The following is a 57671-nucleotide window of genomic DNA, read 5'->3' as shown; positions in this document are numbered from 1 at the left end:
CGGTCGGCTCGACGCTGACCATGAAGGCCGGCTCGTCCGCGCAGATCCTCATGGCCTGGGAGGAGCCCGAGCGGCTGCACCGCGGCCTGCAGGGCGCCCGCTTCACGGCGACGGCCCTGTCCGGCGTACGGCGCCGCGGCTGGGCCCAGTCGATCGGCGAGCGGGAGCCCGGCGTGGCGTCCGTCTCCGCGCCCGTACGCGGCCCCTCGAACCGCGTGGTGGCCGCCGTGTCGGTCTCGGGTCCGATCGAGCGCCTGACGCGCCACCCCGGCCGCATGCACGCCCAGGCGGTCATCGACGCGGCCGCCCGCCTCTCCGAGGCCCTGCGCCGCAACGGCTGATCTTTCCCGCGTCCCTCTCTTCACGTGTTCGTTTCCGGCCCACCGCTTCAACGCCGCAGCGGTGGGCCGGAGTTGTACGTCCGGACGGTGCACCCGGACACAGACGACGAAGAAGCCCTCCCCCGAAGGGAAGGGCTTCTTCGTTCTGTACCCCCGACCGGATTCGAACCGGCGCTACCGCCTTGAGAGGGCGGCGTGCTAGGCCGCTACACAACGGGGGCGTGGATCTTCAGGCTTTGAATGAACATCGCCGCAGATCACAGCTGGTCTACCAGGACTCGAACCTAGACTAACTGAACCAGAATCAGTCGTGCTGCCAATTACACCATAGACCAAAGTGGTTTAGACCAACTCGTACCCCCGACCGGATTCGAACCGGCGCTACCGCCTTGAGAGGGCGGCGTGCTAGGCCGCTACACAACGGGGGCCCTAGCGATCCTGCATCGAGTTCACCGGGAGCTACCCAAGTGATCCCGCGGGAAGGATCTGTACCCCCGACCGGATTCGAACCGGCGCTACCGCCTTGAGAGGGCGGCGTGCTAGGCCGCTACACAACGGGGGCTTTGTGGATGCCAATCCACGGTTTGCAGATGAGCTCTGCGAGCTGGCCTACCTGGACTCGAACCAAGACTAACTGAACCAGAATCAGTCGTGCTGCCAATTACACCATAGGCCACCGGGGCGCGATCTCTCCGAGGAGAGGATCTTGCTCGGCTTGCGCTTCCGGGGCTTTCCGGCCTTTCGGCCCGTTCCCCTCGGCGCAGGAAGAACATTACCCGAAGGTGGACGGTGCTCCAAAACGCGTATCCGCACGCAGCACGCGGGCCAGCTGATGGAGGTCGGTGATCCGGGTCAGCTCGGGTCTGCCGCCGGTGTCCGCGCGGTCCAGCCAGATGCCCACGAGGCCCGCCTCCGCCGCGCCGCGGGCGTCGATGTCCGGCTGGTCCCCGACGTACGCCACCTCGCCGGGCGCCAGGCCGAGGGCCGCGCAGGCGGCGTGGAAGGCCTCGGCGGCCGGCTTGGCGACCCCGAGCTCGGCGGCGCACAGCACGGCCTCGAAACGGTCGCGCACGCCCAGCAGGCGCAGCTTGCGCTCCTGGTTGTGGATGCTGGAGTTCGACAGGACCGCGTGCCGGTACTCCCCCGCGAGCAGGTCGAGCACGGGCACGGCGTCGGGGAACAGCTCCCAGGCGGCCTCGTAATGGGCCAGATAGCGCTCGAACCACTCGTCGGCCTCGGCGGCGCCGAGCGCGGGCCGCCCGAGGAAGTCCCGCACCCGCTCCCGGCGCTGCTCCAGGAAGTCCACCCCGTCGGCCTCGAACCGGCGCCAGTGCAGCAGGGTGAGCTCCTTCCAGCGCAGGAGGGCCTGGTCGACGGAGGCGTATCCGTCCACCAGGCCCTCGGCCGTCAGGTGCGCGCGCATGCCGTCGTGGTCGGCGCGGGCGTAGTCGAAGATCGTGTCGTCGATGTCCCAGAGCACCGCGCGGATGGTCATGGAACGACGGTACCGCCCACCGGGCGGTCAGCCGGCGGGATCGGCGTCCAGGGGTGCGACGAAGAAGTCGGTGACGAAGCACACGACCTCGCCGGCGGCGTCCCGCCCGATCCAGGTCGGGTAGGCGCCGTCGCCCCATCCGGAGGTGAAGCCGGTCAGGTTGTGGCCGGCCTCGCCCTCGGCGAGGAAGACGTCGGGGCCGTCGCCGACGGCCTCCATGGCCGCCCAGACCGGCCCCTCCTCGTCCTGTGTGCCCGGGAAGGCGGAGTCGGCGGAGGCGTCGTAGAAGCAGCCGGTGCCGGCGTCGACGCCGTACCCGAAGAACTCGTCCTCACCGAGTTCGGCGGGGTCCTGGCCGGGGCGCAGGGCGAGCTCCCAGGAGACGGCCGGCTCCTCGCGGACCAGGACCCGGGCGGCGGCGACGCGGGTGTGCGGGCGCGGCCCGGGCTCCTCCCCGGCCCGGACCAGGGTCGCGACGGCCGCCTGGACCGGATAGCGCCCGGGCGCCACCCCGACGGTGAAGGGCTCCGCGTCCCCGGTGCCGAGGTACACGAAGGGGTCGCAGGCGACGAGCCGGCCGGTGGGCAGCGCCAGCTCCCCGACCGCTACCGGGGCCAGGGTCCCGGTGGTGCCGTTCTCGTACGAGAAGGAGGTGCCCGGGGTGAACATCCGGGTGTAGTCGGGGGCGGTCATCGGCATGGCGGGGGGCCTCTCGGAAGGGGTGCGCGACGGCGCCGACCCTAACGAGGAGGTCCGACAACGCCTCGGGGGCGGCACCCGGAGAGGATCCGGGTACCGCCCCCGAGGGCGACCGCGAAGGCTCAGGCGGCGAGCTTCGCCAGGGCCGCGTCGATGCGGGCGAGGGTCTTGTCCTTGCCCAGGATCTCCAGCGACTCGAAGAGCGGCAGGCCGACCGTGCGGCCGGTGACGGCGACGCGGACCGGGGCCTGGGCCTTGCCGAGCTTGAGGCCGTGGGCCTCGCCGGCGGCGAGGACGGCGTTCTTGAGCGACTCGGGGTCGTTCCAGTCGGCGTCCACGAGCTTCTCGCGGGCGGTGGTCAGCAGGGCGGCGGGCTCGCCCTTCATCGCCTTGTCCCAGGACGGCTGGTCGAAGACCGGCTCCTTGAGGAAGAGGAAGTCGACGTTGGCCGTGATGTCCGACAGCACGGTCAGACGGGTCTGGGCGTGCGGCGCGATGGCCTCCCAGGCGGCGCGGTCGAAGTCCTCGGGCGCCCAGTTGGCGTGCGGGGCCTGCAGCCAGGGCTCGCAGGCCTCGGCGAAGGCCTTCACGTCGAGCATGCGGATGTGGTCCGCGTTGATCGACTCGGCCTTCTTCAGGTCGAAGCGGGCCGGGTTGGCGTTGACGTCGGCGATGTCGAACTTCTCGACCATCTCCGGGATGGTGAAGAGGTCCTGGTCCGCCGAGAACGACCAGCCGAGGAGCGAGAGGTAGTTCAGCAGGCCCTCGGGGAGGAAGCCGCGCTCCCGGTAGAGGTTGAGGGAGGCCTGCGGGTCGCGCTTGGAGAGCTTCTTGTTGCCCTCGCCCATGACGTACGGCAGGTGCCCGAAGGCGGGGATCTCCTTGGCGACGCCCAGCTCGATCAGCGCCTTGTAGAGCGCGATCTGGCGCGGGGTGGAGGAGAGCAGGTCCTCGCCGCGCAGGACGTGGGTGATCTCCATCAGGGCGTCGTCGACCGGGTTGACCAGGGTGTACAGCGGGGCGCCGTTGGCGCGCACGATGCCGTAGTCCGGGACGTTCTCCGGGGTGAAGGTGAGCTCGCCGCGGACGAGGTCGGTGAAGGTGATCGGCTCGTCGGGCATCCGGAAGCGGACGATCGCCTCGCGGCCCTCGGCCTTGTAGGCCTCGACCTGCTCGGCGGTCAGCTCGCGGCAGTGGCCGTCGTAGCCGGAGGGCTTGCCGGCGGCGCGGGCCGCCTCGCGGCGGTCGTCCAGCTCGGTCTGGGTGCAGTAGCAGTGGTACGCGTAGCCGCCGGCGAGGAGCTTGTCGGCGACGTCCTTGTAGATGTCCATCCGCTGCGACTGGCGGTAGGGGGCGTGCGGGCCGCCGACCTCGGGGCCCTCGTCCCAGTCGAGGCCGAGCCACTTCAGGGAGTCGAGCAGCTGGTTGTACGACTCCTCGGAGTCGCGCGCCGCGTCGGTGTCCTCGATGCGGAAGACCATGGTGCCCTGGTTGTGCCGGGCGAAGGCCCAGTTGAAGAGGGCGGTGCGGACCAGGCCCACGTGGGGGTTGCCGGTCGGGGAGGGACAGAAACGGACGCGGATCGCGTTAGCCACGCTTGATCACCTTGTTGGTGAGAGTGCCGATGCCTTCGATGGTGACGGCGACCTCGTCGCCGACGTTGAGGGGGCCGACCCCGGCGGGGGTGCCGGTGAGGATGACGTCGCCCGGGAGCAGCGTCATGGCCTCGGTGATGTGGACGACCAGGTCCTCGATGGAGCGGATCATGTCGCTCGTGCGGCCGAGCTGCCGCTGTTCGCCGTTGACGGTGGCCTGGATGGTCAGGTCGCCGGCGTCGGCGGGGGTCAGGCCGGTCTCCACCCACGGGCCCAGCGGGCAGGAGGTGTCGAAGCCCTTGGCGCGGGCCCACTGGGCCTCGCGCTTCTGGACGTCGCGGGCGGTGACGTCGTTGGCGCAGGTGTAGCCGAAGACGACGTCCTTGACGCGCTCGCGGGGAACCTCACGGCACATGCGGCCGATGACCACGGCCAGCTCGGCCTCGTGGTGCAGCTCCTGGGAGAAGGAGGGGTACTCGATGGCGTCGCCGGGGCCGATCACCGAGGTGGTGGGCTTGAAGAAGGTCACCGGGACCTCGGGGACCTCGTTGCCGAGCTCCTTGGCGTGCTCCGCGTAGTTGCGGCCGATGGCCACGACCTTGTTGGGGAGCACGGGCGGCAGCAGCCGCACCTTGCTGAGCGGGACCTTGGTGCCGCTCAGCTCGAAGTCGGTGTACGGGATGCCCTTGATGATGTCGAGGACCAGGCCGCCGGACTCGACGGTCCCTTCGCCCTCGACCGCGCCGAAGGCGACGTTGCCGTCGATGGAGAATCTGGCGATACGCACGAGTGCTGTCGCCCCTCACTTGCTACTGGCTGGAGTCTGACGCTCCAGGCTAGCGCTCCGGGCGGTACGGCTCCGGGGCGGTCATCAGCACGGTGCGGCGCGGGTTGGCCGTCTGGGCCGGCAGCTGGACGGCGTACTCGGGCTGGGCGCCGCGGCTCAGCTGGGCGGCGTCCTCGAGGTGGGCGAGGGTGGCGCGGCGGGGGTTGGCCGTGGTGCGGAGTACGGGCGTCGTCTTCATCGCGGTGTCGACCCTTGTCTGGAGTGGGCGGGGGTGGAGCACCCATTTTGTAAAGCGTCAGGCTAAACATGCAATTCCCTTCGATTGCATGGCGGATCCAACGAACTACGTGTGAGTTTGCTCACCACTTCAGGAGCAAAAGGGGCATTACGCACGGCCACGAGCGGTCACCGAAACGGACATTCCGCCATCGAATCCATCATTCCGCTCCTGATCATGGCGACTGGGACACGAAGGTCAGCTCACCCGTTCGAGGTGATACGCCCGATTCCTCCCTGATCATCTTCTACATGGGGTGACACGTCGTTCACGCGTGGTCATCCCCTTCGCGCCACGCCCCACAGCCCTTGTTGGAGATCCGGCACTGTGCTGGAATTCCCGCACCGCCGCGGGTTTTCAAGCCGGCGCGCAGGGGGCGCAACGCAGCGCCGGCCGAGTGGCGGGAAAGGGGGATCTGCGCCGGTCACCGACGACCACCACTGGGGCGCACCTGCGCCCCACGACGCCGACACCGTCCTCTCCGTTCACCCGGAAGGACGCCTGGTCCAGAGGTTGCGACGCTAGTGCAGGGACGTTTCAAGAGGGATGGCACGGGCTCTTCCCAGGCCCGGCAGGGCCGAGGGGAAGCTCCGGCGGAGCAGGAGCCGCGTGCCGGAGCCCAGCACGGCTCCTCGGCCCCGCACTCCCCTAACCCGGGACAGAGCGAGAGCGACGCCGCCGCGCGCGGCGGTGCCGACGCGTCCGCCGAGCAGAACGTGCTGCCCAAGAGCGGCGCGGAGAACGAGGTCGGGCCCCGAATAGCCCTGCGCAACTGGCGGATCTCCACCCGCCTGGTGGCGCTGCTGACCCTCCCCGTGGTCGCGGCCACCAGCCTCGGCGGCATCCGCATCAGCCAGTCCCTCGAGGACATGCAGCAGCTCGACCACATGCAGCTGCTCACCAAGCTGACCAAGGAGGCCACCGACTTCGCGCAGGCCCTGCAGGCCGAGCGCGACCTGTCGGCCGGTCCGCTGGCCAACGGCAAGCAGGTCAGCGACTACCAGATCTCCAACCCGCGCAAGGCGACCGACCGCGCGTACAAGGCGTTCCTCGACGCGACCAACGACATCCCGGCCACCGAGGACGACGAGTCGCTGCGCAGCATCCGGCAGAACGTCAGCCAGATCGCCTCGCAGGTCAGCCAGCTCGGTGCGATCCGCAGCTCCGCGTACGAGAAGAACATCGCCCACTCGGTGACGGTCGAGGCCTACAGCCGCCTCATCCGCTCGCTGCTCAGCCTGTCCCAGGACATGGCGCAGGCGACCAGCAACCCGGAGATGATCAAGCGGACCCGCGCGCTCGCCGCGTTCTCGTCCGCCAAGGAGTACGCCTCCATCCAGCAGGCGATCATCGCCGCCGCGCTGCCCGCGAGCGACAGCAAGTCCGGCAGCCTCCAGCTCGGCGACCGCCTCTACGGCGAAGCCGCCCTCACCAGTGAGGGCGTCGAGCTCAAGTCCTTCCAGTCGATCTACGAGTCGACCGGCGGCAACGCGGACGAGCTGACCGCCTCCCTGACCACCGGCAACCCCTCCATCGACGCCGCCGACAAGTACACCGAGCGGGTGCTGAAGTCGGACCGCGCGATGGGCGAGGGCGTCAAGCGCGGTCACCTGAACTTCACCGACGAGTACGGCACGAAGATCCAGGCCATGAACACCATCGAGGCCACGCTGCTGGGCGAGATGGAGAGCAAGGCCCGTGAGCTGCGCCAGGAGTCGCAGCGCGACGCCATCATCAACGGTGCGCTGATCCTCCTCGTCCTCGGCGTCTCGCTCGTCGGCGCCTTCGTCGTGGCGCGGTCCATGATCCGCTCGCTGCGCCGGCTCCAGGACACCGCGACCAAGGTCGCCCAGGAACGCCTGCCCGAGCTGGTCAAGCAGCTCTCCGAGTCGGACCCGCAGGACGTCGACACCTCCGTCGAGTCCGTCGGTGTGCACTCCCGGGACGAGATCGGCCAGGTGGCCGCGGCCTTCGACGACGTGCACCGCGAGGCGGTCCGCCTCGCCGCCGAGCAGGCCCTCCTCCGGGGCAACGTCAACGCGATGTTCACCAACCTCTCGCGTCGCTCCCAGGGCCTCATCCAGCGTCAGCTCTCGCTCATCTCCGAGCTGGAGTCCCGCGAGGCCGACCCGGACCAGCTGTCCTCGCTCTTCAAGCTCGACCACCTCGCGACGCGCATGCGCCGTAACGGTGAGAACCTCCTCGTCCTCGCGGGTGAGGAGCCCGGCCGCCGCTGGACCCGTCCGGTCCCGCTGGTCGACGTCCTGCGCGCCGCCGCGTCCGAGGTGGAGCAGTACGAGCGCATCGAGCTGGCCGCGGTCCCGGCGACCGAGGTCGCCGGCCGGGTCGTCAACGACCTCGTGCACCTGCTCGCCGAGCTCCTGGAGAACGCCACCTCGTTCTCCTCCCCGCAGACCAAGGTCCGGGTCACCGGTCACGCGCTGCCCGACGGCCGCGTGCTCGTCGAGATCCACGACACCGGCATCGGCCTCTCCCCCGAGGACCTCGCCGCGATCAACGAGCGGCTCGCCTCGCCGCCCACCGTGGACGTCTCGGTCTCCCGCCGCATGGGTCTGTTCGTGGTCGGCCGCCTGTCCCTGCGACACGGCATCCGCATCCAGCTGCGCCCGTCCGACTCCGGCGGCACCACCGCGCTCGTCATGCTCCCGGTCGACGTCGCCCACGGCGGCAAGAAGCCCGCGCCGAAGCCCGGCGCCGGCGGCCAGGGCGCCATGCCGCAGGGCCAGTCCGCCCCCGGCGGCCTGCTGGCCGGCGGCCCCGGTGCCGGCGGCCGCCCGGGCGGTGCCCCGGGTGCCCCCGGCGGCCGGCTCGGCGCCGGTGCCGGTCCCCGCACCGCGCTGCCCGGACGGGACGGCGTCCAGCGCCCGAACGGTCCGCAGGGCCAGGGCGGTCAGGGCGGTCCGCAGCAGGGCCAGAGCCTGTTCCAGGAGCGCAGCCCGCAGCCCGCGCAGGCCCAGGGCCCGCAGACGGCGCAGCTCCCCCAGGTTCCCCAGGAGCCGCAGCGCCCCGAGCCGCAGCAGCGTCCGGGCCTCGGCGCCGGTGCCCCCGGCGGCTTCGTGGGCGGCGCGCAGAGCGCGATCCCGTCCCGCACGGACGTCTGGGGCGGCCAGCCGAACGGTCAGGCCCCGCAGGCGCGGGCCCCGCAGGAGCCGCAGCAGGGCCAGAACGGCTTCCCGCGCGCCGAGCTGCCGGGCGGCAACCCGCAGCCGCAGGCCCCGCGCCCGCAGGCGACCAGCTGGGGCAACGAGCCGGCGCAGCAGCCGGTCCGCAGGCCGCAGCAGGACATGACGCCGCTCGACGCTCCGCGTGGTCACGAGGAGCCGGAGAGCACGGGCCGTCACGCGCAGCTCGGCGCCCCGCAGGGCCCCGGCTCCACCGGCCAGTTCCCGCGCCCCGACTTCGGTGCGCCGCAGCAGGCCCCGCAGCCGCAGGCTCCGCAGGGCTACCAGGGCGGTCTCCAGGACCCGGCGTCCACCGCGCAGTTCCCGCGCCCGGACTTCGGTGCCCCGCAGCAGGCGCCCCAGCAGCAGGCCCCGCAGGCCCAGCCCCAGCAGGCGTACGGCCACCAGCCGTTCGTCCCGCAGGCGCAGGCCCCGCAGCAGGCTCCCCAGCAGCCGGCCCCGCAGCGGCGCCCGGTGAACCCGCAGCAGCCGCAGCTCCAGCAGCCGCGTCAGCCGGAGGCCCTGCCGCCGGCGCCGACCAGCGGTGACGGGCGCACCCCGCTGTACGACACGCTGGAGACCAACTGGTTCCGCCAGGAGCAGGGCCAGGGCGCGGGTCAGCCGCAGGGTCCCGGGCAGGGCCAGCAGCCCGCCCAGGCCCACCGGCAGGCCCCGGCCGTCCCCCAGCAGCCCGTCGCGGCCGCTCCCCAGCAGCAGGCCCCGCAGCAGCCGGGCCAGCAGCAGGGTCAGCAGCGCAACGGCGCCTGGCGGACCTCCCCCAATGACGAGCTGGTGCGCCAGGCCGAGCGGGTGCGCAAGCCCGCGGCCGGCGGCGTCACCACCTCCGGGCTGCCGCGGCGCGTGCCGCGAGCCAACCTCGTGCCCGGGACCGCCCAGGAGCAGGCCCAGTCGGCCGGCCCCCAGGTCTCCCGTGCACCCGACGACGTCCGCGGCCGGCTCACGAATCTGCGCCGCGGTATCCAGCAGGGCCGCCAGGCGGGCAACTCCACCACGGGTTCCCACCACATCGGCCCGACCCACCAGCAGGAGCGTTAGTTGAGCGCGATGAGCCAGGCGGCGCAGAATCTGAACTGGTTGATCACCAACTTCGTGGACAACACCCCCGGGGTGTCCCACACGGTGGTGGTCTCCGCCGACGGTCTGCTCCTTGCCATGTCCGAAGGGTTCCCCCGGGACCGCGCCGACCAGCTGGCGGCGGTCGCGTCCGGACTGACCTCGCTGACCGCGGGGGCGTCCCGGATCTTCGAGGGTGGTCCCGTCGCCCAGACGGTGGTGGAGATGGAGCGCGGCTTCCTCTTCCTCATGTCCGTCTCCGACGGTTCCTCGCTGGCCGTGCTCGCGCACCCCGAGTGCGACATCGGCCTCGTGGGCTACGAGATGGCGCTCCTCGTGGACCGGGCCGGCACCGTCCTCACCCCGGACCTGCGTGCCGAGCTCCAGGGCAGCCTGCTCCACTGAGCGGGCCCCGAACGCCCACCCCGTAACAGACCGACCGTAGGGCGGCGCGCCCCTCCGCGCCGCCCCCGGACCGTTCACCGTCCGGCCGCCCCACCCGGCCCCCCACCGGCCCCATCAGACGGCAGAACCCTCTGCTGTCACGCCCGGAGGATTCATGACCCCGCCCCCCGCCTCTCACGATCCGTACGGCGCCTCGCTCGACGAGTCGTACGGAGCTGAAGGCGACCAGCCGCTGGTCCGCCCTTATGCGATGACCGGCGGCCGGACCCGGCCGCGCTACCAGCTCGCCATCGAGGCGCTGGTCAGCACCACGGCCGACCCGGCGCACCTGGCCACCCTGCTCCCCGAGCACCAGCGGATCTGCCACCTGTGCCGCGAGGTGAAGTCGGTGGCCGAGGTCTCGGCGCTCCTGTCGATGCCGCTCGGTGTGGCCCGCATCCTCGTCGCCGACCTGGCCGAGGCGGGCATGGTGGCGATCCACCAGCCCGGCAACGGAGAGGCCGGCGGCACGCCGGACGTGACGCTCCTGGAAAGGGTGCTCAGTGGACTTCGCAAGCTCTAGCGGCGGCACGGCCTCCCAGGGCCGCTCCACCACCAGCGCGAAGATCGTGGTGGCCGGCGGCTTCGGCGTGGGCAAGACCACGTTCGTCGGCGCGGTCTCCGAGATCAACCCGCTGCGCACCGAGGCCGTGATGACCTCCGCTTCCGCGGGCATCGACGACCTCACCCACACCGGGGGCAAGACCACCACCACGGTGGCGATGGACTTCGGCCGCATCACCCTGGACCAGGACCTGATCCTGTACCTCTTCGGTACGCCCGGCCAGGACCGCTTCTGGTTCATGTGGGACGACCTGGTCCGCGGCGCCATCGGCGCCGTCGTGCTGGTCGACACCCGGCGACTCGCCGACTGCTTCCCCGCGGTCGACTACTTCGAGAACTCCGGCCTCCCCTTCGTCATCGCCCTCAACGGCTTCGACGGACACCAGCCGTACAACCCGGAGGAGGTCCGCGAGGCCCTCCAGATCGGGCCCGACACCCCGATCATCACGACCGACGCCCGCCACCGCGCGGACGCCAAGAGCGCGCTCATCACCCTCGTCGAGCACGCCCTCATGGCGCGGCTGAAGTAGTACACCTCAAGTAGAAGTCGATATACGGAAGTTGCCGTAGAGGTTTTGGGTGCGGTCTGTGTCCTTCGACACGACCGCCCCGGGGTTCATAACATTTCGACAGAGAATTGGGGCGCCTCGGACACCCGACGCATCCGATCGGTGCCGCTGCGCTCACATGAGCCCCGCCATTTGGCGGGGCTCGCTCTTTATGCCCGTTTTATCTCCGCTCCGGAGCCCAAAAACCGGCTGCTTCGCACTGTTTGGAAGGGACCCCCTTCACGTGCTGCAATTCATGAACTCCCGAGTAGTACGGCCCTGAACGAAACACCGGCACAACGTAGGTGCCGACGCCGAGAGGTTGTTGGTCGAGTGAGGCGAAGCAAGGAAAGCTCCGCGGAGCAGCAGACGCGGGGCAACTTCACGCCGCCGTCGCGCGCGGCGATGTCGCCCCCGGACGAGCCCGTGACGCCCCCGGCCCCCGGCCGCAAGGGCAGCTCCAGCAAGCTCTCCCCGCGCAACTGGCGGGTGCCCACCCGGCTGAACGCGATCCTGCTCATACCCGTGCTCGTCGGTCTGGTCATGGGCGGCTTCCAGGTGAAGTCGTCCATCGACACCTGGCAGGAGGCGCAGGACGCCGAGAAGACCGCGCTCATCGTGCGCGCGGCCTCGGAGTACGGCCAGGCGCTGCTCAACGAGCGTGACCTCACCGCCACTCCCCTGCTCAAGGCCAAGAGCGCCGAGGACCGCCAGAGCGACGAGGTCGCCCAGGCGTACGCCGCCACCGACGCCGCCAAGGTCAAGTTCGACGAGGCCGTCAGGAACATGCCCAGCGGGCAGGGCCTGGAGCGGCGCCTGAAGCTGTTCCGGGACTCCGAGCCCAAGCTGGAGGCCCTGCGCAAGGTCGCCTACACCCGCTCGCTCGACCCGGTGAACACCCAGCTCGGCTACACGGGCATCCAGCACTACCTGATGGAGTTCTCCAACGAGCTCGGTCTGGGCACCGGCAACATCACCAGCTACGGCCGTACGGTCTACGCGATCCAGCTCGCGAAGGCCGCCGAGTCGCTGCAGCGGTCGATCGGCACCCAGCTCCTCGTCCGTCCCAGCAAGAAGGACGACGTCTTCGCGCAGCAGTCGGTTGCGTTCAACTCGTACAACTACCTGGAGCAGATCGCCCTCGGCGAGTTCCAGTCCGGTGGTACCGAGGCCGACGTCGAGCGGCTGAAGCAGGTCATGGCCGGCAAGGCCGCCGACGGCGCCAAGAAGATGGCGGCCGCCGGCGTCGAGCTGCCCAAGGGCAAGGACGACTCGGTCTACACCGGCGTCGCCCAGCTGATCGGCTCCGCCAAGGACGCCGACGCGCTCGCCGACCTCAAGAGCCAGGGCATCACGCCCGACACCTGGATGGCCGTCGCCACGGGCAAGTTCGACGGCTACACCGAGGTCGAGAAGGAGCTCGTCGACAAGGCCGTGACCGAGGCCGCCGACATCTCCGACGAGGCCCAGACGGACGCGTACGTCAACGGCGGCATCGTCGTGATCGCCCTGCTCGCCGCCTTCATCCTGGCCGGGATGATGGCGCGCCAGATGAGCCGCTCGATGCGCGAGCTGCGCACCGCCGCCTTCGGCATCGCCGAGCAGCGCCTGCCGATGCTGGTCGACCAGCTGTCCCGTACCGAGCCCGGCCGGGTCGACACCCGGGTGCAGCCCATCCCGATCGACTCCCAGGACGAGATCGGCGAGGTCGCCCGCGCCTTCGACCAGGTGCACCGCGAGGCCGTCCGGCTCGCCGCCGAGCAGGCCATGCTCCGGGGCAACGTCAACGCGATCTTCACCAACCTCTCGCGCCGCAACCAGTCGCTGATCGAGGGCCAGCTGACCCTCATCACCGACCTGGAGAACAACGAGGCCGACCCGGACCAGCTGGAGAACCTCTTCAAGCTGGACCACCTGGCCACCCGTATGCGCCGCAACGGCGAGAACCTCCTGGTCCTCGCCGGCGAGGAGCCCGGCCGCCGCTGGGACCAGCCGGTCCCGCTGGTCGACGTCATGCGCGCCGCCTCCTCCGAGGTGGAGCAGTACGAGCGCATCGAGCTGGCCGGTGTGCCGGACGCCGAGATCCACGGCCAGGCCGTGACCGACCTCGTGCACCTGCTCGCCGAGCTCCTGGAGAACGCCACCACGTTCTCCTCCCCGCAGACCAAGGTCCGCGTCACCGCCACCCGGCTGCCCGACGGCCGCGTGATGGTCGAGATCCACGACAAGGGCATCGGCCTCACCGCCGAGGACTTCGCGGACATCAACCACAAGCTGGCCAACCCGCCGACCGTGGACGCCGCCGTCTCGCAGCGCATGGGCCTCTTCGTGGTCGGCCGGCTCGCCGACCGCCACGGCATCCGCGTCCAGCTGCGCCCCTCGGGCGAGCAGGCCGGCACGACCTCGCTCGTCATGCTGCCGGACGCGATCACCCACGGCGGTGGCGGCGAGCAGCCGATCCAGGACGACTTCACCGTCTCGCAGATGATCCCCCAGCAGCAGCAGTCGGCCTTCGAGCCGGCGCCGCAGCTGCAGCCGATGCGGACCGCGGCCGAGCTCGGCTTCGACGACTCCCGCTACGAGCAGCCGGCCGACGAGCGCCAGCTCGACCCGGTCAACCGCTCGCTGATGCGCGACGAGCGCCGTGCGGCCCTGGAGGCCCAGGTGCAGGGCGGCGAGCAGACGCAGGGCTTCGCCGAGCAGGAGCGCGAGCAGGAGTACGCCGCCGAGTACCAGACCGCGGAGTACCAGGCCGCCGACTACCAGGCCGGCTACGCCGAGGGCTACCCGCAGGAGCAGGACGGCTACGGCTACACCCCGCAGGGTCACGAGGGCTACCAGGGCTACGAACAGCCCGTGGACGGCTACCGGGACCAGGCGTATGCGGAAGCCGCGTACGACGGTCAGGCCGTCGGCCACCCGACGTACGAGAACGGCTACGAACCCCAGGCCCACCAGGGTGACTGGCCTCAGCAGACGGCGTACCAGAACGGTTACGCGCAGGAGTTCGGGACCGAATCGGAATCTGGCCAGGCCGCTCCCGAACAGGCCCCCGAGCGCGTAGGCTTCGACCGTCCGGGTCCCACGCCGAGTCCCACCCCGGACGCCGGCCACGCGCTGACCGACGCCGGTCTGCCGCGCCGCGGCAGCGTCGCCCCTCAGGCGCCGCAGTCCCCGCAGGCACCGCAGCCCGCGCCGCCGGCCCAGCCCGCGCAGCCGGTCGGCGACCAAGCCCAAGGCACCGAGGAATGGCGCTCCGCCAATGACGAGCGCTGGTCCCGGGCCGAGAAGCTCCGCGACCCGAAGGCGGGCGGGGTCACCCCCTCCGGTCTTCCCCGACGGGTCCCCAAGGCCAATCTGGTCGAGGGATCGGCGGAGCACACCCCGCAGGGCGGCCCCCAGGTCTCCCGCGCACCGGAGGACGTGCGGGGCAGGTTGAGCAACCTGCGCCGTGGCGTCCAGCAGGGACGCAGCGCGGGGACGGACACGAACGGATCGGGCCTCGGCCCGGGTAGTACCTACAACCAGGAGCGTTAGTGTGAGCCCGATGAGCCAGGCGGCGCAGAATCTGAACTGGTTGATCACCAACTTCGTGGACAACACCCCCGGGGTGTCCCACACGGTGGTGGTCTCCGCCGACGGACTCCTGCTCGCGATGTCCGAGGGGTTCCCCCGGGACCGGGCCGACCAGCTGGCGGCCGTCGCCTCCGGACTGACCTCGCTGACCGCGGGCGCGTCCCGGATCTTCGAGGGCGGCGCGGTCAACCAGACCGTGGTGGAGATGGAGCGCGGCTTCCTCTTCATCATGTCGATCTCGGACGGTTCCTCGCTGGCCGTGCTGGCCCACCCCGAGGCCGACATCGGTCTGGTGGGCTACGAGATGGCACTGCTCGTCGATCGCGCGGGAAGCGTTCTGACTCCTGACCTCCGGGCGGAGCTTCAGGGAAGTCTTCTCAACTAACAGACAGACAGTGCGTTTCTCGTCACCGCACCGTAGGGTTCGGTGGCGCGGTTCCAAGGGACATGGAGCCGCGAGGCAGTCGGAGGAGGAGACGTGGGAACACCCCCGGGCAGTAGCCCCTACAACGGTTTCGACGCGCATCGGGCGCCCCTGGGCGACACCGCGCAGAACCGGTTCAACTTTCCCTCCACGCCGAGCAGACAGGGCGTACAGCAGCCCTATCAGCAGCAGCCTCAGTCCCAGCCCTCCGCCGCCGGCAGCCCGAGCGCGTCCAACGCGTCGGGCGGCCGGGCGGCCGGCCAGGGCGGCTCGGGCGGGCACAACCCGCTCGTGCGTCCGTATGCGATGACCGGCGGCCGGACCCGGCCGCGCTACCAGCTCGCCATCGAGGCGCTGGTCAGCACCACGGCCGATCCGGCCCGGCTGCAGGGGCAGTTGCCCGAGCACCAGCGGATCTGCCGGCTGTGCTTCGAGATCAAGTCGGTCGCGGAGATCTCGGCCCTTCTCTCCATCCCCCTCGGCGTTGCCCGGATTCTCGTCGCCGACCTGGCGGAGGCCGGACTTGTCGCCATCCACCAGCCCGGCGGCGACGAGGCCGCCGGCGGTCAGCCAGACGTGACACTGCTCGAAAGGGTGCTCAGTGGACTTCGCAAGCTCTAGCGGCGGCGCGGCCCGTTCAACCACCAGCGCGAAGATCGTGGTGGCGGGTGGCTTCGGCGTGGGCAAGACCACGTTCGTCGGCGCGGTCTCGGAGATCAACCCGCTGCGAACCGAGGCCGTGATGACGTCCGCGTCGGCGGGCATCGACGACCTCACCCACACCGGCGACAAGACGACGACGACTGTCGCCATGGACTTCGGCCGCATCACCCTGGACCAGGACCTGATCCTGTACCTCTTCGGTACGCCCGGCCAGGACCGCTTCTGGTTCATGTGGGACGACCTGGTCCGCGGCGCCATCGGCGCCGTCGTGCTGGTCGACACCCGGCGACTCGCCGACTGCTTCCCCGCGGTCGACTACTTCGAGAACTCCGGCCTCCCCTTCGTCATCGCCCTCAACGGCTTCGACGGACACCAGCCGTACAACCCGGAGGAGGTCCGCGAGGCCCTCCAGATCGGGCCCGACACCCCGATCATCACGACCGACGCCCGCCACCGCGCGGACGCCAAGAGCGCGCTCATCACCCTGGTCGAGCACGCGCTCATGGCGCGCCTGCGGTAACCGTCCCGACGGGCACGAGGTAAGCGAAGGCCCCGCACGCCGATCCGGTGTGCGGGGCCTTCGCGGTGCTGCCGTCAGAAGAGCAGGGTGGCGAGGGGCCGCGGTCCGCGGCTGCCGGAGGCGGAGAGGACGTACAGGCCGGTGACCTCCACGCGGCCGGTGGGACCGTCGATCCAGCGGAAGCCTGCCTCCTCCAGGGGCCGCCGTGCGGGATGCCGATCGTCGCCGCGGCCCGTGACGAAGCGGCCGAGACCGCTGACGAACACGACGTCGAGGCCCGGGCACGTGATCCTGTGGGCCACGCCGTCGTCCTGGTCGTCGTACTCGTCCTGCTCCCCGTACTCGTCGGGGTCGCCCACGGGGACCGCCGGGCCGGGGTCGAGACCGGCCGAGGCCAACGCCTCCGTCGCCCGGGCCAGCCGGGCGGCGGGGTCCGGGCGGCCCGGCGGCTCGGTCACCAGGGCTTCGAGGCGCCACCGGGGGTCGCTCCGCCGCTCGCAGGAGGGGGCGTACGCGTGGACGAGCGCCCGGCGCACCTCCTCGTCCAGTCCGGCGACCTCGGTCCGCGGGCTGCCGAGCCGCTCGTCGATCCGGCGCGTCCGGGCGCGGTCGCCGGTGAGGCGGTGCAGGGCGCAGGCGGCGTGGACGGCGGCCTCCAGGGGCGGCGTGCCGTCCAGGAAGGCCAGCAGGCGGTCCGGGTCCCCGGCGAGCGACTGGGCGAGGTGGGCGACGCCGCGGTCGGGGTCGGCCAGGTACGCGGTGACGTCCTGTCCGGCCCGGTGCCGCAGCCGGAGCGCGAAGCGGCGGTCCTCGGGCCGCTCCTCGCCGAGGGCGGCCAGGACCGCCTCGACCCCGTGGTGCTCCACCAGGCCGTCGAGTCCGGCCTCCCCGGCCTTTCGCCACCGCTCCAGGTACGAGTCCGCGAGGGTGGCGAGCGGGCGGGCGGCGGTCGGGTCACCGAGCCGGCCGCGCGCCGTCAGGACCGCCTCGGGCATGCCGTGGTCGCCGTCCTGCTCCGGGTCGTGCGCGCGCAGCCAGGGCAGCAGCTCGGAGCGGTCCGCGAGGGCCTCCAGCAGCGCGATGCGCACCTCGGCCGGCTCCCGCCGGTCGCGGATCCGGTCGGCGAGGCCGGGGATCCGGGCCGGCGGGACCCGGCCGGCGAGCGTCTGCGCGCAGATGTGGCGCCGCCACCAGGCGTTGCCCGTGTCGAGCACGTAGCGCGCGAGGGCGTCGGGGTCGTGGGCGCCCAGGGCGGCGCGGTCGGGCCGGCCCCGCTCCGGTATCAGCGCGTCGATCTTCCGCATCGGGCGATGCTATGCGCACCGGACGCCGAAGGGCCCCGGACGCCGAAGGGCCCCCGGTCTCCCTTGCGGGAGGCGGGGGGCCCTCGATCGGGTCGTCAGCGCCAGCTGTGCGGGGCGCGGAAGCCGTTCTCGCGCTCCAGGCGGCGCCAGCCGGCCGTGGAGCGGCCGTGGTGGGCGGTCTGCTCGGGCTGGGCGGCGGCGCGGGCCAGCAGGACCGCGGTGATCGCGGCCAGCTCCTCGGGCTCGGCGTGGCCCTTCTCGACGCGGAGAAGGTTGGCTGTGGCAGGCGTGGTCACTTCGGTGGGCTCCTCTTACTGAGGCGGGTTGCCGTGCTTGCGGGACGGCAGGTCGGCGTGCTTGGTGCGGAGCATCGCGAGGGACTTGGCGAGCACCTCGCGGGTCTCGGCGGGGTCGATGACGTCGTCGACCAGGCCGCGCTCCGCGGCGTAGTACGGGTGCATCAGCTCGGCCTTGTACTCCTTGACCATGCGGGCTCGCATGGCCTCGGGGTCCTCGGCCTCCGCGATCTGCTTGCGGAAGATGACGTTGGCGGCGCCCTCGGCGCCCATCACCGCGATTTCGTTGGTGGGCCAGGCGTAGGTCAGGTCGGCGCCGATGGACTGGGAGTCCATGACGATGTACGCGCCGCCGTACGCCTTGCGCAGGATCAGCGAGATCCGCGGGACGGTCGCGTTGCAGTACGCGTAGAGCAGCTTCGCGCCGTGGCGGATGATTCCACCGTGCTCCTGGTCGACGCCGGGCAGGAAGCCGGGGACGTCCAGAAGGGTGATGATCGGGATGTTGAAGGCGTCGCACATCTGGACGAAGCGCGCGGCCTTCTCGGAGGCCTCGATGTCGAGCACGCCGGCCAGCGACTGGGGCTGGTTGGCGACGATGCCGACGACCTGGCCGTCGAGCCGGGCGAGGGCGCAGATGATGTTGCGGGCCCAGCGCTCGTGGATCTCCAGGTAGTCGCCGTCGTCGACGAGCTCCTCGATGACCTTGTGCATGTCGTACGGGCGGTTGCCGTCGGCGGGCACCAGGTCGAGCAGCACGTCCGAGCGGCGGTCGGCCGGGTCCTCGGAGGCGACGGTCGGCGGGTTCTCGCGGTTGTTCTGCGGGAGCATCGACAGCAGGTAGCGCACCTCGGCGATGCAGGTCTCCTCGTCGTCGTACGCGAAGTGCGCGACGCCGGAGGTCTCGGCGTGCACGTCGGCGCCGCCGAGGCCGTTCTGGGTGATCTCCTCGCCGGTGACCGCCTTGACGACGTCCGGACCGGTGATGAACATCTGCGAGGTCTCGCGGACCATGAAGACGAAGTCGGTCAGGGCGGGGCTGTAGGCCGCGCCGCCGGCGCACGGGCCGAGCATCACCGAGATCTGCGGGATGACGCCGGAGGCCCTGGTGTTGCGCTGGAAGATGCCGCCGTAGCCGGCGAGGGCGGAGACGCCCTCCTGGATGCGGGCGCCGGCGCCGTCGTTCAGGGAGACCAGCGGGGCACCGGCCGCGATGGCCATGTCCATGATCTTGTGGATCTTGGTGGCGTGGGCCTCGCCGAGGGCGCCGCCGAAGATCCGGAAGTCGTGCGCGTAGACGAAGACCGTGCGGCCCTCGACCGTGCCCCAGCCGGTGATGACACCGTCGGTGTACGGCTTCTTCGCCTCCAGGCCGAAGCCGCTGGCGCGGTGCCGGCGGAGCTGCTCGACCTCCTGGAAGGAACCAGCGTCGAGCAGCAGGTCGATGCGCTCGCGAGCGGTCAGCTTGCCCTTGGCGTGCTGGGCCTCGGTCGCTCGGTCACTCGGGCCACGCCGAGCCTGCTCGCGCAGCTCGTGCAGCTCGGCCACACGGCCACGGGCGTCAGCGGGCTCGCTCGGGATCTGGTCCACAACGGTCATGTACCGACCCTACGAACTCACCCAAGGAAACCCCGCCGTCGACTCCGTACAGTCTCCCGTGTCGAATCCTGGTGGGGCTTGACAGAACATTCGCCCCACCAGGCCGAGTCAACAGCCAGACACCCCAGGTGATTGTAGGGTTTCTACACAAGGACTTCGCAACGGTGGGTCGCGCCCGCCGTACCGGGGGTGATCCGCAGCCGCAGCCCGCGCGGCCCCGCGGCGATCACCTCCACGGACGCGTCCCGGGAGAGCACCTCCCGCACCGGGCGGTCCCAGGCCAGCTCGAAGGGCGCTCCGCTCCGCACCGGCTCGCTCACCCGCAGCGCCACGGCGGGCCCGCCGCGTCGCAGCAGCAGGCTCGCGGGCGCGGAGACGGTGAGCCGCTCCACGGTACCGGCCGCCCAGAAATTGGCGGCGGTCAGTCCGAGGGACGGGACGGCGACGGCCTGCCGGCCGGCGTCGTTGGCGAGGACGCGCAGCCAGCCCGGGTCCGCGGCGCGGGCCGCGAGGGTGCGGGCCGAGGCCCCGGGCATCAGCAGGTAGGCGTACGAGGCGCCCACCGGATCCGTGCCGTGGTCCAGCCACAGGGTCTGGTAGCGGCGGGTGCGGCGCTCGGTGGAGCTGGTGGTGTTGATGTCGCTCCAGGCGCCGGTGCGGTCCTCGCGCAGCGTGCGCAGCTCCCGCGCACCCTGCGGGAAGACCCAGCCGCCGTGGCCTTCGAGGTGGGCCCAGCCGTCGCCGGTGGTGAAGGCCTGGGTGCCGCCCTCGCCCAGCAGGCGGTTGTCGACGACGGTCTCGACGGGCACGCCGTCGCGCGCGGTGATGCCCGCGCCCAGGCAGATGACGGTGTCGGCGGCGCAGAACCAGGACTTGCGGGCCTCCAGGGTGGAACCGAGACCCTTGAGGTGCTGGCCGACGACGGCGAACTCCCCGTCGGTGGCGCCGCCGACCCACTTCACGGCCGGCCGGGCCGCGCCCCACTCGCCGCCGGCCCGGTCGGCGAGGCGCTTGGTCGAGACGGTGGTGCCGGGCAGCCGGTAGGGGTCGACGGTGGGCCAGAACCAGTCGGTGTACTGGCCGCCCTGGTCCGGTGTCCACCACGAGAGCATGCCGGCGCCGGTGTGCCAGCCGCGGGGGTTCTCGCCGTTGCCGCACTCGTAGAAGGCGATGCGCTCGGAGGCCATGGCGATGTGGGCGGCCCAGCCCGGGCGGCGGTGCACCGCCCGGTCCATGGCGGTGAACAGGCGGTGCCCGGTGGGTTCGGGCGCCGCGGGGACGGGCCCGGCGGCGATGGCGCCGAGGCGGGCGAGGTCGGCGACGCCGAACTGGCGGGCGGCGAGCACCGGGGAGACGGTGTCCCGCTCGATCCAGCCCTTCACCCGGGCGTGCCAGCGGGTCCGCTCGGCGGGGCTCGCGCCGCCGGCCAGCAGGGCGATGGCGGCGATCAGGCCCTGGCCGTGGAAGTGGTCCGAGCGCATGATCCGCCGCTGGTCGCTCTTGAGGTAACCGCGGCTGACGGCCCGCCCGTTGACGCCGTCCATCACCAGTCCGTCGTAGATGAGGGGCGCGTAGGCGTGCTCGACGCTGTCGAGGATGATCTGCCGGTTGGGGTCGGTGACCTCCCAGGTGGAGCCGGCGAGCAGGCTGAAGAGGCGCCCGAGGCCGTCGAGCATGACCTGGCCGTAGGTGCCGGAGTAGGCGACCCACGTGTGCTGGACGAAGGAGCCGTCGGCGTAGAGGCCGTCGCCCTGGGTGACGTACGGGAAGACGGGCGACAGGGCGTCCCGGGCGAGGGCGATCTTGGCCGGGTTCGCGCCGAGGACCCCGCGCAGGGCGACCGACCGGCACAGGTCGACGCGGTTGGCGCCGGTGGAGGTGCCGGTGTACGCGCCGAGCGCGGAGTCCGGGACGAAGTGGTCGACGGCCGCGCAGGCGGCGGTGATCCGGTCGGCCCCCAGGAGCGGGTGGAGGGCGGCGACGATGTCCATGAGGAGGCGCGGGGAGCCTATCTGCCACTCCCACCAGTTGCCGTAGCGGACGGTGCCCGGGTGGTAGACGCGCTCGGAGAGGTGGTCGAGGCCGCGCAGGACGTCGGCGAGGAGGGCGGGGTCGCCGGTGAGGCCCGTGCCGTCCTGGAGGTAGGCCTGGGTCATCGTCCACAGCCGGCCGTAGCTCTGGGTGATGCCGGCGGGCGGGTCGAACGGGGCGTCGGGCCACACCGAGTTCACGGTGGGGGCCATCGTGGCGCGGAAGCCCCGGGCGAGGGCACCGGTCTCGGCGAGCCGGGAGGCGTAGGGCTCGGCCCCGGCGTCGTAGCCGGAGCCGAGCTGGAGGTCGACCCAGCGCCGCCGCAGCGTCTCGAACTCGTCCTCGGCGGCGTGCGCGTGGGGTGCGAGGGCGAGGGCGGCCGCGGCGGCGGAGGCCGCGGTCAGGAGGGTGCGGCGGGACAGCTGGCCTGCGAGGGGGACGGGCACGGGGGCCTCCGGGGGAAGAGGTGTGGACCGGTCCGGGCCGGTTCGAGCCCGGTGTAGCACCCGTCCTCCGACGCAATCAATGAGCACAACAAGCGCTTACTGCCTTGTCCTGTAAGCGCTCAGCCCCCGCAGTGGAAGCGGGCGTCCCCCCAGTCCGCGTGGTCGTTGCCGTTTCCGTCGCCGCCGTCCCCGACGACCAGGTCGACGTACGAGGCACCGCTGATGTCGGCGGTGAGGGACCAGGCGGCGTCGGCGGCCTTGAGGACCGGGGACTTCGCCTTCTCCGTGCCGTCGGCGAGGACGCCGAACTGCACGCTGCCGCGGGTGGTCTGGACGTCGTCCACGCCGACCTGGGCGGTGAAGGAGGTGCACCGGCCGCCCAGGTAGTAGCGGATGGTGGCCGGGGCGTGGCTGCCCAGGCCCTTGGCGTAGGCCGCTCCCCCGATCCGCAGCGGACCGCCGTCGCCGGCGCCGGTCCCGCCGTTGGAGAGGTCCTTCTCGACCGGCCCCCAGCCGCTGACGGCCGAGACCCAGTCGAGGTCGCTCGCCCAGCTGTCGGCGGTGGGCGGCGGGGGCAGGGTGCGGACGGTGGTGGCGGCGGTCAGCTTCCGGGGCTCCCCGCCGACGGCGTAGCCGACGCTCGCCGCCAGCTCGTACGGCCGGTGGGCGGCGTCCGCCGGCGGGGTGACCCGCCAGGTGGCGGTGGTGGTGGCGCCCGGCTCGACGGCGGCGAGGGCGACGGGCCCGGCCGGCTCGGCGGTCCAGCCCTCGGGCAGGTTCAGCGCGGCCTCGGCGCCCTCGACGGCGGTGGCCTCGTCGTTGCCGAAGGAGACGGTGACGGTGTGGGCGCGGCCCGGCTCCAGGGTTTCGGGCGCGGTGACCGCGAGGGTGCCGCAGGCGGCCCGCTCGGCGGCCGGGCCGAGGTCGGTGACGGTGAAGCGGTCGAGCACGAAGTCGGCGCCGTCGGGGGCGTCGGCGCGCTTGCGCAGACCGGTCCAGGTGTCGCCGCAGCCCGCGGTGACGGTCTCGGCGAAGTGCCCGGTGGACGTCTGCCGCCCGATGGCGGTGCGGCGGGTCTCCACGGGGACGCCCTGGCCGGTCCTGCGGTCGTAGCCGGTGACCCACTCGTAGGCGCCGGCGTGGCTGGACTGGTAGTCGAACGCGACGCGGTAGGCGTGCCCGTCCTTCATGGGCACGGTCCAGGGCGCGGTCCGGTAGACCAGGCCGCTGTTCTCGTCATGGGACTTGAGGGACTCGGCGCCGTCGAGCACGTCGTCGACGAGCTTCCCGTTCCATCCGGCCTGGGTGTACGGGGCGTGCAGCTGGGCGAGGTGGGTGCGCGGGTCGTTGGTGCCGCCCGCGTCGCCCTTGAGGAAGGGCCCCCAGCCCTGGTCGACGGCCTCGAAGTCCTCGTACACCAGGGCTCCGGGCTGGGTCGCCGGGTCGTCGGCGACGATCCGGACGTCGTCCACGCGGACGCCGGCGGCGCTGCCCGCCGCCGCCTCGATCCGCAGCTCGGCGCTCTCGGGGGCGGTGAAGGTGACCTTGGCGCGCTGGAAGCGGGTGCCGTTCCAGTCGGAGGCGGCGACCCGGTTCTCCAGGACGGAGCGCTCGACGGTGACGGCGGCGCCGCCGATGGAGAGCGTCGTCGGCCGGGTCCTGCCGGGCTCGACCTCGATCAGGGCGGAGGCGGTGTAGCGGGCGCCGGGCGTCAGGCCGGTGACCCGCTGGCGTACGGAGGCGCCGGCGGATCCGGTGAGCTTCGCGCTGTTGCGGCCCTGGGCGTCGGTGTCGCGGGCGACGGTGCCGGTCTTCGTCCAGGAGCGCAGTCCGGCGTCGTTGAAGCCGGGGTCCCTGACCGGGGTGCCCTGGCCCCAGCGGGGGGCGGGCTGCTCGGGCGCCCGGTCCGGGTAGAGGACGTAGGGCTGTCCGGCGACGGCGTCGAGGGTGACCCGGCCGCCCTGGGGCCGGACGGTGCCGGTCTTCACCCGCCCGTTGTCGGTGAGCTTGTAGACGGTGTACGAGCCGGTGCCGGCGACGGCCCAACTCGTCCTGCCGCCGGTCTTGTTGTAGTGGTAGAGCTTGCTGCCGCCGGCCCAGGGCAGCAGATAGGAGTCGCCGTCGAGGACCTTGCGGCCGTGCGCGTAGAAGGTCCGCCGGCCGTTCTCGACGGTGCCGCGGACGCCGCCGGTGAAGGTGATGTCGTCGCCGTTCCAGCGGGTGATCCGCTGCTGCTGGAGGTACTTGGCGGGCAGGTTGCGCTGCCAGATGTTGGCGGTGAAGGCGGTGTGGTCGGTCTCCCCGGTCCAGCCCTCGAAGTCGACGAGGGCGGTCTGGCCGAGGACCGGGTGGGCGTTCCAGACGTCCTTCTCGCCGTTGCGGATGAAGCGGATGATCTGCGAGTTGAGGCCCTTGTTGGCGGCGCCGCCGTAGTCGAGGTCGTTGGCCCAGTGGGACCACAGGGAGGCCCGCTCGAACTTCTCCGACCACTCGGTGGCGACGTTCCAGCCCTGGGCCTGCACGGCCTGCAGCGTCTTGTCGGCGATCCAGCCGTGGGTGTAGTAGACGTCGATGTAGAGCATCGACAGATTGGCGTCGGTCTCGTCCCTGAGCTGCTGGAAGCGGCGGGCGAGGTCGCCGCTGTTGACGTCGCGGCGCTGGTCGATGGAGTAGCTCTGGTTGAGCCAGTTCCAGCCCGGCCTGCTCTTGTCGACGAGCGTCTCGCTGAAGTTCCTCGCCTCGGGGTAGGCCTCGGTGGCGTTGACGTGGACGCCGAAGCCCGCGCCCCATTTCCTGCCCTCGCGCAGCAGGGTGTTGAGGTCGGCGAGGCCGCCGGCGCGCTTGTTGTAGTTGCCGCCGTAGTCCGGGTGGGCGGAGTCGTGGCCCTCGGAGCCGTATCCCTTGAGCAGCGCGAACTGGCCGAGGCCGTCGGTGGCCAGCGAGATCCGCTTGACGTCGTCGAGGGTGCGCAGGAAGGGGTGGGTGGCCTGGGAGGCGAAGTTGAAGGGGATGTGGGCGACCACCCGGTCCGGGGTCTGCTCGCTGCCCGGGGCCCTGATGCCGATGGTGCGGAAGGCGACGGCGCCGTCCTGCCAGTCGGTGCGGCCGTCGCCGTTGGCGTCGGGGGTGACGACGACCTTGGCCCAGGGCAGGTTGTCGCCGCTCTCCGGGCGGGGTGCGCCGGCGCCGCGGTAGGTCCACTGGCCGGACCAGACGCCGACGCGGGTCTCGGTGCCGGTCGCGGACTTACGGGCCTGGTGCCAGAAGCGGGCGCCGTCGCGGGCGGAGGCGCCGGTGGGCTTGTCGTAGGAGGAGTTCGACTCGACGGCCGCGGCGAGCTGCCCGGTGTTGACGATCGCGTAGCTGGCGCCGACGGCCGCCGGGTCGGCCGGGGTGGCGTCGGTGACCCGTCCGAAGACGTCCGCGGTCCGGGTGGAGTCGGGATCGAGCCGGGTGAACGCGGTCGCGGCGCCGGGGTCGGCCGAGCCGACGGAGACCAGGTCGTGGCCGGGGATGTCGATGGTGCCGACCCGGAATGCCTCGGTGTCGCGCACGGCGGTCACCCGGAAGGTGGTCGCCCGGCCGCCGACGCTCAGCCGGGCGTCGATCTCGACCCCGGGCAGGGCGGGGAAGCCGAGGGTGTACGCGGCGGAGTCCCCGGTCACGACGGGGGCGGCCGTGGTCTGGACGGTGTAGGCGGTGCCGTTGAGGACGACCTGGGTGACGGGGGCGGTGGAGCCGAGCAGCCGGGCGCCGGTGGCGCGGTCGGTGTACGAGAGGACACGGGGGAAGTCCTCGGCGACGGCGACGGAGAGCTGCGCGGAGCCGATGACGGCGGCGGTCGCCGGCTCGGGGGTGTCGGCGGCGGTCCCGGCGCGGGCCGGTCCCGCCAGGGCCAGTACGGCGGAGGTGGCGGCGGCCAGCGCACAGGCCGTGCGCAGCCGCCGCGCGGCGGAGGGAGGGTAGGGGTGCGACATGCGCACCAGTTGGCCCGGCGGGGCGGAGCACCGTCAACGAGATCGTGCGCGGACGGCCCCGCCAGTCCAACAACCCCCTCCGCTTAGTCCAAGTGCCTCAGCAGCCGCCGCAGTTGTAGAAGGTCACGTCCCAGTGGTTGCCCTCGTCGGCGTAGACGTTGCCGGCGCCGGACTTCCACTGCGGGGCGCCGTCGCCGCGCAGGCCGATGTAGGTGAAGGTGTTCTTGACGTAGTTGGTGACGCAGGTGCCCTTGGCGAAGTCCAGCTTGTAGCCGTTCCAGTGCGAGTACGTGCCGCTGGCGTGGCCGGTCTCGGTGCCGCCGGTGATGTTCAGGGCGCAGCCGCTGGCGCTCTTGAGGGTCTGGGCGCCCTGGGCGGTGGCGAGGTTGAGCTGCTCGAAGGACGTACAGGTGGAGTTGTAGCGGTCCGAGCAGTTGCCGGAGGAGGACCAGGTGATCCCCGAGTTCCGGAACATCGAGGTCGCGGTGGCGTGGCTGATCTTGGTGACCGTGACCGCGGCGTGGGCGTCGGCGGCGCCGGACAGGGCGCCGAAGCCGGGGGCGAAGAGGGCGCCGAGGACCAGGCCGAGCGCGGTGAGGACGGAGCGGAGCTTCACGGAGGGTGCCTCCTGCTGATGACCGTGACGGTAGGGGACGGCTGTGCAGGTGGTGCGGTGGAGCTGGTCGCGCAGGGAGATGGTGCCGCAGTTCTACGCGCGTCCGCCAGAGGGCGTCGGGACCGTCCGGGTGAACTCTTCCCGCCAGATGTTGAAAGTTGAACGGAATAGGTCTATCGTCGTTCTCGTTGAAGGTTCAACAACACGGGAACCGGCCCCCCACCCGCCGGGAAATCTGATCAAGGAGCACGTCATGGGCATCTTCAGCCGCAAGAACAACGAGGCCGCCACCTCCGCCGTCGCCACCCTCCCGGTGGACCCGGCCCTCGCCGCCCTGACCGGCGACTACACGATCGACCCGGCCCACAGCAGCATCGGCTTCACCGTCCGCCACGCCATGGTCACCAACGTCCGCGGCACCTTTGCGGAGCACGAGGGCGCGCTGAAGCTGGACGGCTCGAACCCGGCCGCCTCCTCCGCCTCCATCGACGTCAAGATCGCGTCCATCGACACCGGCATCGCCGACCGTGACGGGCACCTGCGCAGCGGCGACTTCTTCGACGCCGAGAAGTTCCCGACGATGAGCTTCCGCTCCACCGAGGCCGAGCAGCTGGGCGGCGACAAGTACCGGATCAAGGGCGACCTGACCATCAAGGACGTCACCAAGCCGCTCTCCATCGACCTGGAGTTCAACGGCACCGCGACCGACGTCTACGGCAACGAGCGTGTCGGCTTCGAGGGCAACGCCGAGATCCTGCGCTCCGAGTGGGGCCTGACCTGGAACGCGGCCCTGGAGACCGGTGGCGTCATGGTCAGCGACAAGGTCAAGCTGAACTTCGACATCTCCGCGATCAAGAACGCCGCCTGATCCCCGGGGCCCTGGCCCCACCGGCCCGTGTACGGCCGAAAACGAGCGCGCCCGCCTCTCCGCCCCGCAGCGGAAGGCGGGCGCTCGGCGTTCCGGGCCGCTGCCGTTGTCAGTGGTGCCCGTTAGCGTCACCGGCATGGAACTCCGCATCGACAGCGCCGCGTTGACCGAAGCCGTGGCCTGGGCCGCCCGGGTGCTGCCCGCCCGCTCCCCCGTGCCCGTCCTGGGCGGCCTGCTCCTGGAGGCCGCCGACGGCCGGCTGCGCGTCTCGGGCCTCGACTACGAGGCCTCCGCCCGGATCGAGGTCGACGCGGACACCCCACGGGACGGGCGCGCCCTGGTGCTCGGGCGCCGGCTGCTCGACATCTGCAAGGTGCTCCCGCACGGCCCGGTGGTCTGCGCGGTCGAGGGGGCCCGGCTCGCGGTGACCGGCGGCGACGCCCGGTTCGGGCTCTCGCTGCTCCCCCTCGACGACTACCCGGCCCCGCCCGCGCTGCCCGCCCTGCGCGGGGAGGTGGACGCGGACGCCTTCGCGGCGGCCGTCGGCCACGTGGCGGTGGCGGCCGGGCGGGACGACGCGCTGCCGGTGCTGACGGGGATACGGCTCGGCCTCGACGGCACGACGATGACGCTGGCCGCGACGGACCGCTACCGGTACGCGGTGCGCACCCTGGAGTGGCGGCCGCGGGGGGAGCCGCCGGTGGGCGCCGGGGCCGCCGACGTCGTGGTGCCGGCCCGGCGGCTCACCGAGATCGCCCGCTCGCTCGCGGGCGCGGGGCCGCTGCGGCTCGCCCTCGACCACGGCTCCATCGGCTTCGAGAGCGAGGGCATGCGGACCACCACCCGGCTGCTCGACGGGCGGCTCCCCCGGCACGACAAGCTCTTCGCGCTCGGGGAGCACGCGGTCGCGGTGACCGAGCGGGCCCCGCTGGTCGAGGCGGTGAAGCGGGTCGCCGTGGTGGCCGAGGGCGACAGCCCGGTCCAGCTGGCCTTCGACGGGACGGGCGTCCACCTCCAGGCGGGGTACGAGGACGACGTGGCCGCCCAGCGGCTGCCCGCCGCCCTCACCGGCGCCGCGTCGATGACGGTCGCCTTCAACCCGGGCTATCTGCTCGACGCCCTGGGCTCCTTCGACGCCCCCGAGCTGCGACTGCAGCTCCTCGGCCCGGGACAGCGGGCGCTGATCACGGACGCGGCCGGGTCCCACCGGCATCTGCTGATGTCGGTGAAGCCCCTGGTCTGACACGGCCCCGCGGCCAGGCGAGGGGCGGCAGCCGGACGGGGATCAGAAGCCGCCACCGCCGTCGAAGCCGCCACCGCCGTCGAATCCCCCGCCCCCGTCGAAGCCGCCGAAGTCGCTCGAACCGAAGTCGCCGGAGCTGAAGTCGGCGCCGGAGAAGTCGCCGCCCTGGAAGTCCGCGCCGCCGTACTCGGCGGCGTAGGCCGGGGTGGAGAGCATCGAGCCGAGCATGGTGCCGACCAGCAGGCCGGGCAGCATGCCGCCGCCGAAATAGCCGCCCGCCCAGGGGCCGTACGCGGGTCCCGCCTCCCAGTAGGGGCGGCGCCCGCCGTCGGTCTCGACGGTGCGGGCCTGCGGGTCGAGCCCGTCGTCGAGGCGGGCCGCGTCGGCGGCGCAGACCGGCACCTGGCGGGCGGAGCCACCGGCCGGGGTCCAGGTGCGGTCCCCGGTCGAGGGGCCGTGCCGCGGGTCGAAGAAGCAGGGCGGACGCCGCTCGGGCGGCTCCCGGCCCTCGCGGCGGGCGGCGAGCACGGCGAGCGAGTAGCGCCCGTCCTCCAGGGACTGGGTCACCCCGCGCACGTCGTGCGGGCGGGTGGCCGTCTCCATCAGCGACTTGGCCTTGTCGTAGGAGTCGAGGGCCCGCTCGTAGTCCCCGCGCATGGCGTCGTCGGCGCCGGCCTCGGCCGGGTGGAAGTCGAGCCGCTCCAGCTCCTCGCCGAAGGCGGTGATGTCCTCGTCGACGACGACCCGCAGCCGGTCGAGGGCCGCGCGCTCCTCGGCCTCACGGCGCAGCCGCCTGCGCCGGCTCACCGTGTAGAGGGCCGCGCCGCCGGCCAGCACGATCGCGCCCAGGACGACCAGACCGGCGACCGGTACGCCGGAGCCGGACGAGGTGCCGACCGCGCCCCAGGAGGCGGGCGCGGAGCCGCGCAGGGTGGGCAGGGCCTGGTCGACGAAGTTGTTCAGCTCGGTCTTGGCGTCGACGCCGGGCTGCCGTACGTCGGCGACGAGGTTGCGCACGGCGTCGCGGGACATCACCGAGGAGTCGGCGGCCGCGTTGAAGCCGTCGCCGAGCCGTACGGCGTAGAGCCCGGTCACCCCGGTCTCGGTGCGCAGGTTGCGGAGCAGGTTCTCCGGCGGGAACTGGGCGTTCGCCGGGAGCACCGCCACGAACAGCGGCTTGTCCGCGTCCTTGATCTTCCGCGCGAGGGCGTCCGCGTCGGCCTTCGACAGCTGCGCCGCCGCGCCCGGGTCCACGTACACCGGCCCCTGTTTCAGGGCGGCGGCCGCGTCGGAGACGCCCGTGGCCCTGGCACCCGCGGACGGGGCCAGGGCCAGGAGCAGCAGCAGTACCAGGCCGGCGAGGGCCGACCACACGGATATCGCCCTGGTCCTCATGGTTAGACGCTACCCGAACGGAACCGAACAGGACATCGAGGGAGCTTTCCCCCTGGCGGGACTATTCCGCCGGGTCGATGCCCGCCCGGAGCAGGCCGTAGGTGAAGGCGTCCTCCAGGGCGTGCCAGGAGGCGGCGATGACGTTCCCGCCGACGCCGACGGTGGACCACTCGGCGTTGCCGTCGCTGGTGGTGACCAGGACCCGGGTGGTGGACTCGGTGCCGTGGCGGCCCTCCAGGATGCGGACCTTGTAGTCGACCAGCTCGAACTTGGCCAGCGGCGGGTAGATCCGCTCGAGCGCCACCCGGATCGCCCGGTCGAGGGCGTTGACCGGGCCGTTGCCCTCGGCGGTGGCGACCATGCGCTCGCCCTTGGCCCACAGCTTCACGGTGGCCTCGTTGGCGTGGGTGCCGTCCGGGCGGTCCTCGACGATGGCCCGCCAGGACTCGGTACGGAAGTAGCGACGCGGCCGGCCCTCGACCTCCTCGCGGAGCAGCAGCTCGAAGGAGGCGTCGGCGGCCTCGTACGTGTAGCCCTTGAGCTCGCGTTCCTTGACCCGCTCGACCACGCGGGCGACCAGCGCCCGGTCGCCGCCCAGGTCGACGCCGAGCTCCTTGCCCTTGAGCTCGATGGAGGCGCGGCCGGCCATGTCGGAGACGAGCATCCGCATGGTGTTGCCGACCAGCTCGGGGTCGATGTGCTGGTAGAGGTCCGGGTCCACCTTGATGGCGGAGGCGTGCAGGCCCGCCTTGTGCGCGAAGGCGGAGACGCCCACGTACGGCTGGTGGGTCGAGGGGGTGAGGTTCACGACCTCGGCGATGGCGTGCGAGATCCGGGTCATCTCCGCGAGGGCGCCGTCGGGCAGCACCTTCTTGCCGTACTTGAGCTCCAGGGCCGCGACGACGGGGAAGAGGTTGGCGTTGCCGACCCGCTCGCCGTAGCCGTTGGCGGTGCACTGGACGTGGGTGGCGCCCGCGTCGACGGCGGCGAGGGTGTTGGCGACGGCGCAGCCGGTGTCGTCCTGGGCGTGGATGCCGAGCCGGGCGCCGGTGTCGGCGAGGACGGTGGCGACGACGGCCTGGACCTGGGCGGGGAGCATGCCGCCGTTGGTGTCGCAGAGGATGACGACGTCGGCGCCGGCCTCGTACGCGGTGCGGACGACGTCCTTGGCGTAGCCGGGGTTGGCCTTGTAGCCGTCGAAGAAGTGCTCGCAGTCGACGAAGACCCGGCGGCCCTGGGCGCGCAGGTGGGAGACGGTGTCGCGGACCATCTCCAGGTTCTCGTCGAGGGTGGTGCGCAGCGCGAGCTCGACGTGCCGGTCGTGCGACTTGGCGACGAGGGTGATCACCGGGGCGCCGGAGTCGAGCAGCGCCTTGACCTGCGGGTCCTCGGCCGCGCTGGCACCGGCCCTGCGGGTCGCGCCGAAGGCGACGAGCTGGGCGTTCCTGAACGCGATCTCCTGCTGGGCGCGGGCGAAGAACTCGGTGTCACGCGGGTTGGCGCCGGGCCAGCCGCCCTCGATGAAGCCGACGCCGAAGTCGTCGAGGTGCCGCGCGATCGTCAGCTTGTCCGCGACGGTGAGGTTGATTCCTTCGCGCTGGGCGCCGTCGCGCAGCGTGGTGTCGAAGACATGGAAGCTGTCGTCGAGGCGCGGGCTCTCGCCGTTCTCCGTGGTCATGACTGTGATGGCTCCTGTCGGATGTGGCTCCGGAAGGTCTGGATCCACTTGCCCCCATTCTCACGCGCGGTCCGTTTTCGGCGGTGGTGGGGCCGGAAAACGAAAAAACCCCTCGCGGGTGCGAGAGGTCTGCGCGCGGGTCTGGGGCACGGTGTCCGCCTGCGTGGGGGTCGTTCCACGCTCAGCGGCCACTGCGGACCGGCGCGCTGCTGCCCATAATCATGGTGGTAGCAAGCACGCCCGCAGTCTGCCACAGCCGGCTGGGTGACAGGGGCGTGATCTCAGCATGCGGGCGGTCGTTCCGTGGGACGGATCTCCCGCGTGAGCACTCGACCTCCCGCGGGGCCTCCGTCGGGCCCGCCCACCGGACCGCCGAGCGGGCCGCTCCACCCGCCGCCCCCGCCGGATCCGGAGCCGGGCGACGGCCGCGGCCGGGGCAGCGGGAGCGGCGCCGCGCCTCCCCCACCGGGATCGTCCGAAGCGCCGGTGCCTCCCCTCCCCCCGCCGGGCGGACGGCGCCGCCTCCTGCTGCTCGTCGCGGGCGGGGTGCTCGCGGCGGCGAGCCTGACCGTCGCCCTGGTGGCCCTCCTGAAGGGCGGCGACGAGAAGGGCCCCTCGGACACCGCGAGGCCGACCGGCACGAGCACCGCGAGCAGCGAGCCGTCGAGTGCGCCGGCCGACTCCACCGCCGCCCGCGCCCGGGCGCACACCCTGGCCCTGCGGGTGGTCCTGGCACCCGAGGACTGGGCGCCCGACCACAAGCGGAGCGACCCGTACCAGCAGGATCCGGCGAGCGAGTACGAGGTGTCGCAGGACTGCAAGGGCTTCGTCCAGGCCAACCGCTCGGGCACCCTTGCCGCGGTCTCCCGCTCCGTGACGTACCCCGAGGCGAACCTCACCCTCACCGGGACCAGCGATGTGAGGGTCTTCGCCGACGTGAGGACCGCCGAGGTCTACATGGCGGACGCCCAGGAGACCACCCGCCGCTGCCCGGTGCAGCAGTCCGGGAAGTCCCGCTGGTCGGGGGTGCGCCAGGCGGGCGAGCCCGCGGTGACCGGCTTCGACGAGGTGATGGCCGAGGAGGGCACCCAGTCCGCGGACGCCGACGGCAAGGCGACCGACTACCCGTATGTCGTGTACACCGGCCGCTCGGGCGACACCGTCCTGAGCGTGTTCGCCCTCGAATCGCGCGCCCGGGCGAAACTCCTGGCCCCGCGCGCCACGGCCGCCCTCCAGAAGCTCCAGCAGCGCCTGGTGACCGCCCGGGGCGGGGCGACGCCCCAGGCGGGACCTCCGGACACGGCCTAGGCGGGGGCGGAGGCCCTCTCCTCCCCCTCGGCCCGCTGCGGCGGAACGCCGCCGCCCACCCGGCCCAGGTCGATGTCGCGGGTCTCGCGCATCGTGAGGTAGACGACCAGCGAGACGGCCGCGCAGCCCGCCACGTACCAGGAGAAGCCCGACTCGATGCCCGCGTCCTTGAACCAGAGCGCCACGTACTCGGCCGTGCCGCCGAAGAGGGCGTTGGCGATCGCGTACGGCAGGGCGACACCGAGGGCGCGGATGCCGGTCGGGAAGAGCTCGGCCTTCACACACGCGTTGATCGAGGTGTAGCCGGTGACGACGACGAGCGCGAGGAGGGAGAGGCCGAGGGCCGGCCAGAAGGAGCCCGCGTGCTTGAGCATCGTCATGATCGGCACGGTCAGGAGGGTGGAGCCGACCGCGAAGGTGATCAGCAGCGGGCGGCGGCCGACGCGGTCGGAGAGCCGGCCGGCGAGCGGCTGGAGGCAGGCGAAGACGATCAGCGCGCAGAAGGAGACCAGGGTGGCGGTCTGCTTGGGAAGCCCGGCGGAGTTGGACAGGTACTTGGTCAGATAGGTGGTGTACGTGTAGTACGCCACGGTCCCGCCCATGGTGAGCGCGATGACGAGGAAGGCCTCCCGCTTGTGCGCCCACAGCGCCTTGACGGTGCCCTTCTCGCCCTGCGCGACCCCGTCGTCGGCGGTCTCCTCGTAGACGTCCGTCTCCAGCATGGTGCGGCGCAGATAGAAGACGACGGCCGCGCCGAGGGCGCCCACGACGAACGGGATGCGCCAGCCCCAGCTGTGCAGGGCCTCGGCGGACATGGTCCGCTGGAGGACGATCTGGAGCCCCAGGCCCACGATCTGACCGGCCGTCATCGAGACGTACTGGAAGCTGGAGGCGAAGCCGCGGTGCTGCGGGGCGGAGGCCTCGGTGAGATAGGTGGCGCTGGCGGCGTACTCGCCGCCGACGGACAGGCCCTGCAGCAGCCGGGCGACGAGGAGCACGGCGGCGCCGCCGTAGCCGGCCACGGCGTAGGTCGGCGCGACGGCGATCAGGACCGCCGAGGCGGACATCAGCGTCACGGTGAGGGTCAGCGCGGCCTTGCGGCCCTTGCGGTCGCCGACCCGGCCGAGCAGCCAGCCGCCGACGGGGCGCATGAAGAAGCCGACGGCGAAGATGCCGGCCGTGTTCATGAGCTTGGCGGTGTCGTTGCCCTCGGGGAAGAACGCCCCCGCGAAGTAGGTCGCGAAGCTCGCGTACACGAACCAGTCGAACCACTCGACCATGTTGCCGGCCGACCCTACCCAGATCTTCTTCCAGTGCTCTCGTCCCATGGGCAGGAACCGTGCCGGAGGAAACCCGCGGCCAACAAGGCCGTATCGCGCAACGATCGGGAGTACTTGCGTTCCTTAAGATCGCGAAATCAGGGTTTCGTCGATGAACTCCCTGACGTGACCGAGCACTTGTTCCCGCCCGGTTCCCGGGATGCCGACCGCCACATGCACGCTGAAGCCGTCGAGGAGCGCCCGCATCCGGTGCGCGAAGCGGTCCGGGTCGACGGCCTTGAACTCCCCGCGCGACACCCCTTCGGCCAGGATCGCCACCAGGTCCCGGTGCCAGGCCCCCTCGATGGCGGCCTGCCGGGCGCGGGCGTCGGCGTCGGCGTTCTGCGAGCGGTTCCAGACCTCGAGCCAGAGCGTCCAGTGCGGGTCGCGCGGCCCGTCGGGCACGTACACGTCCACGTATCCGTCGAGCCGCTCCCGCGCGCTCCCCGGCCCGGACAGCAGGGCGCTGCGCTCGGCGCCGAGCCGTCCCTCGCTCCACTCCAGGGTGCGCAGCAGCAGCTCGTCCTTGGTGCGGAAGTAGTAGAGCAGGTGCCCGCTGCTCATCCCGACCTGCCGCCCGAGACCGGCCATGGTCAGCCCGTCGAGCCCGCGCTCGGCGATGGTGTCCATCGCGGCGGCCAGCACGTCCTCGCGGGGCGGGGCGGCCTGGTTGCGGCGGCGGGGGTGGGGTGTCGGGTCGCTGCTCTGACTCACTCGTACGTTCTACATGATGCGACGGATCCGGCCCTCCGGCCCACCCCCGCGGGGTGACCGGCGGGGGCGGGAACGGGGGGACGGAGAGAACGGGGAGGGCGGGGTCCGGGCCCCGGTGGCTACACCGCCGGCTGCTGCTGGGTGATGCAGTGGATGCCGCCGCCGCTCGCGAAGACCGTGCGGGCGTCGACGAGGACGACCTCACGCTCCGGGAAGAGACGACGGAAGATCTCGGCCGCGACCTCGTCGTGGGGGTCGTCGAAGGCGCAGAGGACCACGCCGTCGTTGCACAGGTAGTGGTTGATGTACGAGTAGTCGACCCAGTCGCCGTCCTCGTCCTTGAGGACGGTCGGGGCCGGGACCTCGATGACCTCCAGGGGGCGGCCCTGGGCGTCGGTCTGGCCGCGCAGGAGGTTGACGTAGAGGCGGGAGCGCTCGTAGTCGGGGTGGCGCGGGTCCTGCTGGCTGTGGACCAGGACGGTGCCGGGGCGGGCGAAGGCGGCGACGATGTCGACGTGGCCCTGGGTGCCGTACATGCCGTAGTCGGCGGCCAGGCCGTGCGGGAGCCAGATCGCCTTGGTGGTGCCGAGCTTGGCGTGGATCTCCGCCTCGACCTCCTGGCGGTTCCACTCGGGGTTGCGGCCCGCGCCCAGCTGGACGGTGTCGGTGAGGAGGACCGTGCCCTCGCCGTCGACGTGGATCGCGCCGCCCTCGTTGACCAGGGGGGAGGACAGTACGGGGACGCCGGCCGCGTCGGCGACATGGCGGGCGATCTTGGAGTCGTGCTCCCAGCGGGCCCAGTCCTGGGCGCCCCAGCCGTTGAACACCCAGTCGACCGCGGCCAGGGCGGTGCCGTCGGTCACGAAGGTCGGGCCGATGTCGCGCATCCAGGCGTCGTCCAGCTCACGCTCGACGAGCTCGATGTCCTCCCCGAGGAGGGCGCGGGCCGACTCGGCGTCGCCGGGACCGACCACCATGGTCACCGGCTCGAAGCGGCGCACGGCGCGGGCCACCGCGGCCCAGGCGGCCCGGCCCTCGGCCAGTTCCCGGTCGTCGGTGAAGGTCGCGTTGGGGCTGGGCCAGGCCATCCAGGTGCGCTCGTGGCGGGTCCACTCGGCGGGCATGCGGTACGTCATGGGCTGCGGTCCTAGCGGGTCAGAGGAAGTAGAGGCGGTTGAGGGAGACGGACTCGGCCGGCTCGGAGCGGATCGGCGAGCCGTCGAGCGAGACGAGGCCGCTGTGGCCGTCGACCTGGACGTCGCCGATCCGGGAGTTGAGCAGCAGGTCCGCGGGGCCGATGCCCCGGGTGCCGCGCACCGGGACGCGGCGGCGCCGGGTCGGCATGCGGTCGGCGCCGAGGTCGACGGCGGCCTGGGCGACGAACGCCACCGAGATGTCGGCGGCCGTCGCGCCGTGGGCGCCGAACAGGGGGCCGAGGACGAGTGGTTCGCAGGTGTCGGTGGCGGCGTTCGGGTCGCCCGTGACGCCCCAGGCGGGGAAGCCGTTCTTGAGCACCATCTGCGGCTTCGCGCCGAAGAACTCGGGCCGCCACAGCACGATGTCGGCCATCTTCCCGACCTCGATCGAGCCGATCTCGTGGGCGAGGCCGTGGGCGATGGCCGGGTTGATGGTCAGCTTGGCCATGTAGCGGAGCACACGGGCGTTGTCGTCGTGGGCGCCGTCGCCGTCGAGGGGGCCGAGCTCGGCCTTCATCTTCCCGGCCATGGCGAAGGTCCGCCGGACGGTCTCGCCGGCGCGGCCCATGCCCTGGGCGTCGGAGGAGGTGATGCCGATCGCGCCGAGGTCGTGCAGGACGTCCTCCGCGCCCATCGTCCCGGCCCTGATCCGGTCCCGCGCCATCGCCGCGTCGCCGGGCAGGTCCGTCTTCAGGTCGTGGACGGAGACGATCATCCCGTAGTGCTCGGCGACCGCGTCGCGGCCGAAGGGGAGCGTGGGGTTGGTCGAGGAGCCGATGACGTTCGGCACGCCCGCCATCTTCAGGACGTTGGGGACGTGGCCGCCGCCGCAGCCCTCGATGTGGAAGGCGTGGATCGTCCGGCCTTCCAGGACCTTGAGGGTGTCCTCGACCGAGAGGCACTCGTTGAGGCCGTCGCTGTGCAGGGCGACCTGCACGTCGTGTTCCTCGGCCACCCGCAGCGCGGTGTCCAGGGCCCGGGTGTGGGCGCCCATGTCCTCGTGGACCTTGAAGCCGGACGCCCCGCCCTCGGCGAGCGCCTCGACCAGCGGCGCCGGGTCCGAGGAGGAGCCGCGCGCCAGGAAGCCGATGTTCACCGGCCACGCGTCGAAGGCGTTGAAGGCGTGCCTGAGTGCCCAGGGCGAGTTGACGCCGACGCCCCAGACGGGGCCGAACTCCTGGCCGATGATCGTGGTGACGCCGCTCGCGAGCGAGGCCTCCATGATCCGTGGGGAGAGCAGGTGGACGTGGGTGTCGACGGCACCGGCGGTGGCGATGAGCCCCTCGCCGGAGACGATCGAGGTGCCGGTGCCGACGACGACGTCGACGCCGTCGAGGGTGTCCGGGTTGCCGGCCCTCCCGATGGCGTGGATCCGGCCCTCGCGGATGCCGATCGACACCTTGCGGATGCCCTGCACGGCGTCGATCACCAGCACGTTACTGATCACGACGTCGCAGGTCTCGCGGACCGCGGCGGCCTTGAGGTGCAGACCGTCCCGCGCGGTCTTGCCGAAGCCGGCCAGGAACTCGTCACCCGGCTTCTGCGCGTCGGACTCGACCCGCACCACCAGGCCGGAGTCGCCCAGGACGACCCGGTCGCCGGCGCGGGGGCCGTGCACGGAGGCGTACTCGTAGGGGTCCATCACTCACCCTCCTTCGGGGCGTCGGCGCCGAGGTAGCCGCAGGCCGCGGCCCTGCGCAGGGCCTCTTCCCGGGCCCCGGGCGCGTCGAGCGGGCCGTCGACCAGGCCCGCGAAGCCGATGGCCACGCGGGCGCCGCCGATCGGGACCAGGCCGATCTCGGCCTCGCCGCCGGGGTCGAAGCGGAACGAGGCGCCCGCCGGGATGGCGAGCCGCATCCCGTAGGCGGCGGCCCGGTCGAAGTCGAGGCGCGGGTTGGCCTCGAAGAAGTGGAAGTGGGAGGTGACGCTGACCGGGACGGCGGCCGTGTTGCGCACGGTCAGCCGGACGTCCGGCTCGGTCTCCTCCCGCACGGGCCCCGGCCGCAGCGCGCCCGGCGCGTCCGCGCCCAGGGAACCCCCGCCGATGGGGTCGGAGACCACCGCGAGCCGGGAGCCGTCGTCGAAGACGGCCTCGACGTGGACCTCGGTCACGACGTCCGCGACGCCCGGCAGGACGTCCTCGGGGCCGAGGACGGAGCGGGCCGCCTCGATCGCCTCGGCGAGTCGCTTGCCGTCGCGGGCCGCCTCGCAGACCGTGTCCGCGATGAGCGCGGTCGCCTCGGGGACATTGAGCCGCAGTCCCCGTGCCCGGCGGGCGCGGGCGAGCTCGGCGGCGCCGAAGAGCAGCAGCCGGTCGCGTTCCGTGGGGGTCAGTCGCACGTGCCAAACACCTCCTGTTTGAGCGACACTCTAAATGCTGAGACCGCATGTTCCAAGCATTGACGTCGGCTGTTCAAGTAGGTCACATTGAGCGTCGCTCTAAATTAACCCCCCACGCCCCCCCTGCCCCGCCCCCTCCCCCCAGGAGACCCCATGGCGATAGAACAGCGCGGAGTCGACACCATCCCCGAAGCGGAACGCACCAGCGGCCCCCGCGACCTCGTGTCGATCCTCCTCGGCTCCAACCTCTGCCTCGGCGTGATCGTCTTCGGCTGGCTGCCGGTCTCCTTCGGTCTCGGCCTGTGGGCCGCGGTGACCTCCGTCGTCGCCGGCACCCTCGTCGGCGTGGCCGTCACCGCCCCGCTCGCGCTCGTCTCGCTGCGCACCGCCACCAACCTGTCCACCTCCTCCGGCGCCTTCTTCGGCGTACGGGGCCGGCTGGTCGGCTCGGTGGTCGGCCTGCTGCTCTCGCTCGGCTACACCGCGCTGACCCTGTGGATCGGCGGCGACGTGATGGTGGGCACCCTGGAGCGGCTCGTCGGCCTGCCCACCGGCGGCGTGGCGCACACCCTCGTCTACGCCCTGCTGGCCGCCCTCACCGTGATCGGCGCGGTCTACGGCTACCGGCTGCTGCTGAAGCTGAGCCAGGCCCTCGCGATCGGCATGACCGTGCTGCTCGCGCTCGGACTCGTCGCGTACGCCGGTGACTTCACCTCGGCCGCGGTGCCGGACACCCCGTATCTGCTCGGCTCGTTCTGGCCGACCTGGCTGCTGTCCGCCGTCGCGGCCGGGCTCAGCGGACCGGTCGCCTTCATCACCCTGCTCGGCGACTACACCCGCTACATCTCCCCCGCGAAGCACAGCCCGAAGAAGGTCTGGCGCGCCACCTGTCTGGGCCTCCTGATCGGCCTGCTGGTCCCTCAGCTGTTCGGCACGTACACGGCGCTGGCGGCCCGCGGCGGCCTGGACTACGCAGGACCGCTCGTCGCGGCCTCGCCCGTCTGGTACCTGGTCCCGCTGCTGCTCGCGGCGACGGCCGGCTCGGTCGGCAACGCGGGGCTCATGCTCTACTCCATGGGCCTCGACCTCGACGCGATCCTGCCGAAGGCCACCCGCGCCCGGGCCACGCTCGTGGTGGCGGCGGTCTCCACGGCCTTCGTCTTCCTCGGCCACTTCGCCTCGGACGCGCAGACCGCGATGACCTCCTTCGTGCTGCTGCTCACCGCGATCGGCACGCCCTGGGCGGTGATCACCCTGATCGGGCACGTGCGCTGCCGGGGCGCTTACGACGCGGAGGCGCTCCAGGTCTACAACCGGCGCTCGCGCGGCGGCGTCTACTGGTACGCGGCCGGCTGGCACCCGCGGGCCACCGTCTCCTGGGCGATCGGCGCGGCGGTCGGCCTGGCCGCGGTGTCGACGCCGCTCTACGAGGGGCCGCTGCTCGCCCTGACCGGCGGGATCGACTGCAGCTTCGTCTTCTCGGGGATCGTCGGCGGCGCGCTGTACGCCGTGCTGACGCCGTCGGCGCCCAAGGACCCGGCGCGGGCCCAGGAAACGCGGACGCCCGGGACGGAGACCGTCCCGGGCGTCCTGGTGGACTCGGAGTCCTGAGGCTCTTCCGGCCGCCTACTTGGCGCCCAGCTCGTGCATCCAGCCGTGGACGTCCTCGGACTTGCCGGTCTGGATGGCGAGCAGCGCCTCGCGCAGCTTCATCGTGACCTCGCCGGGCTCGCCGCCCGACTGCTGCCACTCGCCCCGGGCGGACTTGACCGTGCCGACCGGGGTGATGACGGCGGCGGTGCCGCAGGCGAAGACCTCGGTGAGGCTGCCGTTCGCGGTGTCCTCCTGCCACTGGTCGATGGAGATCCGGCCCTCCTCCGCCTCGTAGCCGAGGTCGCGGGCGACCTGGAGCAGCGAGTCACGGGTGATGCCCGCGAGCAGCGAACCGGTGAGGGTGGGGGTGACGATCCTGTTGCCGTAGACGAAGTACAGGTTCATGCCGCCCAGTTCCTCGACCCACTTGTGCTCGACGGCGTCGAGGTAGCAGACCTGGTCGCAGCCCTTGGCGGCCGCCTCGGCCTGCGCGAGCAGGGAGGCCGCGTAGTTGCCGCCGGTCTTGGCGTCGCCCACGCCGCCGGGGACGGCGCGGACCCGGTCCTCGGAGGCCCAGATGGAGACGGGCTTGACACCACCGGCGAAGTACGGGCCGGCCGGGGACGCGATGACGACGAAGAGGTACTCGTTGGCCGGGCGGACGCCCAGGCCGACCTCGGTCGCGATCATGAACGGGCGCAGGTAGAGCGAGTCCTCGCCGCCGTGCGCCGGGACCCACGCCTCGTCCTGCCGGACCAGCACGTCACAGGCCTCGACGAAGGTCTCGACCGGCAGCTCCGGCATGCCGAGCCGGTGCGCGGAGCGCTGGAAGCGGCGGGCGTTGGCGTCGGGGCGGAAGCTGGCGACCGAACCGTCGGGGCGGCGGTAGGCCTTCAGGCCCTCGAAGATCTCCTGGGCGTAGTGCAGGACGTTGGTGGCCGGGTCGAGCGACAGCGGGCCGTACGGCACGAGCTGGCCGTCGTGCCAGCCGCGGCCCTCGGTCCAGCGGATGGTGACCATGTGGTCGGTGAAGTGGCGGCCGAATCCCGGGTTGGCCAGGATCGCCTGACGCTCCGCGTCGGACAGCGGGCTGGAGGAGGGCTTGAGCTCGATGGTGGGCGTCGTCATGAGTGCTTGTCCTTCACCGGTTGTGTGTGTCGGACCGCGCTCACGCCGCTCCGCAGTCACGCAGTACTGCTTGGACGTCCGAGCTTTCCCGCATGCCGCGGCCCCACGTTCGATTATCGCTCGTGGGGGCCGCTGCACGAAAACGCGGGTGAGGCGGTCCAGGGTTCGATGGTGGCACCCTGCGACCGCATAGGTACAGCCGCCGGGTGCTTGTCGCGACCCGGCGGCTGGGGTGGATCTTCAGCGGCGGGTCAGCTCGCTACTCGTACCGCGAGCGCGTCGCCGATCTCGGCCGTCGTGCGGGGCGCGTCGCCGCGCTCGGTGAGGTCGGCGGCGACCGCCTCCTCGATGCGGGCGGCCTCGGCCTGGTAGCCGAGGTGGCGCAGGAGCAGCGCGACGGAGAGGACGGTGGCCGTCGGGTCGGCCTTGCCCTGGCCCGCGATGTCCGGCGCGGAGCCGTGGACCGGCTCGAACATGGACGGGAACTCGCCGCTCGGGTTGATGTTGCCGGAGGCGGCGACGCCGATTCCGCCCGAGACGGCGGCGGCGAGGTCGGTGATGATGTCGCCGAAGAGGTTGTCGGTGACGATGACGTCGAAGCGGGCCGGGTCGGTGACGAGGAAGATCGTCGCGGCGTCGACGTGCAGGTAGTCGGTGGTGACCTCGGGGAACTCGGTCGCGACCTTGTTGAAGATGTCCGTCCACAGGTGGCCCGCGAAGGTCAGCACGTTGTTCTTGTGGACCAGCGTGAGCTTCTTGCGCGGGCGGGCCTGGGCGCGGGCGAAGGCGTCCCGGACCACGCGCTCGACACCGAAGGCCGTGTTGACGGAGACCTCGGTGGCGACCTCGTGCGGGGTGCCCTTGCGGATGGTGCCGCCGTTGCCCGTGTACGGGCCCTCGGTGCCCTCGCGGACGACGACGAAGTCGATCTCCGGCTGGCCGGCGAGCGGGGTCGCGACGCCGGGGAGCAGCTTCGAGGGACGCAGGTTGACGTGGTGGTCGAAGGCGAAGCGCAGCTTCAGCAGGAAGCCCCGCTCCAGGACGCCGGACGGGACCGACGGGTCGCCGATCGCGCCGAGCAGGATCGCGTCGTGCTGCTTGAGGGAGTCGAGGTCGGCGTCGGTGAGGGTCTCACCGGTGGCGTGGTAGCGCTGGGCGCCGAAGTCGTACTCCTTCGTCTCCAGCTTCACATCCTGGGGAAGGACGGCCGCGAGGACCTTGAGGCCCTCGGCCACGACCTCCTGGCCGATGCCGTCGCCGGGGATGACTGCGAGATCGATGCTGTGAGACATGTCGGCACCCTACTCTTCGTCCCATCGTCTGACACGTTCCGTCCACCATGTGGACCAAGGCGCGGTCCGGCGGACGGAACGGCGGACGCGTCAGTGACCGGTGGAACCGCCGTTGTCGCGACGGTCGAGGGAGCGCTGGAGGGCGGCGGCGGCGTTCTTGCGGGCCTCGTCGCTGGGACGGGCGGCGGAGTGGCGGACGCGGCGGGCGGTCTGAGCGGCCATGAGGGATCGACTCCTTGAGATCGTCGTGATGCCGCTCCGACGTGCGGGTACGGAGGGCGTGGTGATCGAAGGCGCCGGAAGGGGCGGGGAACGTCGCCGCAGGGGTGGCCTGCTCGGGGCGTGACGCTCTCGACCGCCCTGCGCTCGATGGAGCGGGACGTTCGGCTCCTACAAAGCTAGGACAGTCCTCTCCAGCTGTCTCCACAATTACTCGGACTTCCTACTATCTGAGACGGCCCGACACTCGACGTCCTACCTAGATTGCATTCCTACCTAGGTAGTGATGGAATGCCGCCATGGCCGCAGACCGCAGATCCAGCTGGCTCAAGGGAGTCCTCGACCTGCTCGTCCTCTCCTGCCTGACCGACGGCGAGAGTTACGGGTACGAGATCGCCAAGGCGCTCGCCGAGGCGGGCCTCGGCGAGATCAAGGGCGGGACGCTCTATCCCGTGCTCAACCGCCTGGAGGAGGCGGGCCTCGTGGAGGCCGAGTTCCGGGCCGCCGAGCGCGGTCCGGGGCGCCGCTACTACCGGCTCACGCAGCCCGGGCGGGTCCATCTGGCGACCGAGGGCGAGGCCTGGACGCGGTTCCACCGGGCCGTAGGAACCAAGCTGCACACAGGGGGAACGACACCATGACCGAGCAGTCCGCCGGCTCCCACGCCGACGCCTACTTCACCGAACTCTCCGCGGCACTGCGCACCGCGGCCGTCCCCGAGGGCCAGATCGCGCGGACCGTCGACGAACTGCGCGGCCATCTGGCGGAGTCGGGCGCGACGCCGGAGGAGGAGTTCGGCCCGGCCGCGCGCTTCGCCGCCTCGCTCGGCGGGCTCGCCCCGGCACCCGGGGAGCCGGACGGGGCGGCCGAGCACTGGACCTGGACCGCGGACCTCTTCAACGACCGGCGGATGCTGGCCGTCCACGGCGACCAGGGCTGGGAGGTGGAGTCCCTGGACTCCCTCGGCCGCTTCGTCTGCCGCCGGGCGCCCGGGGTGGCGCTCGCCTGGGAGTACCGGCGCGAGGTGATCAGCGGCCGGCGCCGGGCGAAGGTGCTCGACGAGCTCGACCCCGAGGGCTGGGAGCTGTGCGGCGAGTGGCTGGTCTACGGCTACTTCAAGCGCCCGAAGGCCGCGACCGCGGGCCCCGCCGGGGCGCTGCGCGCGGTCCCGGCCACGCCCCGCAAGTGGCTGTTCCTCAGCCGCCGCGGCAAGGTGCTGCTCGTCGCCTGGCTGGCGGTGTCGGCCGGGGCGTATCTGTCGCTGGGCCTGCCGGGCTTCGCGGCGCTCATCGCCCTGGGCGGGGCGCTGTCGGCGGTGTACACGGCCCGCCTGGAGACGGCGAAGGGCACGGAGACGGCGGCCGAGCCCCCGACCGACCGCTGACCCCACCCCACTCGCTCCCCACCCGCCCCGACCCCCAACCCCTCACCCCTCCATTTCTAACCCCTCAATGCGCATTGACAGGTTAGCCAGAGCGCGCTTAGCTCTTGGCTTAACCAGTCATATGCGATTGAGGGGTTAGATAGATGTCCGTGCTGCCCGTCCACCACCGCACCGTCACCGTCCGCGGCCACCGGATCTTCTACCGGGAGGCGGGCCCCGCCGACGCCCCGGTCCTCCTCCTGCTGCACGGCTTCCCCACCAGCTCGCACATGTTCCGCGACCTGATCCCGCGCCTCGCCGACTCCTACCGCCTGATCGCCCCCGACCACCTGGGCTTCGGCCACAGCGCGGCCCCCGACGCCACCGACTTCTCCTACACCTTCGCCGGACTGAGCGCCCTGACCGCCGAGTTCACCGAGGCCCTCGGACTCGACCGTTTCGCCCTCTACATCCAGGACTACGGCGCCCCCATCGGCCTGCGCCTCGCCCTCGCCCACCCCGAGCGGATCACCGCGATCATCAGCCAGAACGGCAACGCCTACGAGGAGGGCCTGGGCGCCGAGGCCTGGGCGCCGGTCCTCGCCCTGATCGCCGAGCGCACCCCCGAGACCGAGGCCCCGGTCCGCGCGATCCGCTCCCTCGACGGCATCCGCTGGCAGTACGAGACGGGCGTCCCCGCCGCGTACCGCGAGCTCCTCAGCCCGGACGCCTGGCACCACGACGCGGCCCTCATGGCCCGCGAGGGCCAGGACGCCGTCCAGCTCGGCCTGATCGCCGACTACGGCGCCAACTTCGCCCTCTACCCCGCCTTCCAGGAGTACTTCCGCACCTCCGGCGTCCCCCTCCTCGCCGTCTGGGGCGAGGGCGACGAGATCTTCGTCCCGGCCGGCGCCGAGGCCTTCCGCCGCGACCTCCCGGACGCGGAGATCCACCTCCTGCCCACCGGCCACTTCGCCCTGGAGACCCACGCACCCGAGATCGCGTCGCTCGTCGACGACTTCCTGAATCGGCACGCGGGCGCATGAGAACCGCCCCCGTCCTCGGTTGGGGGACCGAGGAGGGGGGCGGTGATCAGGGGCCTCTGCGAGGCGGGCGGCGTCAGCCCATGTGCGGGTAGCCGTACTCGGTCGGCGGGACCAGCGTCTCCTTGATGGCGCGGGTCAGCGTCCAGCGCATCAGGTTCTGCGGGGCACCGGCCTTGTCGTTGGTGCCGGAGGCGCGGCCGCCGCCGAAGGGCTGCTGGCCGACGACGGCGCCGGTCGACTTGTCGTTGATGTAGAAGTTGCCCGCGGCGAAGCGGAGCTTCTCCATCGTGTACGCGGCGGCGGCGCGGTCGTTCGCGATGACCGAGCCGGTGAGGGCGTAGTCGGAGACGGACTCCATCTGGGTCAGCATCTCGTCGTACTTCGCGTCGTCGTACACGTACACCGCGAGGATCGGGCCGAAGTACTCGGTCGTGAAGACCTCGTTCTCCGGGTCGGTGCACTCGATGACGGTCGGGCGGACGAAGTAGCCCTCCGAGTCGTCGTAGGTGCCGCCGGCGACGATCGTGCAGGAGGCGTCGGCCTTCGCGCGGTCGATCGCGGCCTTGTTCTTGGCGAAGGAGCGGTCGTCGATGACGGCGCCGATGAAGTTCGACAGGTCGGTGACGTCACCCATCTTGATGCCGTCGACCTCGGCCGCGAACTCCTCCTTGAAGCCGTCGTTCCAGATGGAGGCCGGGATGTACGCACGCGAGGACGCGGAGCACTTCTGGCCCTGGAACTCGAAGGAGCCGCGGGTCAGCGCGGTCTTCAGGACGGCGCGGTCGGCGCTCGGGTGCGCGACGACGAAGTCCTTGCCGCCGGTCTCGCCGACGATCCGCGGGTACGAGCGGTACTTCTCGATGTTGTTGCCGACCGTCTTCCACAGGTGCTGGAAGGTCTTGGTCGAGCCGGTGAAGTGGATGCCGGCCAGGTCGGGGTGGTTCAGGGCCACCTCGGAGACGGCGATGCCGTCGCCGGTCACCAGGTTGATGACGCCCTTCGGCAGACCGGCCTCCTCCAGGAGCTCCATGAGGAGCACGGCGGAGTGGGTCTGGGTCGGGGACGGCTTCCAGACGACCACGTTGCCCATGAGGGCGGGGGCGGTCGGCAGGTTGCCCGCGATGGCCGTGAAGTTGAACGGCGTGATCGCGTAGACGAAGCCCTCGAGCGGACGGTGGTCCAGTCGGTTCCACACGCCCGGGGAGTTCGCCGGCGGCTGCTCGGCCAGGATCTGGCGGGCGTACGCCACGTTGAAGCGCCAGAAGTCGACGAGCTCGCACGGGGTGTCGATCTCGGCCTGCTGGGCGGTCTTCGACTGGCCGAGCATCGTGGAGGCGGCCAGCGTCTCGCGCCACGGGCCGGCGAGCAGCTCGGCGGCGCGCAGGATGATCGCGGCGCGGTCGTCGAAGGACATCGCGCGCCAGGCCGGGGCGGCGGCCAGGGCCGCGTCGATCGCGTCCTGGGCGTCCTGCTGGGTGGCGCCGGCGAAGGTGCCGATGACGGACTTGTGGTTGTGCGGCTGCACGACGTCGACGCGCTCGCCGCCGCCCATGCGCTTCACGCCGCCGATGGTCATCGGCAGCTCGCGCGGGTTGTCGGCGAGCTCCTTGAGCTTGGCCTCGAGACGGGCGCGCTCGGGCGAGCCGGGGGCGTAGCTGTGCACCGGCTCGTTGACCGGAGCGGGGACCTGGGTGACAGCGTCCATGGGTCGCGTGACTCCTTCTTGAGGGGTGGGGCTCAGCCCTTGGTGAGGATGGAGCGGACGAAGAAGAGGAGGTTCGCCGGCTTCTCCGCGAGGCGGCGCATGAAGTAGCCGTACCAGTCGGTGCCGTAGGCGGTGTAGACGCGCATCCGGTGGCCCTCGGCGGCGAGCCGGTTCTGCTCCTCGGTGCGGATGCCGTAGAGCATCTGGAACTCGTACTCGTCCAGCTTGCGCCCGGCGCGGCGGGCGAGCTCCTGGCCGACGGCGATCAGGCGCGGGTCGTGGGACCCGATCATCGGGTAGCCCTCGCCCTCCATCAGGATCTTCATGATCCGGACGTACGCCTTGTCGATCTCCGGCTTGTCCTGGATGGCGACCTCGGCGGGTTCCTTGTAGGCGCCCTTCACGATCCGCACGCGCGAGCCGTTGGCGGCGAGGCGGCGGGCGTCCTCCTCGGTGCGGAAGAGGTAGGCCTGGATGACGCAGCCCGTCTGCGGGAAGTCCTTCCGCAGCTCCTCGTGGATGGCGAACATCGAGTCGAGGGTGGTGTGGTCCTCGGCGTCCAGGGTGACCGTGGTGCCGATCTCGGCGGCGGCCGCGACGACCGGGCGCACGTTCGCGAGGGCCAGCTCGTGGCCGTTCTCCAGCGACTGCCCGAACATCGACAGCTTGACGGACATCTCGGCGCGGGCGCCGAGGCCCAGCTCCTTGAGGCGGCCGATCAGCTCCAGATAGGCGTCACGGGCGGCATACGACTGCTCGACGGTGGTGATGTCCTCACCGACCACGTCGAGGGTGACCTCAAGACCGCGGGCGGCCAGGTCCTGCACGATCGGGACGACGTCCTGGACGGTCTCACCGGCGATGAAGCGTGCCACGACCTGCTTGGTCCCGGGGGCGGCCGACACGAAACGGCGCATCTTGTCGCTGCGCGACGCGGCGAGGATCACGGGACCCAGCACGGGGCACCTCCAGAGGGCAGGGTGACGAAAGGTGCCGTACCCGCATTTTCGTAAGGAACGGGTAACAGCACGAAGAACCACCGTGAAACCTAAGCACCGCAACGATCGTCCGCCATCTACAGCTGTCACGCATCCGTGGCCGCGCTCTCAGACATCTGTCTGAAGTCTCCCGGCGGCGGTGCGAGAATGGCGCCGTGAAGGGCGATTACCAGGAGCTGGTGGACGAGATCTCGGTGCTGCTCGGCGCCCCCGCGACCCTGGAGAACCGGGATTTCGGGCTGATCGCCTTCGGCGCGCACGACAGTGACGACGACGAGGCGATGGACCCGGTCCGCACCCGGTCGATCCTGACCAGGAAGTCCACCCCCGCCGTGCGGGCCTGGTTCGAGGGCTTCGGCATCACCCGGGCGACCGGCCCGGTCCGCATCCCGGCCGCCCCCGACGCGGGCGTCTTCCGGGACCGGATCTGTCTGCCGGTACGCCATCGGGGCGTGGTCCTCGGCTATGTCTGGCTCCTCGACGCCGAGCCGGGCCCCTCCCACGCGCAGCTCACCGCCGCCATGGAGGTCGCCGCCCGGATCGGCGACCTACTCGCCGACGAGGAGCGGGCCGGCGCCGACCTCTCCCGGGAGCTGCGGGCCGCCCTGTCGGCGGAACGCGGCTGGCAGTACGACATGGCGCTCGCCGCGCTGCGCACGGCCCTCGGCCCGGACGCGGACGGACTGCACGCCCTGGTCTGCCTCGCCCCCTGGTCCGAGGAGGACTCCCCCTCCCCGCGCACCGTTCCCGGCGCCGCGGCCCTGTGCACGGTGCCGTGGTGGCCGACGGCCCCCCAGACCGGCGCCACGGGCACCGCCCCGCGCGCGCTCGCCGCCCTGGTACGGCTCCGCTCGGCCGACAACCTCTCCCCCGCGCACGCCGCCGCCGGCCGGCTGCGCGACGCGGCGGGCCCGGCGGCCGTCGCCGGGGTCGGCACCCCCCGCCGGGGCCTCGCGGACCTGGACGCCTCCTGGCACGAGGCCGGCTCGGCCGCCCGCGCCGCGACCGCACAGCCCCACCTCGGCCCGCTCGCGGAGTGGTCCGCCATCGGCCCGTACCGGCTCCTGACCGCCCTGCCCGCCGCCGAGCCCGACCCGGCGGTCCGCGCCCTGCTCGCCCCGGCCCACGCCGAACTGGCGCGCACCGCCGAGGTGTTCCTCGACCACGCGGGCCAGGCGGGCCGCACGGCGACCGCCCTCGGCATCCACCGCCAGACCCTCTACTACCGCCTCTCCCGCGTCGAACAGCTCACCGGCCTGGACCTGGACGCGGGCGAGGACCGGCTGCTGCTGCACATGGCGCTGAAGGCGGCGAAGCTGTAGCGGCGGGCGACCGGCGCCACCGCTCGGTCAGCGCCACTGCCCGGTCAGCGCCACTCCAGGAAGAGGGTCTTCGCGTTCGCCGCCCCGGACTCCAGCCGCACGGACGGCGCCCCCGGTGCCGTACCGGCCACCCGGAAGCCGCGGAAACCCTCGTAGGGATCGCCCGGCGGGTGCTCGACGACGAGGAAGCGGCCGCCGTCGGGAGAGACGACCAGACCCTCGTCGCCCCCGGCGCCGGAGGCCGGCAGAACGGGACCGGGGTCGGCGTCCCGCACGGCGCCCACGGTCCGGAATCCGCCCGTGCGGGTGCGGCACAGCACGCCGTCCGGCCCGACCCAGCCGACCGCGTGCAGGCAGCCCGCCAGCCGCCGGGCGCCCCCGGCGGCAGCCCCGGTCAGCACCCCGGAGGCCCCCGGGACGTCGAGGACGACCGCGCCGAGCCCGTCCGTCCACGCCGTCATCCGGCCGCCGTCCGGGGACACGTGCACCATCTCCGCCTGGACGCCGCGGGCCGGCCGGCCCACGACGACGAGCGGCAGGTCGGCGTCGGCGGCCGGCCCCTCGTCCCTGAGGGCGGCGGTGCCGGAGACCGCGCGGCTGCCGATCCGGTGGCGCCCGTCGGCGGTCTCGTACGTGAACCAGACGCGGCTCCCGTCGGGCGCGAAGACGGCGTTCTGCTCCCGGACGCCGGGCCCGGGGTGCCCGTCCCGCGCGGTGAGGTCGGTGAGCCCCTTCTCGTCGACGAAGCCGACGTGCGTGCCGTTGCCGCCGGGGGTGCGCAGGACCACGGCCATCCGGGTGAAGTCCCGGTCGAACACGGCCCGCACCCGGGGGACGACGCGCTCCAGGGCGTCGGAGGGATAGACGGCCTCGTCCGGGTTCTCCCGGCACAGGTCGAACAGCGGCGTCGGCACCGCCTCCCGCCCCGGCTCCTGCCAGAAGGCGACGGGCGCGGGCACGTCGAAGGTCCGCGAGGCTCCCGGCTTCCCGGTGTCCGGGTCCCACGCCTGGACCTGGACGGCGACGAACCTGCCGCCCTTCAGGCACTCCGCCGACACCACCCGGTCGCGCCCCCAGGGGCCGGCCGCGGGACGGGGGGTCGGCGTGGCGGACTCCGGAGGAGGCCCGCTGGGGCGGGTGCACCCCGCCAGGGCGAGCAGAGCGACGGCGGCCCCCAGGGCCACCCTGACGCGTGGCGGCGTCATCCGCGCGTCTCCCGCCATTCGCGGCACGTGTCCTCCTCGGGCCGGACGTGGCACGGCACCCACTGCTGCCCGTCGGGCTTGGAGGCGTCCATGTACCAGAGCTGCTCGGGCCGGGACGGCGCCGCCTCGGCGGAGAACGGCTTCGTGCCGTCCTTGAGCGTCAGCGAGCCGAAGTGCTGGTACGCGTCACGGTACTTGGCCTTGATCTCCCAGGTGCAGGACCTCCCCTGGGTGACCGCCTCGACGCGGAGCCCGCCGGGCGACGCCCCGTCGCCCAGGGCGATTCTCCGCGGGCCGAAGTACGGCTGCCCCTGGTGGCTGCCCTCGTCGGTGATGATCGGAACGGCGCCCGGCCTGGCGAGGTCGAACAGCACCCCTTCGTAGTCGGCGCCGCCCTGGGGCGGGAAGACCACGACGGTCCGGGCCGTCGGCGCGTGGCAGGAGAGGTTCACGACCTCCATCCAGGTGATCGTCAGCGGGGCCTTGCGCTTGCTGAACAGGTCCATGTGCAGGACGGTCGCGTCCCGCCCGAAGTACGCCTGGGCGAGATCCGAACGCCCTTCGAAGGCGGCCGGGTACCGCAGGGTGCGCCCGCCGAGCGAGGTCAGGAAGTCGCGGGCGTCCTCGGGGTGGACGGTGGCGGCGAGCCTGCGCTGTTCCGCCGGTGTCAGGGGGCGGTCGAGGACGATCTTCCAGGCGGCGGGAGGGGTGCCGTCGTAGTCGACGCCGGCGGTGAACGGCGTCTCCTCCATGTCCAGGGCGTCCTCGGTCTCCTGGCCGGATCTCGTCACGACCGGCTCGGTCGCCAGCTGCCAGACCAGAACGCCCACCGCCCCGGCCACGGCGAGACCGACGCCGACGGCCACGCGCAGCGCGATCGCCTTCCACCGCCCGGCCGACGAGAGGTGCAGCGTGTTGGGCACGAAGGACTCGGCGACCAGGGCCCCGACGGACGGCGCGGCCGACGACGCCGGCGAGGCGGGCGCGGCCGGGGACTCGGCCGTGGCGGCGGACTCCCCCGTCGGCGGCACGGGCGAGGCGGACTCCCCGGGCTCCGGCGCGGGCGAGGCGGCGGACTCCCCCGCCGGCGGCGCGGCCGTGGCGGCGGACTCCCCCATCGGCGGCACAGGCGAGGCGGCGGACTCCCCGGGCTCCGGCGCGGGCGAGGCGGCGGACTCCCCCGTCGGCGGCAAGGGCGTCACCTGGTCCGGCGGGTCCGGCGCGGGCGCGGGACCGGGCGTCGGGGCCGGGTCCTGCGGTGTCTCCTGCGGCGGTCTCGCCGGCATGGCGAACCCCTCTCTGTGCGGCGTGTCCGGGTGAGGAGCGAGAACACCCCACCCTAGACAACCGCCTTGCCGCCGGGCGAGGTTGACCTCAGCCAGCGTCGCCCATGAGGACCTTCAGCCCCTCGGTGAGGTCGTCCGCGCTCGGGGCCGTCTCCGGGTCGACCACCCACTGGATCATCACCCCGGTCGCGAGGGCCTGGAGGAGCAGCCCGGCGACGCGGGCCTTCTCGGGGTCCGCCTCGGGATCGAGGCCGAGCATGCCCTCGGCCATGCCGAGCCGGCCTTCCCGCTGCGGCTCCTTGATGGCCTCGCGGAGCTTCTCGTCGTCGTCGAGCCGGGTGACGACCTCGGTCTGCAGCTTCCAGACCGGACGACTGCCCTCGGCCGCGCCGATCAGGCGCTCCCAGACGGCGCGGAAGCGCTCGTACGGCTCGGCGGGCAGCTTCCCGGTGCCGTCGGCGTCCGCCCCGCCGACCCGCTCGCCCCACTCCTCGGTGAGGGCGAGGAAGGCCTGCTGGAGCAGGGCGTCCTTGGAGCCGTAGTGGTAGCCGATGGAGGCGAGGTTGGTGCCCGAGGCCGCCACGACGTCACGCGCCGTGGTCCGGGCGTAGCCCTTCTCCAGGAGGCAGCGCTTGGCGCCTGCGAGCAGGTCTTCCTTGTGTCCCATGACAGCACTGTACCCGGCCGCTAGACGCCTGTGTAAGACGGACGTCTATCAGCCGGGTACGGGGTGCGCGTACGCGCCTGCGTCAGACCAGGTTGACCGAGCGGGCCGAGGTCGCGCCGATCTCCTCGGAGATCTCGGCGATCACGTTCGCCGGCACCGTGTCGTCGACGGTGAGCACGACCAGCGCCTCGCCGCCCTCCTCGGTGCGGGAGACCTGCATGCCCGCGATGTTCAGACCGGCCTCGCCGAGGATCCGGCCGACCGTGCCGACGATGCCCGGGCGGTCCTCGTAGCGCAGCACCACCATGTGGTCGGCGAGCGCCAGGTCCACGTCGTAGTCGCCGACCGCGACGATCTTCTGCAGGTGCTTCGGGCCCGCCAGCGTGCCGGAGACCGCGACCTCCTGGCCGTCCGAGAGCGTGCCGCGCACGGTGACCACGTTGCGGTGGTCGGGCGACTCGGAGCTCGTGGTGAGCCGGACCTCGACACCGCGCTCCTGCGCGAACAGCGGGGCGTTCACGTACGACACGGTCTCGTCGACCACGTCCTCGAACACGCCCTTGAGCGCGGAGAGTTCGAGCACCTTCACGTCGTGCTGGGTGATCTCGCCGTACACCTCGACGTCGAGCCGCACCGCGACCTCGCCGGCCAGCGCCGTGAAGATCCGGCCGAGCTTCTCGGCGAGCGGCAGACCGGGCTTCACGTCCTCGGCGATGACACCGCCCTGGACGTTGACCGCGTCCGGGACCAGCTCGCCCGCGAGCGCCAGGCGCACCGAACGCGCCACCGCGATACCGGCCTTCTCCTGGGCCTCGTCGGTGGAGGCGCCCAGGTGCGGGGTGCAGACGACCTCGTCGAGCTCGAAGAGCGGGGAGTCCGTGCAGGGCTCCTTCGCGTACACGTCGAGGCCCGCGCCGGCGACCCGGCCCTCCTTCAGCGCCGAGTAGAGCGCCGCCTCGTCCACGATCCCGCCGCGCGCGGCGTTGACGATCCGGACCGAGGGCTTGACCTTGTGCAGCGCCTCGTCACCGATGAGACCGAGGGTCTCGGGCGTCTTGGGCAGGTGGACGGTGATGAAGTCGGCGACCTCCAGGAGCTCGTCCAGGGCCAGCAGCTTCACCCCCATCTGGGCGGCGCGGGCCGGCTGCACATAGGGGTCGTACGCGACGATCTTCATGCCGAACGCGGACATGCGCTGGGCGACCAGGACACCGATGCGGCCGAGGCCGACGACGCCGAGGGTCTTCTCGCTCAGCTCGACGCCCGTGTACTTCGAGCGCTTCCACTCGCCGTTCTTCAGGGCGGTGTTGGCCTGCGGGATGTTGCGCGCGGTGGCGACCAGGAGGCCGCAGGCGAGCTCGGCGGCGGTGACGATGTTGGAGGTCGGGGCGTTCACGACCATCACGCCGGCCTTGGTGGCGGCGGAGACGTCCACGTTGTCCAGGCCCACGCCGGCGCGGGCGACGACCCGGAGCTTCTTGGCGGCGGCGATGGCCTCCGCGTCGACCTTGGTCGCGGAACGGATCAGGATGGCGTCGACATCGGCGATCGCGGGGATCAGCTCGGCGCGGTCCGCGCCGTTGCAGTGCCGGATCTCGAAGTCCGGGCCCAGTGCGTCGACGGTGGCGGGCGACAGCTCTTCAGCGATGAGTACGACAGGTTTCGAGCTCACGTGAGTCCTCACAGATCCAGTGCGGACGGCCGTCCCGACGGCCGCAGGCGTGGAGGGGGCTTGCCGCGTGAAAGCGCACGACGCTGTGGGCCTGACGCGTATGTTGTTGAGCAGTGTAGTGGTGCGTCGGCGCAGCTCATACGCCTCGTTGGAAGGATCACCCGTCCGTGGTTGGACGGGGTGTCCAACGATGCGGCACGGGGCCGGACACCCTGTCCGGCCCCGTGCCGAGGGGCTTACGCCTCCTCGTCGTTCACCCAGCTCATGAGCTTGCGCAGCTCCTTGCCGGTGGTCTCCAGGAGGTGCTTCTCGTCCTGGGTCTTGTACTCGTTGTACTTCTTCAGACCGCCGTGGTACTCGTCCATCCAGTTCTTGGCGAAGGTGCCGTCCTGGATGTCGGTGAGGACCTTCTTCATCTCGGCCTTGGTGTCGGCGGTGATGATCCGCGGGCCGGTGATGTAGTCGCCCCACTCGGCGGTCTCGGAGACGGACCAGCGCATCTTCTCCAGGCCGCCCTCGTACATGAGGTCGACGATCAGCTTCAGCTCGTGGAGGCACTCGAAGTAGGCGATCTCCGGCTGGTAGCCGGCCTCGACCAGGGTCTCGAAGCCCGCCTTGACGAGCGCGGAGGCGCCACCGCAGAGGACGGCCTGCTCGCCGAAGAGGTCGGTCTCGGTCTCCTCGGTGAAGGTCGTCTTGATGACGCCGGCGCGGGTGCCGCCGATGGCCTTGGCGTAGGAGAGCGCCAGCGCGAAGGCGTTGCCCGTCGCGTCCTGCTCGACCGCGGCGATCGCGGGGACGCCGCGGCCCTCCTCGTACTGACGGCGGACCAGGTGGCCCGGGCCCTTGGGGGCGACCAGGGCGACGTCGACGTTGGCCGGGGGCTTGATGAACCCGAAGCGGACGTTGAAGCCGTGGGCGAAGAACAGCGCGTCGCCGTCCTTGAGGTTGTCCTTGATGGACTCCTCGTAGACCTTGGCCTGGATCGGGTCCGGGATCAGGATCATGATGACGTCGGCCTCGGCCGCGGCCTCGGCCGGGGTGACCACGCGCAGGCCTTGCTCCTCGGCCTTGGCCTTGGACTTGGAGCCCTCGTGCAGACCGACACGCACGTCGACACCCGAGTCACGGAGCGACAGCGCGTGGGCGTGGCCCTGGCTGCCGTACCCGATCACGGCGACCTTGCGGCCCTGGATGATGGACAGGTCGGCGTCGGCGTCGTAGAACAGCTCGGCCACTGGGTATCTCCTTGAGGTGCTGGTGTTGCGTCCCACCGTACGGCGGGGTGCGACGGATAAGTTTTCGGGTCTCGCCAGGCGGACCGCCGGATGGACCGGCGGTCAGCGCCCGTTGACGGTCGGGAGTGTCACGCGCTGCGGTCGAGGGCCCGCAGGGACCGGTCCGTGATGGACCGGGCGCCACGCCCTATGGCGATGGTGCCGGACTGCACCAGCTCCTTGATGCCGAACTGCTCCAGCATCTTGAGCATCGCTTCGAGCTTGTCACTCGAACCGGTGGCCTCGATGGTGACCGCCTCGGGCGAGACGTCCACGGTCTTCGCGCGGAACAGCTGGACGATCTCGACGATCTGGGAGCGGGTCTCGTTGTCGGCGCGGACCTTCACCAGGACGAGCTCGCGCTGGATCGCGGCGCTGGGCTCGAGTTCGACAATCTTCAGGACGTTGACCAGCTTGTTGAGCTGCTTGGTCACCTGCTCCAGCGGCAGGTCCTCGACACTGACCACGATGGTGATGCGGGAGATGTCGGGGTGTTCGGTGACACCGACGGCGAGCGAGTCGATGTTGAAGCCGCGGCGGGAGAACAGGGCGGCGATCCGGGCCAGGATGCCGGGCGTGTTCTCGACCAGGACGGAGAGCGTGTGCTTGGTGGACATGGTGTGGGTCTCCTGTAGCTCTTCGTCTCAGTCGTCTTCGCCGTCGCCGAAGTCGGGGCGGACGCCCCGGGCGGCCATGACCTCGTCGTTGGAGGTGCCGGCGGCGACCATCGGCCAGACCTGGGCGTCCTCGTGGACGATGAAGTCGATCACGACCGGGCGGTCGTTGATGGCGTTGGCCTGCTCGATGACCCTGTCCAGGTCGGCAGGGTCCTCGCAGCGCAGTGCGACACAGCCCATGGCCTCGGAGAGCTTGACGAAGTCCGGGATGCGGGTGCCCCGCGCCTCCGGGTTGACGTCGTCCGGGCCGGAGTGCAGCACGGTGTTGGAGTAGCGCTGGTTGTAGAACAGCGTCTGCCACTGGCGGACCATGCCGAGGGCGCCGTTGTTGATGATGGCGACCTTGATCGGGATGTTGTTCAGCGCGCAGGTGACCAGTTCCTGGTTGGTCATCTGGAAGCAGCCGTCGCCGTCGATCGCCCAGACCGTGCGCTCCGGCCGGCCGGCCTTGGCGCCCATCGCGGCGGGGACCGCGTAGCCCATCGTCCCGGCGCCGCCGGAGTTGAGCCAGGTCGCCGGCTTCTCGTAGTTGATGAAGTGGGCGGCCCACATCTGGTGCTGGCCGACGCCGGCCGCGTAGATGGTGTCGGCGGGGGCGAGCTCGCCGATCCGCTGGATGACCTGCTGCGGCGAGAGGCTGCCGTCCTCCGGCAGGTCGTAGCCGAGCGGGTAGGTCTCGCGCCAGCGGTTGAGGTCGCTCCACCAGGCGGTGTAGTCGCCCTTGTGGCCCTCGCTGTGCTCGGCCTGGACTGCCTGGACCAGGTCGGCGATGACCTCGCGGGCGTCGCCGACGATCGGGACGTCGGCGGTGCGGTTCTTGCCGATCTCGGCCGGGTCGATGTCGGCGTGGACGATCTTGGCGTACGGGGCGAAGCTGTCCAGCTTGCCGGTGACGCGGTCGTCGAAGCGGGCTCCGAGGGCGACGATCAGGTCGGCCTTCTGCAGCGCGGTGACGGCGGTGACCGCACCGTGCATGCCCGGCATTCCCACGTGCAGCGGGTGGCTGTCGGGGAACGCGCCCAGGGCCATCAGGGTGGTGGTGACCGGGGCGCCGGTGAGCTCGGCGAGGACCTTCAGCTCGGCGGTGGCGCCGGCCTTCAGGACGCCGCCGCCGACGTACAGGACCGGACGCTTGGCGCCGGTGATCAGCTTGGCGGCCTCGCGGATCTGCTTGGCGTGCGGCTTGGTGACCGGGCGGTAGCCCGGCAGGTCCGTGGCGGGCGGCCAGCTGAAGGTGGTCTTCGCCTGGAGGGCGTCCTTCGAGATGTCGACCAGGACCGGGCCGGGACGGCCGGTGGACGCGATGTGGAAGGCCTCGGCGATCGTCCGCGGGATGTCCTCGGCCTTGGTCACCAGGAAGTTGTGCTTGGTGATCGGCATCGTGATGCCGCAGATGTCCGCCTCCTGGAAGGCGTCCGTGCCGATCGCCTTGGAGGACACCTGGCCGGTGATCGCGACCAGCGGGACGGAGTCCATGTGCGCGTCGGCGATCGGCGTGACCAGGTTGGTGGCACCGGGACCCGAGGTCGCCATGCAGACGCCCACCTTGCCGGTGGCCTGCGCGTAGCCGGTCGCGGCGTGGCCGGCGCCCTGCTCGTGGCGGACCAGGACGTGGCGCACTCGCTTCGAGTCCATCATCGGGTCGTACGCCGGCAGGATCGCTCCGCCCGGAATGCCGAAGATCGTGTCGGCGCCCACTTCC

Annotated in this window: 48 protein-coding genes and 5 tRNA genes (2 of these 53 running past the window's edge); 18 read left to right on the top strand and 35 right to left on the bottom strand. The window is 71.9% G+C overall.

The annotated features are described in order from the left end of the window. A protein-coding gene (ndgR, locus tag ACH414_RS09955) for an IclR family transcriptional regulator NdgR (RefSeq protein WP_005311436.1) crosses the window boundary here: on the top strand, positions 1 to 341 show its final stretch. It extends 376 nt beyond the left edge of the window; 341 of the gene's 717 nt are visible here — the last part of the coding sequence; its start codon lies off the left edge, out of view; its stop codon occupies positions 339 to 341. Positions 342 to 489: 148 nt separating this feature from the next. Here ndgR and ACH414_RS09950 read toward each other — a convergent pair. From ACH414_RS09950 to ACH414_RS09905, 10 genes are all read right to left on the bottom strand, one after another. Then, a tRNA-Glu gene (locus tag ACH414_RS09950) sits at positions 490 to 562 on the bottom strand. 42 nt (positions 563 to 604) lie between these two features. Next, positions 605 to 676: transfer RNA gene (locus ACH414_RS09945), tRNA-Gln, on the bottom strand. A gap of 20 nt (positions 677 to 696) precedes the next feature. After that, a tRNA-Glu gene (locus ACH414_RS09940) sits at positions 697 to 769 on the bottom strand. Positions 770 to 830: 61 nt separating this feature from the next. Then, positions 831 to 903: transfer RNA gene (locus ACH414_RS09935), tRNA-Glu, on the bottom strand. Positions 904 to 945: 42 nt separating this feature from the next. Next, a tRNA-Gln gene (locus ACH414_RS09930) sits at positions 946 to 1017 on the bottom strand. A 96-nt stretch (positions 1018 to 1113) separates the two neighbouring features. After that, positions 1114 to 1836 (bottom strand): HAD family hydrolase, encoded by a 723-nt coding sequence (locus ACH414_RS09925; RefSeq protein WP_398941424.1) that lies wholly within the window; start codon positions 1834 to 1836, stop codon positions 1114 to 1116. A 27-nt stretch (positions 1837 to 1863) separates the two neighbouring features. After that, positions 1864 to 2535, bottom strand: coding sequence for a DUF4241 domain-containing protein (locus ACH414_RS09920; protein WP_382538353.1), 672 nt, complete (start codon positions 2533 to 2535; stop codon positions 1864 to 1866). A gap of 122 nt (positions 2536 to 2657) precedes the next feature. Next, positions 2658 to 4130, bottom strand: a complete 1473-nt coding sequence (gene gltX, locus ACH414_RS09915) for a glutamate--tRNA ligase (protein ID WP_386569562.1) — start codon at positions 4128 to 4130, stop codon at positions 2658 to 2660. Then, complete coding sequence (locus ACH414_RS09910) at positions 4123 to 4917, bottom strand: fumarylacetoacetate hydrolase family protein (RefSeq protein ID WP_386569564.1); 795 nt, start codon at positions 4915 to 4917, stop codon at positions 4123 to 4125. Before ACH414_RS09910 ends, gltX begins: the two co-directional genes overlap by 8 nt. Before the next feature lie 49 nt (positions 4918 to 4966). Further along, a complete protein-coding gene (locus tag ACH414_RS09905) occupies positions 4967 to 5155 on the bottom strand; it encodes a hypothetical protein (protein ID WP_382538345.1) in 189 nt (62 codons plus the stop codon). Between the two features lie 563 nt (positions 5156 to 5718). Here ACH414_RS09905 and ACH414_RS09900 point away from each other — a divergent pair. The 8 genes from ACH414_RS09900 to ACH414_RS09865 all read left to right on the top strand — a co-directional run bounded on the left by ACH414_RS09900 (position 5719) and on the right by ACH414_RS09865 (position 16189). Next, entirely contained in the window at positions 5719 to 9432 is a 3714-nt protein-coding gene (locus ACH414_RS09900) for a nitrate- and nitrite sensing domain-containing protein (protein ID WP_398941421.1), read from the top strand. A gap of 9 nt (positions 9433 to 9441) precedes the next feature. Next, positions 9442 to 9855, top strand: a complete 414-nt coding sequence (locus tag ACH414_RS09895) for a roadblock/LC7 domain-containing protein (RefSeq protein ID WP_046905435.1) — start codon at positions 9442 to 9444, stop codon at positions 9853 to 9855. A gap of 154 nt (positions 9856 to 10009) precedes the next feature. After that, positions 10010 to 10417 carry a DUF742 domain-containing protein gene (locus tag ACH414_RS09890; protein ID WP_382538339.1) on the top strand — a complete coding sequence of 136 codons (408 nt, stop codon included), beginning with the start codon at positions 10010 to 10012 and terminating at the stop codon, positions 10415 to 10417. After that, the gene (locus ACH414_RS09885; protein ID WP_382538336.1) at positions 10398 to 10988 is read left to right on the top strand and encodes an ATP/GTP-binding protein; all 591 of its coding nucleotides are present in this window, start codon (positions 10398 to 10400) and stop codon (positions 10986 to 10988) included. Before ACH414_RS09890 ends, ACH414_RS09885 begins: the two co-directional genes overlap by 20 nt. A 351-nt stretch (positions 10989 to 11339) precedes the next feature. After that, positions 11340 to 14543, top strand: coding sequence for a nitrate- and nitrite sensing domain-containing protein (locus tag ACH414_RS09880; RefSeq protein WP_386569569.1), 3204 nt, complete (start codon positions 11340 to 11342; stop codon positions 14541 to 14543). Between the two features lie 10 nt (positions 14544 to 14553). Beyond that, complete coding sequence (locus ACH414_RS09875; RefSeq protein WP_005311461.1) at positions 14554 to 14967, top strand: roadblock/LC7 domain-containing protein; 414 nt, start codon at positions 14554 to 14556, stop codon at positions 14965 to 14967. A gap of 93 nt (positions 14968 to 15060) precedes the next feature. Next, on the top strand, positions 15061 to 15627 hold the full coding sequence (locus ACH414_RS09870) for a DUF742 domain-containing protein (protein WP_382538330.1): 567 nt from the start codon (positions 15061 to 15063) through the stop codon (positions 15625 to 15627). Continuing rightward, positions 15608 to 16189, top strand: coding sequence for an ATP/GTP-binding protein (locus tag ACH414_RS09865; RefSeq protein ID WP_050791473.1), 582 nt, complete (start codon positions 15608 to 15610; stop codon positions 16187 to 16189). Before ACH414_RS09870 ends, ACH414_RS09865 begins: the two co-directional genes overlap by 20 nt. Before the next feature lie 74 nt (positions 16190 to 16263). Here ACH414_RS09865 and ACH414_RS09860 read toward each other — a convergent pair whose 3' ends face one another. The 6 genes from ACH414_RS09860 to ACH414_RS09835 form a co-directional block, all read right to left on the bottom strand. Continuing rightward, positions 16264 to 17493, bottom strand: a complete 1230-nt coding sequence (locus tag ACH414_RS09860; protein ID WP_386569573.1) for a hypothetical protein — start codon at positions 17491 to 17493, stop codon at positions 16264 to 16266. Between the two features lie 95 nt (positions 17494 to 17588). After that, positions 17589 to 17789 carry an acyl-CoA carboxylase subunit epsilon gene (locus ACH414_RS09855; RefSeq protein WP_382538324.1) on the bottom strand — a complete coding sequence of 67 codons (201 nt, stop codon included), beginning with the start codon at positions 17787 to 17789 and terminating at the stop codon, positions 17589 to 17591. A gap of 15 nt (positions 17790 to 17804) precedes the next feature. Then, positions 17805 to 19388: an acyl-CoA carboxylase subunit beta gene (locus tag ACH414_RS09850; RefSeq protein WP_382538321.1), complete on the bottom strand. Its 1584-nt coding sequence runs from the start codon at positions 19386 to 19388 to the stop codon at positions 17805 to 17807. Positions 19389 to 19531: 143 nt separating this feature from the next. Next, the gene (locus tag ACH414_RS09845; RefSeq protein WP_398941417.1) at positions 19532 to 21865 is read right to left on the bottom strand and encodes a polysaccharide lyase 8 family protein; all 2334 of its coding nucleotides are present in this window, start codon (positions 21863 to 21865) and stop codon (positions 19532 to 19534) included. Between the two features lie 119 nt (positions 21866 to 21984). Further along, a complete protein-coding gene (locus tag ACH414_RS09840; protein ID WP_398941416.1) occupies positions 21985 to 25842 on the bottom strand; it encodes an endo-alpha-N-acetylgalactosaminidase family protein in 3858 nt (1285 codons plus the stop codon). A gap of 97 nt (positions 25843 to 25939) precedes the next feature. Next, positions 25940 to 26458, bottom strand: coding sequence for a hypothetical protein (locus ACH414_RS09835; RefSeq protein ID WP_382538313.1), 519 nt, complete (start codon positions 26456 to 26458; stop codon positions 25940 to 25942). 253 nt (positions 26459 to 26711) lie between these two features. On the opposite strand from ACH414_RS09835, the gene ACH414_RS09830 reads away from it, so the two are divergent. After that, a complete protein-coding gene (locus tag ACH414_RS09830; RefSeq protein ID WP_386569580.1) occupies positions 26712 to 27326 on the top strand; it encodes a YceI family protein in 615 nt (204 codons plus the stop codon). 136 nt (positions 27327 to 27462) lie between these two features. Next, positions 27463 to 28569 carry a DNA polymerase III subunit beta gene (gene dnaN, locus ACH414_RS09825; protein WP_382538308.1) on the top strand — a complete coding sequence of 369 codons (1107 nt, stop codon included), beginning with the start codon at positions 27463 to 27465 and terminating at the stop codon, positions 28567 to 28569. A gap of 42 nt (positions 28570 to 28611) precedes the next feature. Here dnaN and ACH414_RS09820 read toward each other — a convergent pair whose 3' ends face one another. After that, positions 28612 to 29964 carry a hypothetical protein gene (locus ACH414_RS09820; protein WP_386569584.1) on the bottom strand — a complete coding sequence of 451 codons (1353 nt, stop codon included), beginning with the start codon at positions 29962 to 29964 and terminating at the stop codon, positions 28612 to 28614. 61 nt (positions 29965 to 30025) lie between these two features. After that, complete coding sequence (cimA, locus tag ACH414_RS09815; RefSeq protein ID WP_382538303.1) at positions 30026 to 31642, bottom strand: citramalate synthase; 1617 nt, start codon at positions 31640 to 31642, stop codon at positions 30026 to 30028. Between the two features lie 486 nt (positions 31643 to 32128). Between cimA and ACH414_RS09810 the strand changes: the two genes are divergently transcribed. Continuing rightward, a complete protein-coding gene (locus ACH414_RS09810; protein ID WP_391770244.1) occupies positions 32129 to 32950 on the top strand; it encodes a hypothetical protein in 822 nt (273 codons plus the stop codon). Here the strand turns inward: ACH414_RS09810 and ACH414_RS09805 are convergent. From ACH414_RS09805 to ureA, 5 genes are all read right to left on the bottom strand, one after another. Continuing rightward, positions 32947 to 34278 carry an MFS transporter gene (locus ACH414_RS09805; protein WP_382538297.1) on the bottom strand — a complete coding sequence of 444 codons (1332 nt, stop codon included), beginning with the start codon at positions 34276 to 34278 and terminating at the stop codon, positions 32947 to 32949. The genes ACH414_RS09810 and ACH414_RS09805 overlap by 4 nt on opposite strands. Before the next feature lie 75 nt (positions 34279 to 34353). Beyond that, positions 34354 to 34899, bottom strand: a complete 546-nt coding sequence (locus ACH414_RS09800) for a TetR/AcrR family transcriptional regulator (protein WP_382538465.1) — start codon at positions 34897 to 34899, stop codon at positions 34354 to 34356. A gap of 203 nt (positions 34900 to 35102) precedes the next feature. Next, the gene (locus ACH414_RS09795) at positions 35103 to 36119 is read right to left on the bottom strand and encodes an agmatine/peptidylarginine deiminase (protein WP_382538295.1); all 1017 of its coding nucleotides are present in this window, start codon (positions 36117 to 36119) and stop codon (positions 35103 to 35105) included. Between the two features lie 19 nt (positions 36120 to 36138). Beyond that, the gene (locus ACH414_RS09790; protein ID WP_382538292.1) at positions 36139 to 37821 is read right to left on the bottom strand and encodes an urease subunit alpha; all 1683 of its coding nucleotides are present in this window, start codon (positions 37819 to 37821) and stop codon (positions 36139 to 36141) included. Continuing rightward, the gene (ureA, locus tag ACH414_RS09785; RefSeq protein WP_382538289.1) at positions 37821 to 38519 is read right to left on the bottom strand and encodes an urease subunit gamma; all 699 of its coding nucleotides are present in this window, start codon (positions 38517 to 38519) and stop codon (positions 37821 to 37823) included. The genes ACH414_RS09790 and ureA overlap by 1 nt, the downstream gene beginning before the upstream one ends. A gap of 153 nt (positions 38520 to 38672) precedes the next feature. On the opposite strand from ureA, the gene ACH414_RS09780 reads away from it, so the two are divergent. After that, positions 38673 to 40130, top strand: coding sequence for a cytosine permease (locus ACH414_RS09780; protein ID WP_391770243.1), 1458 nt, complete (start codon positions 38673 to 38675; stop codon positions 40128 to 40130). Between the two features lie 15 nt (positions 40131 to 40145). Here the strand turns inward: ACH414_RS09780 and ACH414_RS09775 are convergent, their stop codons facing one another. The 3 genes from ACH414_RS09775 to ACH414_RS09765 form a co-directional block, all read right to left on the bottom strand. Next, positions 40146 to 41240 carry a branched-chain amino acid aminotransferase gene (locus ACH414_RS09775; RefSeq protein ID WP_382538283.1) on the bottom strand — a complete coding sequence of 365 codons (1095 nt, stop codon included), beginning with the start codon at positions 41238 to 41240 and terminating at the stop codon, positions 40146 to 40148. A 251-nt stretch (positions 41241 to 41491) separates the two neighbouring features. After that, complete coding sequence (locus ACH414_RS09770; protein WP_398941411.1) at positions 41492 to 42532, bottom strand: 3-isopropylmalate dehydrogenase; 1041 nt, start codon at positions 42530 to 42532, stop codon at positions 41492 to 41494. A gap of 90 nt (positions 42533 to 42622) precedes the next feature. After that, positions 42623 to 42754, bottom strand: coding sequence for a hypothetical protein (locus ACH414_RS09765; RefSeq protein ID WP_382538278.1), 132 nt, complete (start codon positions 42752 to 42754; stop codon positions 42623 to 42625). 296 nt (positions 42755 to 43050) lie between these two features. On the opposite strand from ACH414_RS09765, the gene ACH414_RS09760 reads away from it, so the two are divergent. From ACH414_RS09760 to ACH414_RS09750, 3 genes are all read left to right on the top strand, one after another. Next, positions 43051 to 43392, top strand: a complete 342-nt coding sequence (locus tag ACH414_RS09760) for a PadR family transcriptional regulator (protein WP_382538275.1) — start codon at positions 43051 to 43053, stop codon at positions 43390 to 43392. Further along, positions 43389 to 44135 (top strand): hypothetical protein, encoded by a 747-nt coding sequence (locus ACH414_RS09755; protein WP_382538273.1) that lies wholly within the window; start codon positions 43389 to 43391, stop codon positions 44133 to 44135. The genes ACH414_RS09760 and ACH414_RS09755 overlap by 4 nt, the downstream gene beginning before the upstream one ends. Positions 44136 to 44278: 143 nt before the next feature. Continuing rightward, positions 44279 to 45160: an alpha/beta fold hydrolase gene (locus tag ACH414_RS09750; protein ID WP_398941409.1), complete on the top strand. Its 882-nt coding sequence runs from the start codon at positions 44279 to 44281 to the stop codon at positions 45158 to 45160. Positions 45161 to 45233: 73 nt separating this feature from the next. Here the strand turns inward: ACH414_RS09750 and pruA are convergent, their stop codons facing one another. Both pruA and ACH414_RS09740 read right to left on the bottom strand, forming a co-directional pair. After that, the gene (gene pruA, locus ACH414_RS09745) at positions 45234 to 46865 is read right to left on the bottom strand and encodes an L-glutamate gamma-semialdehyde dehydrogenase (protein WP_382538267.1); all 1632 of its coding nucleotides are present in this window, start codon (positions 46863 to 46865) and stop codon (positions 45234 to 45236) included. Positions 46866 to 46897: 32 nt separating this feature from the next. Further along, positions 46898 to 47824, bottom strand: a complete 927-nt coding sequence (locus ACH414_RS09740; protein WP_382538264.1) for a proline dehydrogenase family protein — start codon at positions 47822 to 47824, stop codon at positions 46898 to 46900. 194 nt (positions 47825 to 48018) lie between these two features. Here ACH414_RS09740 and ACH414_RS09735 point away from each other — a divergent pair, with 194 nt between their 5' ends. Then, on the top strand, positions 48019 to 49185 hold the full coding sequence (locus ACH414_RS09735) for a PucR family transcriptional regulator (protein ID WP_398941406.1): 1167 nt from the start codon (positions 48019 to 48021) through the stop codon (positions 49183 to 49185). 44 nt (positions 49186 to 49229) lie between these two features. Here ACH414_RS09735 and ACH414_RS09730 read toward each other — a convergent pair whose 3' ends face one another. After that, on the bottom strand, positions 49230 to 50390 hold the full coding sequence (locus tag ACH414_RS09730; RefSeq protein ID WP_398941405.1) for a hypothetical protein: 1161 nt from the start codon (positions 50388 to 50390) through the stop codon (positions 49230 to 49232). After that, positions 50387 to 51313: a hypothetical protein gene (locus ACH414_RS09725; protein ID WP_382538255.1), complete on the bottom strand. Its 927-nt coding sequence runs from the start codon at positions 51311 to 51313 to the stop codon at positions 50387 to 50389. The genes ACH414_RS09730 and ACH414_RS09725 overlap by 4 nt, the downstream gene beginning before the upstream one ends. Between ACH414_RS09725 and ACH414_RS09720 the strand changes: the two genes are divergently transcribed. After that, positions 51303 to 51710, top strand: a complete 408-nt coding sequence (locus ACH414_RS09720; protein WP_398941403.1) for a hypothetical protein — start codon at positions 51303 to 51305, stop codon at positions 51708 to 51710. The two genes, ACH414_RS09725 and ACH414_RS09720, sit on opposite strands and share 11 nt — an antisense overlap. A gap of 54 nt (positions 51711 to 51764) precedes the next feature. Here the strand turns inward: ACH414_RS09720 and ACH414_RS09715 are convergent, their stop codons facing one another. The 5 genes from ACH414_RS09715 to ACH414_RS09695 form a co-directional block, all read right to left on the bottom strand. After that, positions 51765 to 52343, bottom strand: a complete 579-nt coding sequence (locus ACH414_RS09715; RefSeq protein ID WP_398941400.1) for a TetR/AcrR family transcriptional regulator — start codon at positions 52341 to 52343, stop codon at positions 51765 to 51767. Between the two features lie 82 nt (positions 52344 to 52425). Beyond that, a complete protein-coding gene (serA, locus tag ACH414_RS09710; protein WP_382538246.1) occupies positions 52426 to 54015 on the bottom strand; it encodes a phosphoglycerate dehydrogenase in 1590 nt (529 codons plus the stop codon). A gap of 236 nt (positions 54016 to 54251) precedes the next feature. After that, positions 54252 to 55253 (bottom strand): ketol-acid reductoisomerase, encoded by a 1002-nt coding sequence (gene ilvC / locus ACH414_RS09705; protein WP_382538242.1) that lies wholly within the window; start codon positions 55251 to 55253, stop codon positions 54252 to 54254. A gap of 128 nt (positions 55254 to 55381) precedes the next feature. Next, complete coding sequence (gene ilvN, locus ACH414_RS09700; protein WP_128978596.1) at positions 55382 to 55909, bottom strand: acetolactate synthase small subunit; 528 nt, start codon at positions 55907 to 55909, stop codon at positions 55382 to 55384. Between the two features lie 27 nt (positions 55910 to 55936). Then, on the bottom strand, positions 55937 to 57671 hold the 3' portion of the coding sequence (locus ACH414_RS09695; protein WP_398941397.1) for an acetolactate synthase large subunit. Its footprint extends 119 nt past the window's final position; only the last 1735 of its 1854 coding nucleotides appear in the window; the start codon falls outside the window, past its right edge; the stop codon is at positions 55937 to 55939.

Origin of the sequence: Streptomyces sp. NPDC020422, assembly GCF_044386705.1 — a bacterium.
Lineage (GTDB): Bacteria > Actinomycetota > Actinomycetes > Streptomycetales > Streptomycetaceae > Streptomyces.
Note: the sequence above shows the minus strand (reverse complement) of the source record. Positions and strands in the feature narration are given on the sequence as shown.

Bases quoted from the DNA above. Each gene is read 5' to 3' on its own strand.
- ACH414_RS09925 (WP_398941424.1), bottom strand. From the start codon at position 1,836: ATGACCATCCGCGCGGTGCTCTGGGACATCGACGACACGATCTTCGAC.
- ACH414_RS09920 (WP_382538353.1), bottom strand. From the start codon at position 2,535: ATGCCGATGACCGCCCCCGACTACACCCGGATGTTCACCCCGGGCACC.
- ACH414_RS09905 (WP_382538345.1), bottom strand. From the start codon at position 5,155: ATGAAGACGACGCCCGTACTCCGCACCACGGCCAACCCCCGCCGCGCC.
- ACH414_RS09895 (WP_046905435.1), top strand. From the start codon at position 9,442: ATGAGCCAGGCGGCGCAGAATCTGAACTGGTTGATCACCAACTTCGTG.
- ACH414_RS09890 (WP_382538339.1), top strand. From the start codon at position 10,010: ATGACCCCGCCCCCCGCCTCTCACGATCCGTACGGCGCCTCGCTCGAC.
- ACH414_RS09875 (WP_005311461.1), top strand. From the start codon at position 14,554: ATGAGCCAGGCGGCGCAGAATCTGAACTGGTTGATCACCAACTTCGTG.
- ACH414_RS09860 (WP_386569573.1), bottom strand. From the start codon at position 17,493: ATGCGGAAGATCGACGCGCTGATACCGGAGCGGGGCCGGCCCGACCGC.
- ACH414_RS09850 (WP_382538321.1), bottom strand. From the start codon at position 19,388: ATGACCGTTGTGGACCAGATCCCGAGCGAGCCCGCTGACGCCCGTGGC.
- ACH414_RS09840 (WP_398941416.1), bottom strand. From the start codon at position 25,842: ATGTCGCACCCCTACCCTCCCTCCGCCGCGCGGCGGCTGCGCACGGCC.
- ACH414_RS09830 (WP_386569580.1), top strand. From the start codon at position 26,712: ATGGGCATCTTCAGCCGCAAGAACAACGAGGCCGCCACCTCCGCCGTC.
- dnaN (WP_382538308.1), top strand. From the start codon at position 27,463: ATGGAACTCCGCATCGACAGCGCCGCGTTGACCGAAGCCGTGGCCTGG.
- ACH414_RS09820 (WP_386569584.1), bottom strand. From the start codon at position 29,964: ATGAGGACCAGGGCGATATCCGTGTGGTCGGCCCTCGCCGGCCTGGTA.
- cimA (WP_382538303.1), bottom strand. From the start codon at position 31,642: ATGACCACGGAGAACGGCGAGAGCCCGCGCCTCGACGACAGCTTCCAT.
- ACH414_RS09805 (WP_382538297.1), bottom strand. From the start codon at position 34,278: ATGGGACGAGAGCACTGGAAGAAGATCTGGGTAGGGTCGGCCGGCAAC.
- ACH414_RS09800 (WP_382538465.1), bottom strand. From the start codon at position 34,899: ATGGACACCATCGCCGAGCGCGGGCTCGACGGGCTGACCATGGCCGGT.
- ACH414_RS09795 (WP_382538295.1), bottom strand. From the start codon at position 36,119: ATGACGTACCGCATGCCCGCCGAGTGGACCCGCCACGAGCGCACCTGG.
- ACH414_RS09790 (WP_382538292.1), bottom strand. From the start codon at position 37,821: ATGGACCCCTACGAGTACGCCTCCGTGCACGGCCCCCGCGCCGGCGAC.
- ACH414_RS09780 (WP_391770243.1), top strand. From the start codon at position 38,673: ATGGCGATAGAACAGCGCGGAGTCGACACCATCCCCGAAGCGGAACGC.
- ACH414_RS09775 (WP_382538283.1), bottom strand. From the start codon at position 41,240: ATGACGACGCCCACCATCGAGCTCAAGCCCTCCTCCAGCCCGCTGTCC.
- ACH414_RS09770 (WP_398941411.1), bottom strand. From the start codon at position 42,532: ATGTCTCACAGCATCGATCTCGCAGTCATCCCCGGCGACGGCATCGGC.
- ACH414_RS09765 (WP_382538278.1), bottom strand. From the start codon at position 42,754: ATGGCCGCTCAGACCGCCCGCCGCGTCCGCCACTCCGCCGCCCGTCCC.
- ACH414_RS09760 (WP_382538275.1), top strand. From the start codon at position 43,051: ATGGCCGCAGACCGCAGATCCAGCTGGCTCAAGGGAGTCCTCGACCTG.
- ACH414_RS09755 (WP_382538273.1), top strand. From the start codon at position 43,389: ATGACCGAGCAGTCCGCCGGCTCCCACGCCGACGCCTACTTCACCGAA.
- ACH414_RS09750 (WP_398941409.1), top strand. From the start codon at position 44,279: ATGTCCGTGCTGCCCGTCCACCACCGCACCGTCACCGTCCGCGGCCAC.
- pruA (WP_382538267.1), bottom strand. From the start codon at position 46,865: ATGGACGCTGTCACCCAGGTCCCCGCTCCGGTCAACGAGCCGGTGCAC.
- ACH414_RS09730 (WP_398941405.1), bottom strand. From the start codon at position 50,390: ATGACGCCGCCACGCGTCAGGGTGGCCCTGGGGGCCGCCGTCGCTCTG.
- ACH414_RS09715 (WP_398941400.1), bottom strand. From the start codon at position 52,343: ATGGGACACAAGGAAGACCTGCTCGCAGGCGCCAAGCGCTGCCTCCTG.
- ilvN (WP_128978596.1), bottom strand. From the start codon at position 55,909: ATGTCCACCAAGCACACGCTCTCCGTCCTGGTCGAGAACACGCCCGGC.